We start from the raw sequence: 56,268 nt of genomic DNA, 5'->3' as shown, positions 1-56,268 counted from the left end.
CTTGAGCTTCTCTTCAGCGCTCAATTGGCGAGGGCCAGCAGTTTTATCGCTGCTTTCGCTTTTATCTGATGCATCAATTGCTGTGTCTATTCGAGTGCTAAGTGCAGCAAGATCAGCGCGCACACCAAAATAGAAGGACGCGAAGATACCGAAGGCAGTTGCGATCGAAACCAGCAAAGCTATAACGCCATAGCTTTCGACCTTCGACTTGACTTGTTCGGCTGCAGCCTTAGCGTCATCAGACGATTTTTGCGATTTCGCCGCATCATCTTTCGCTTTTCTAGCTTCTTCAGCAGCCTTCTCGGCTTTTTCTTTCGCCTCTTCAGCCATCAACGGAATGGAGCTTCGAATTGCAATCGACTTTTCCGGTGGACCGTATTGCCTAGCTGCCTTTTCAATAAATCTCACAATATTCCATAAGCCAGGATTGCTAGGGTCCTCTCCAGATTTAGCGACAGAAACAAGCGGATTTCGACCCGCGGACGGATTCGACGTGGTCTTGGTGAATTCTACCCAGATCAACCCCTCATTTGCAGGAATTTCGTAGGGCAAATTGGTCAAGTTATGCAGAGGAATGCACAACTTACCCCAGAAACCGGGGTCGATGAGCGGTCCCGTACCCAGGAGCAAACCGCGGTGGACATGGGTGATCGCCATATTGAAGCGCAGAGCAATGTAAGAAGGAAGGCGAAATTCCAGGTTGGTTTCGACGAACACAATGGTATTTGCCGGGACGGTTAGTCCTTTGCCTTTCGAAAGAATTGGGACGAGTTTACCATCGTCATCATATTTATAAGCGAAATCACCGATTCGACCTTCATACGATGCCTTCTTGAGGCGATCGTTCTCTCCAAATCTGTGGTAAGGGGCGATTAGTCCGGTCGCTTGGACATAAAGGTCAATGTCATCTGCCGACAAAAGCGAGGGCGGTATATTCGGATAAGGATCGCCGACACCAACGTGATCGAGTGCTCGTCGACGTCCTTCCTCGGCTGAGAAAACCTCAATTTCCCTGTCGGTTGTTGTTTCTGTCAAGGTCACACTCCCGAGGCGGCATGACGACTTTTGCCATCATGCTCCACCACCCCCATCGGAGAAAACCCTAGCAAGTTTACTGCACCGATCTCTGATGTCACCCGTTCCAAAAAGTTCTGCACTGCCGATCCACGGCGGCCGAGCTCTTCCCAGTTGCCGACGTAGTCCATATGGTTCAGCACGACATAATCAGGCTTATTGATACTAATAGCCTGACGGACCAGATTCGGGTCGAATTCTCCAACTCTACGAAGCTTTTGGGTCACTGTCGTAAACTCTTCGAGCCCTGTCTTGCCCGTCCGCTTCCCCACCTCGTCCCAAGTCAGCTCTCCTGCCAGTGGACCGGATTCTCCGGCCACTCTGATCGGATAGGACCGCAAAACCAGGGTCACGTTGTCCACCACCCGGGGGCTGAGGCCAGCTTCCGCAAGTGCACCGGCGGCGGTGGTGCAGCGAGCTGTGGCTTGGGGCCAAAATCCGCTATCTAGTAAGGACAAACCAAATCCTTGCGTACCCTCTATAATCACCCGACCATTTCGAGACAGTACGGTATCGAGGTATGCGCCAACGTCATGAACAAATAACTGCAGAAGCTCACATTTGCCGGCTGAAGGCGATGCAAGAGCAAGGTTTTGTGCATTTCTGGCAACCGCTGCAAGGACGGCAGCACCCACACCGGACCCCGTAGACCCAATCGCCTTCGTGAGTCCCGCCTGTCGCTCCCACTCCTGGTGTTCGGAGGTTATAACTCTCGCGAATGGGCTGATGCGCACCCGATCTAAAGGATAGTCAAGTTCTGCGATCTCGCGAAGAAGGAGCTCCGGATCAATATATGACCCAGCTGGAAAAACGACGTCTACATTCTTGTCGACGCACGCGGCAGGCATTTGACGAAGTGCCCATTTTCTGCCTTCGCGGTCGTAAGCCGTATGTCCCGAATTCGGTCCACCGACACGGACGACAATCACATCCGATCGCGAATGGTGACGAACAAGCTCAAGGGCGACCTTCCCCTTTCCCTCTGAGCCGAATTGTCCACCTACGACAATTGAGACTGGCATCCACGCTCCTCGACTTTCTGGACAATTTCGGCAACGCACGTTGAGAGCGCATCGCGACTGCCATCATTCGAAAAGATTTCGTGGGCAAGCGGCTTTAATGCATTCACGCCGCGTTCGACATCCGATGAAGACACCTCATCGAAACTGTCGTTACCGTCTCTCGCCGAATAACGGGATTTTCTTATCCCGTCGTCCGTCTGGATGTAAATATGCTTGAAGCGTCCTCCGAAGTGTTCGGAGAAAAAGGCGTGGTCCTCGCCGAACCGCAACCCGTCTATCACGATACGATTGGCAGGCTCCACGCGCCTCAACGTCTGCTCCGCAAGCCAACGCTGCTTGCCAGTGACGTTAATTTCCTTGCCAAGCCTCTGACGATTCTCTCTGTTCAGTTCGAGACCCCGCTCACGAAGAAGTTCATCCAAGACCTCGCTGAACCGGACATAGGAGAAGCCATGCCCTTCCAACTCGCGGGCAAACGACGTTTTGCCCGATGCGATCGGACCGCTAACACCAATAGCAAACGGACCTTGTTTTGCATTAAGATCGGGGATGATAAGCGGAGCTTCATCGCTGTCACCCAGCGCCTCGGTCAGGTTCGCAAGATGGAATGAACCGACTAAGGCAGACGTAATTGCGTCCAGTTCGTCGTGAGACACATTTTCTTCCAAATAGCTGCCACGAATGCCAAAGCGGCCAAGACCGAGCTTAAGCCATTCGATACCCGCGCCTTTTCGAGGAATACGCATGATATCTTGGGCCGCTCCAGGATAGCTCTCGATCACCGGAATCCCCAGATTTCGAAGAGTATGGGCCAAGCGAATGCCACGAGCCGTCAGCTTTTGCATACTTGGCAAGAGGCAGGGGTAGACATTCACGCCACGACGCTTCAGCTCGCGTTCACACCGCCGCATGATCCCGAACTCGTTTCGGCCGGGATCAGAATCTTCAACGACGGTGCGTCCGAACGGCAGGGAGAGAGGTGAATCAATCGATACCAGATCAGGCTTTGTTGCCAAAGTGTTTGAAATCAATTCGGCATCGGTGAATACAAGACGGCACTCGGCCTCATTGCCCTGAAGCAAGGCCCACCCACTCCCTTTTGCTTCCGAGCCCGTGAGGTCAATGCCTACAATAGTAGCGCAACCTGCCGGAGTCTTCGCGAGCAACTCGTCGAAGTGAGGAGCTGCGACCAAGTGCGATGCGGCAGGACCAAGCTCTGGAAGGGTCAACCAATCACTTGGTGCAGCCCACTCGACAAACCTTGCGGAGGCTTGAAAAAGATCACGCTCTAACGGGAAAAGCTTCAGAACGCTGTCGAAAATGGCGCCCATGGCGCCGACATCGGCACGATTGTAGCGGATCAGCTTCTGGAGCGAGGAGACATCGCCACGGAGGTATTCGTGCCACAACAGCACGGCAGCAAACCCGTCAACATCGCCAAGGCCATCCCTCAGACTAAGGTTGAGCTCCCGCTCGATCGCTTTCTGTCCGCCCGTCAGACCAACTCTCCTGCAAAGATACATCAGGTCGATATGATGTTTCGGAAGCTCAATCCCTGGGAGTTCCTGGAGGATGAAGCGCTGGTCGAAGCGAATTCCGTTAAAGGTAACCATTACCTTGGCGCGAGCCGCGTCCCGGTAAAAATCGTGAACGCTTGCACCTTTCACAACGGTTGAAGCCTTGCCGCCGATAGACCACCCTATTACCGTGATTTCGTCGTAATAATGACTGAGTCCTGTTGTCTCGATATCTAGAAAGAGAATATCCTCAGGATATTCGTGGCACAAGGCGATTTGCTCGCGCAGATGGCGGGGAAGCGCTTTTGGGATCTTTGATTGTTCGACCTTTTTAAGCATTTTCCCACCCGGGACAGAAGAGCCTCTAGTCAGGCAGGTTTTGTCTAGTGTCAATCTACATTCGTGGATATCTAAGAGGTACGACTCTGTGATACGGGGGGAGCATAGCGCAGTTCTATGCGGTTTCGCGACCCCTGCCCGAGAATTTTACAGTTGATAAGTAGGTGAAATTTGAAGCGTGAAAAGACGACCTGGACAGACGGCGATCTGGAGCTCTCGGTCGAGATGTGGATTAATGACGAGTCGCGGCTTCACGACTACGGGATTCCTAGGTCAGCGTGGTTCCGAGCCATCAGGCTTATGAAGAGGTATGGAAGCGAAAAAACTCTGGACGAACTAGATCGAAGAGCCATCGCTGCTTTTAACCGCGGAAACGAGCGCATGTCTTACCGCCTTCGTGACCTCATGACCGCTATTCACGCGATGGAGGAAGACGAGGTCATGCCAAACGACCGTGTGCACTGATCAGTTCGGCTGAGTGACCCAAGAAATAGAATAGGTACTTTTCTTGAACGCTGATTTCAGCTCCTCGCAAAGCTGCGAGAGCTTCTCGTCAAATTTCCAGGGCGCGTTGCAGATCAGAAGGCCTCCCCCTGTGAGTGAGGTTCCGTCAGATGGGAAAGCTAAAAAATCCGCCCTCAGGGTATCAGGAAACTTGTTGTCAGCCGCGAATTTGGCCAATGTGTCCCCGATCAAAGAATTTTTATAAGGGTACCAGAGGCAGAAAATGCCGGTATTCCATTTCCTCAACCCTCTTGCTAAGGCTTTGCACATGGCCTGGACCTCATCGGTCTTCTCAAAAGGCGGATCAATGAACACCAGTCCGCGCCGCTCAGGGGGAGGCACGGTCGCATTGATCGCTTCATAGCCATCACGGTTTTGCACATGGACGCCATGCGAGCGGTTATATCGAATACTTAAAAGGTCGTAGTCGTCGGGGTGAAGCTCGTTTGCTATCAGACGATCACCCGGGCGGAGCGATCGCGAGATGATCTCCGGTGAGCCGGGGTAAAGAACCAATTCACCTGAGTTGAGTTTTTTGAGAAGCTCACTGTATGTCGGGGCACTCGACAAGAACCTGTCAAAAATCGCTCCAACCCCTTTCTCCCACTCTCGCGTCTTAAGCGCTTCCGTGGATTGAAGGTCGTAGCATCCAATTCCGCTGTGTGTATCGAGAACAAAAAAAGGCTTCGCTTTCAATCGTAGGCAATCCAATAGCATTGTCAACGCGGCATGCTTGAATACCTCGGTGTGGTTCCCCGCGTGAAAGGCGTGGCGGTAATTCATTTCGTTTCCAAAGTGTAAGAGGCAAGAGCCGTTTCTAAACGCGAAACTATTGTTTCTCGGTCCACCGCTTTATGAACGGAAGACGGCCAAAGCAAAAGGCGAGAGCGGCGATCTCGGCCACGACGCCTGCGATAAGCCCGCCGAGCAGCTCATCAGTCACCATTTGATAGCTGTAATAGCCATAAGCTACATTGTATTGATCAATTATCATCGCTGCCCCGATGAAGCCGAACAATGCCAGGTTAAGATGCGTTACAGTCGAAAGCACTTTTTCAGCAACCTGCGCCCGTGCCTCACTGTCAGCTCGGCCGGCTCGCTCTGTGAAGGAGAAGCGATCCTCCGCAGCAAGGAGCCTAGCTTCAGGAGTGTCTCCAAGTTTGTCTTCAGAACTCACTCTCAGCCCCCCTTATGAGCATAGCGCTGACTGAGCTTGACGGTCTCTTGACCGCCCGTTCCGGGCTTTACGACAGTCACTGTCCCGTCGGGGTCCGAATAGTCTCTTAACATCGACGCAATAGCGAGAGCCCTCCGGATCGTGAACCCAACGCTGTGAAGTCTGTAGAACTCTCGGAGCTTTTCCAGCTCTCTCAGGGTCTCATCATCTGCTTCGAAATTCGGCATAGCCGCTCCGTTTCTCTGTCGACCTAGACGTTCCCATCCAATCTTGCAAGACGGGTCGCTGCGTCGATTCAGTCATACCACAGTGAGCGGCTTGACACCCAGCTCAAGAGCCAACTGCTCCTCATCTTCCAAGGGCTTCATGACATTGCGATATGCCCTTTGCATAAGGCGGGGCGCCTCGTCGTGATCGGACGCATGGATCATCGTGAACATATGCTTGCCGCTGCTTCCCTCGTGTTCGTAAATGGGAAACGAGTATACATTGCGGTAACCAAGGTCTTTTCGGAATCTTTCCTCAAATTTCAATGTGAGCTTAGTAGGACCAAGCGATTGTAGAGACCTCCAGTCGTCCCTACCCCACCATCTTTGCGGTATTTCGACGTTTTTGGTAAAGCCGGAAAGGCCGCGGGACATCCATCCGACGCCAAGAAAATAGAAAAGCTCGACCTTGTTACCCCCTGACTTATGTCTGGCGAGCTTCTCGAGCGTGGCCCATTCACATTCACACATGAACTGATCGAGCAGACAGAAGGTCGCCGTTTTGTCGGTGATAATGCCGCTGGCCAAAATCTGGTCAATCGAATTGTTGAAATCGCCGACCAAGACCTCGTACCGACGAGCTGGCTTCATCAAAGGTTGTTCGGCCGCCAATTCTTCCAAGTATCTGGCTCTCTCGGGCTCCAGTTCACACCAGAAAAATTGGCGGAGAAATTTCGGCTCGCTCTCGACGACCAGTTTCGCAGCCCAGCTCTCTGGATTCGACGGATCTTTCGGTGCAGCGAACCCATCGATGTAGGCGCCGTGCTTGGTGATGAAGACAAAGTATCGCAGGTACCTAGCGATGAGCTGGGCCTTGTTTTCGGTCCACACCTTATGTTCGGCGTCCCTCTTCATTTTGAGGGGAGAGAGCTGCTTGGGGGCAACTGGGAAAAGCTCGGTTTGTTTTGCCATAGACGCTCGGCGTAAGGTGGTGGCTCTATTCAGGCTGCAGTCGTTTCCTTGGGCTGAGAGAGGCGAGAACTATTGGGAAATTGTCGCACGATCTTTCCATCGAGGAGACCGCCGCCTTTCCCGTTGCCATCGATCTTTTTAACTTCATCAACCGCTAATCCGTCTTCAGACGTCAATGGATTATTGCCAAACGCTCCCCACTGCTTAAAGAAGGGTGCAACGCCGAACGCTTCGCAATCTTGGATAATATCGCGAACCCATCTACTGTCCATAGGTCTAGCGCCGTGACCGCTTTCTCCCCCAACTATTAGCCAGTCAGGCTTCGGGTCATCGCTGGAAATTCTCAAGCTTCCGATCGCAGGCTCATACGAAATGAACCAAACGGCAGCTGGAACCTGTTCAATGACCTTCTTCCTTTGGTCAAACCTTGTTTGGTCCTCTGCCGTGAACCCGAGCCAAACATTGTCGTAGCCGTCGGGACCCCAATCCCGAGGCACCATCTTCTTGATATTCTGAGGTCTCTTTGTCAGCAGCTGCCAATCGAGCGATGGCGTTGAGCGGATGACCTTGAAAAGATCGGCTCGCCAGTCAGGATCAACCTGGTTGTCGAAGACGTCAGCAAGCGAGGCGCAGAAGACTCTCTGGCGACGGCCGTGCTGGCTTTGAAAAAGGCCCGCCTTCGATTGCCAGATGGCTGGAGCTTTCCAATAGCTTTCGGTCGTTCGCTTTCTTGGTGAATTACCCCACTTCACATGCCCCGAGCGCTTAGACCAAGCTTCTGCGTAGCAATTATCGCAGCCCGGGCTCACATTTGTGCATCCCGTCCAAGGGTTGAAGGTATGATCAGTCCATTCAATTGTAGTGTTGACAGCCACGATCATCTCCTTGTTTTCAGCCCACATTATCATATCTGTGTTTGGCTTATAAAAGTGATAAGTTGCTGGTTGAAGACGAACGTTCGATCACTCACGCTTCAAGCGAAATCTCCGTTCACCAGCGTACTCGGATAGACCTCCACCGAAGCCACGTTCGACTGGCTCAATGACCACTTAGAGGCACATAGATTCCGACAAAGTATGACATGTTCTGACGCCTGCTTTTTGAAGCCACCGCCGTGGACTTGCCTGTCGATATAGGGAAGCAAAGCCGATGTGTCGCCACGGGATCTCCAATGACCGCTTCGGGCCGCAGCGTCATTCACCCAAGCTTACTTGCACCTCAAAATAATCCCAAGGTAGAGGCGCTCTATCGGACTGCACATTTGGATCGAGCCGAGGCGGTAAGTATCGCGGTTAATGACGGCGAGGGCAATTTGAGGCCGTACCATCAGTTACCGTTTTTAGCCACGTGCCCCAGTTTGCCTCGCGACTCACCAAATGCCCCACAACCGCCTCTCGACATTTAGAGCTGCGAGGCATAGCTTTTCTTTGATTTTGTTATATTATTTTGAGGATGCCTCGCTGCCTCGCAACTTTCGGCTAATCCGCACACGTATAGAGAACGGATTTATTCAAACGTTGGATACATCCCTCCGTTCTACCTCCCGGTGACAGCTCATGCCTTTCTCCCTCTCAGTTGAACGATCTTCGCCCCCTGGCGCATCCTGTCGCACTCATCCGCCCACCAAGCCGCCATGCGGACCCGCTCGTCCCAAAAAGTTCCCCGCTGATAAGCAGCACGAACGGAGTTGGAGTCCAAGTGTGCGAGTTCTGCCTCGATAGCATCCGGGTTGAACTTACCGCTCTGGTTCAAGAGTGTTGAAGCTGTTGTGCGGAAGCCGTGCGGGACATGTGTGTCTTTGGAAAACCCCATGCTTTTCAGGGCCGTGTTCATGGCCATATCGCTCATGGGGCGCTTGATTGTCCGTTCCGAAGGAAAGACGAAGCGTCCTTCGCCCGTCCACTCTTGCATGCCTTTCAAAAGCAGCACAGCCGCGGGTGACAGCGGCTTCTTGTGATCCCGCCGCATCTTTGCCCGACTTGCGGGGATCGTCCACGTAGACTTATCGAGATCGAATTCTTTCCACTCCGCTTGTCGCAGCTCGCCCGGCCTGGGGTAAAGCAGAGCCATCAACTGCATCGCCGCCTTCACACCCGGCCCACGCCCCTCATAGGCGTCAATGGCCCGGAGCAAGTCGCCAAAGCCCTTTGTATCGGTGATGGCAGATTGGTGCTTTGCCTTATGGGCCTTGATAGCGCCCCGCAGAGCGCCCGTGGGATCGCTCTCGGCCCGTGCTGTGGCAATGGCGTAGCGGAATACTTCACCTATCACTGCCCGCACCCTCCCGGCTGTTGCCAGCTTGTCCCGCTTTTCCAGCTTGCGGAGCGTGACAAGGATCTCTGGTGCTTTAATCTCATCAATAGGCCTTGAACCCAAGTCGGCTACGGCGAACCCCAGATAGAAGCGTTTGTTCTTCATTGTTGCCGCTGCCTTGCCTTCCGCTCGCTTCTTGGCCACCAGTTCGTCAGCGACTTCCTTGAAGCTGTTCCCACCAGCGAGGCGTTGGGCTTTTTCGATTTTGGCGGTAACGGAAGGGTCGACCGCCTTCGCCAAAGAAGCCTTGGCTTCATCACGCAGCCTCCGGGCATCCTTGAGAGTGATGGAGGGATATGCTCCGAAGGAAAGCGTCTTCTCCTTGCCACCAAACCGGTACTTCAGCCGCCACAGTTTCGAGCCATTGGGGTTTACCAGAAGATACAGTCCCTCACTATCAGCATGCTTTCTGGCCTTCGCTGAGGGCTTGAGATTTCGAATCGCTGTATCCGTCAAACTCATGTCGAACCTCATGGGGGTATCTGGGGGTATTGCCGAGGGGTGTCATCTAGGTCGCACCCCCAGACATACCCCCAAACCTCTTGGCTGCAGGTGGACGGCCATGGATAACCGCAGACGAAAGAGTCTGACAAATCAGCCCCTTGCGACTTGGCTATGGACTATCATGGATGGTGGTGGAAGAGAAGGTGGTGCCCCATGCCGGACTCGAACCAGCACTCCTTTCGGAACTCGATTTTGAGTCGAGCGCGTCTACCAATTCCGCCAATGGGGCAATGTCAGTGAGGATCACGGAAGACAGCGGCGGACTATACGAAGGAACGCCGCCCGGTCAACCGGTTTTTCGCGCGGCGTTCGTGTTTTTGAACAGAGACTCAGGCGCTTGCCCGGTTGAGCGTGTCCATGTCCTCGGCAGAAAGCTTGAGGGCTGCGGCTTTGGCAAAACTCTCGACCTGACTGACCTTGCTGGCGCTGGCGATCGGTGCGGTAATGCCGGGGGCCGCCATCAGCCAGGCAAGCGCCACTTCGGCCTGGTTGGCGCCGTGGTGGGCCGAGACCTCGTCCAGAGCCGCGAGAATCCCAAACCCGCGCTCGTTGAGGTATTTTGCGGAGCTGCTGCCGCGCTGACTTTTGTCCAAGTCCTTCTCGGAGCGATATTTGCCGGTAAGAAAGCCCGAGGCAAGACCGTAATAATTGACGACGCCCAGGCCCTCCCTGATGCAGAGATCGCGCAACGGGCCTTCGAACTTCGAGCGGGCATAGAGATTGTATTCCGGCTGCAGCACCTGATAGCGCGGCAAGCCGTTGTCCTTGGCGACTTTCAGCGCCTCGCCGAGTTGCTCGGCATCGAGGTTCGAGCAGCCGATCGACTTGACCTTGCCGGCCTTGAGCAACGTGTCATAGGCGCCCAGCGTCTCCGCATAGGGCGTGGCCGGATCCGGCCAATGCGAGAAATAGAGATCGATCGCATCAACACCGAGGCGGCGCAGTGAATTGTCGACCTCTTCGAGGATCCAGCGCGCCGACAGGTCCTTCTTGATCATCGAGGCATTCATTTCCGAGCCGACCTTGGTGAACACCACGACCTGATCGCGCTTGGCAGGATTGGCCTTCAGCCATTTGCCGATGATCGTTTCCGATTCTCCGCCCTGGTTGCCGGGGACCCAGCGCGAATAGGCATCGGCGGTGTCGATGGCGTTGAAGCCGTGGTCGACGAAGGCGTCGAGAACGGCAAAACTCTGCTTTTCGTCGATGGTCCAGCCGAACACATTACCGCCCAGGACGAGCGGGGCGATGTCGAAGCCGGTATTTCCAAGCGGGCGTTTTTCCATATCGTCATCTCCTTTTGCCATCGCAGAAAAGAGTGCGGCACGCCCAAAATCAAGCGCAATTGCCTGAAATCGGTACGGCCGGCATCACATCAAAGTGTAGCTTTGCGGCGCCGCAGCGGTTTACAAATCCGTGAGGGGCTGCATAAAGATGCCAGCCATTTCAACCGGGATGAACATGCTGAAGCGCCTCTACGACTGGACCATCCGCCTTGCCGAACGTCCCTCCGCCGAAATCTGGCTGTTCATCATCGCATTCGTCGAAAGCTCGATCTTCCTGGTGCCGGCCGAAGTGCTGTTCCTGCCGATGGCGATCGCCAAGCCAGAACGCGTCTGGCGCTATGGCCTGATCGCGGCGCTCGGCTCGATCCTCGGCGGCGTCGCCGGATGGCTGATCGGTTATTATTTCTTCGAGGCGATCGCCCGGCCGATCCTCGAATTCTATAACGGCATGCACGAATTCGAGAAGCTGAAGTCCTATGTCAATTTCGAGGTGATCCTGCTGTTCCTGGTGACGTCGGGGCTGGCGCATCTGCCGCCGCTCAAGGTGGTGACCATTCTCTCCGGCGTGCTGCAGGTCAATCTGCTGTTCTTCTTCCTCGCGGCGGTCGTGGCGCGCGGCGGCAAGTTCGCGCTGCTTTCCTGGCTGTTTGCGAAATATGGCGTGTCGATCCGCGATTTCATCGAAAAGCGCCTCAATCTCATCGCAGGCTTGGTGGCGGCGGTGCTGGTCGTTGCCTATGTCGTCTATCTCCTCGTGAAACACTGACCGGATTTGACCATGACCGCACTCGCCTCCTCTGGCCGCCAATCGATCCCCGCCGTCCTATTGTTGACGCTCGGCATGGCGGTCGTCATCCTGTCGGCGCTCGGCCTGGAATATTTCGGCCATTACATTCCTTGCGAGCTCTGCCTCAAGGAGCGCATTCCCTATTATGTCGGCATTCCCGCAGCCATCCTGGCGATTCTTTCGGCCGGACTGAAGATGCCGGCGACCACGACGCGCGTGCTGATCGGCATCGTCGTGATCGCCATGCTGATCGGCGCGGGGCTGAGCGTCTATCACGCCGGCGTCGAGTGGAAATTCTGGGAAGGACCATCGAGCTGCACGGCTTCGCTCAATACGATTTCCAAGAGCGCCGGCGATCTGCTGAGCGACCTCTCCATCCAGCATGAGCCGTCCTGCAGCGAAGCGGCGCTGCGCATTCTCGGCCTGTCGCTCTCCGGCTGGAATGTGGTGGCGACGCTGGTGCTTGCCGCGCTCGGTATTTTCGCGGTGCGGAAGGCGTGAAATAGCGCCTGTTATCGCTCGAGGCTCTCATGGGAACGTTCGAACGCCTGGAGGTCATTTCCGGCGACATTACGCGGCTCGATGTCGATGCCATCGTCAATGCCGCGAATTCCTCGCTGCTCGGTGGCGGTGGCGTCGATGGCGCGATCCATCGTGCGGCGGGCCCGGACCTCGTGCATGAGTGCCGGTTGCTGGGCGGATGCAAGACCGGCGAGGCAAAGGTTACGGGCGGTTATCGTCTGAAGGCCCGGTTCATCATCCACACTGTTGGTCCGGTATGGCGTGGCGGCGACAATGGAGAGCCTGCGCTGCTGGCGTCCTGTTACGAAAACAGCATGCGGTTGGGAGCAGCCAAGCAGGTTCGGTCGATAGCGTTTCCCGCCATCAGCTGCGGAATTTATAAATATCCGCCGGAATTGGCTGCAGAGATCGCACTGGAGCGGGTTGCCCGGTTCATCGAGCAAGATCATTCCATTGAGCGCGTCCTGTTTGCGTGCCTGCCGGGACAAGTCTTCGATATCTACGCTGCGACGCTCGACAGAGCCAAGCATGGCGGCTTCAGCAAAATCTGATGCCGGACTTGTCTGACGGTTCTTGCAATTGCGCCGACGGTGCCCGTCTTCGTCAGGCCGCGACGAAAATGGTGGTGTCGAGAACCGGAGCGGAGCGCACTTATGTATGTGAGCACCGGAAGCGCAGACGGCGCCATTTGCAGCCCGGCCTGACGAAGACGCTTATGGCTGCAGTTCGGTATCCCAGTAGAGATAGTCGAGCCAGCTGTCGTGCAGGTAGTTCGGCGGGAACAGTCGGCCGTTGTTATGCAGGTCCTGCACTGTCGGCCGGTAGGGCTTCTGGTGCGGGAACATGCCGGCTTGGCGCGGCAGCTTCGAGCCCTTGCGCAGATTGCACGGTGCGCAGGCGGTGACGACATTTTCCCACGTCGTCTGGCCGCCGAGCGCACGGGGCGTGACGTGATCGAAGGTCAGGTCGTCATCGGAATTGCAATACTGGCACTCGAACTTGTCGCGCAGGAAAACGTTGAAGCGTGTGAAGGCCGGATAGCGCGACGGCTGCACGTAAGACTTAAGGCAGACAACGCTCGGCAGCTTCATCGAATAGCTGGGCGAGGACACCGAGTGCTCGTATTCGGCAATGATATTGACGCGATCGAGGAAGACGGCCTTGATGGCGTCCTGCCAGGACCAGAGAGAAAGCGGGTAATAACTCAGCGGCCTGTAGTCCGCATTGAGGACCAGGGCGGGAAGCGACTGGGGTGACACTGCAATCGTCAAGTCAAGCTCCTGAACGATTCGAATTCCCTGCTTTACTCATACTAGTGGTATTGCGACAGGATTGTGAAGTCCTGAAAAGAAAGAGTTTTTTGTACTCCCAGATTTTAGGTGACAGGGATGCCCTGCCGTCCGTTTCTCACCCCATAGTACGCCCAAAGGACGCGGGCAGCAATCGAACGATAGGGCTGCCAGCGCAGCGCCATGGCGCGGAAGGCCTTGTGCTGGGGTCGCTCGGCAAGCCCGAAGGCCTCTGCTGCGGCACTTTGAAGCGCGATGTCGCCGGTGGGGAAGACATCGGGATGGCCGGCACAGAACAGCAAAAAAACTTCCGACGTCCAGAGGCCGATGCCTTTCACCGCCGTGAGTTCGGCGATCGCCACCTCGGCATCGAGGAAGGCGATCCGTTCGAGATCGAGGCCGTCGCGGCAGGCCGATGCCAGGCCGCGCAGCGTCGATTCCTTGGCGCCGGAGAGGCCGGTCGTCCGCAACTCCTCGACGCTCAAGGCAAGGATGCGGTCCGGCGTGATCGTGCCGGCCAGCGCCTCCAGCCGCCGCCAGATCGCATCGGCCGAGGCGCGCGACACGACCTGGCCGGTGACGATATGCGCCAGTCCCTCATAGGCCGGGGGGCGGTGGCGCAGGGGGATACGGCCCGCCGCCTCGACGACCGGGGCGAAGGCCGGGTCGGTCTTCAGAAGCGCTTGCACGCCTGCGGCAATGTCGGCTTCGGTGCGGATCGGCTGCATCAGAACTTGTCTTTGCGGCTCCGGATCTCGGCGAAGACTTCCCAGTCCTCAGCACCCTCCATGCCGAGATGCTTGCGGATTTCGGCATCGTCCGCCCGGAGGAAGGGATTGGTGCGCTTTTCGAGCCCGATCGTGGTCGGGCAGGTATGGCCGCCCTCGGCGCGCAGTGTTTCGATTTCCTTGACGCGGGTGACGAGCTCGGAATTGCGCGGATCGATGGTCAGCGCGAAGCGGCCATTGGTCAGCGTATATTCATGGCTGAAATAGACGATCGTGTCGTCCGGCAGCGCCTTGAGCTTGGAAAGCGAGGTCCACATTTCCCTGGCGGAAGCCTCGAACAGCCGGCCGCAGCCGAGCGCAAACAGCGTGTCGGCGGAGAATAGCAGTTTGTCCTCAGGCAAATAGTAGCAAATGTGGCCGGCGGTGTGGCCGGGCGTCTCGATCACTTCGACCGGATGGCCGGCAAAGGAGAACTGGCCGCCATCGCCGAAGGCGAAGCCGATGCCGGGAATCTTGTCGGCCTCATTCTTCGGCCCGGTGATCTGGACATCAAAGCCGTCCTTGAGCGCCAGATTGGCCTCGACATGGTCATGGTGATGATGGGTGGTGAATATGTCGGTCAGGTTCCAGCCGCGACGATTGAGCGCGTCGAGGATCGGTCGTTCTTCCGGCGCATCGATCGACGCCGTTTTTCCCGACACGGAGTCGTGCAGGAGGATGCCGAAATTGTCCTGGTGGCAGGGAAAGAGTTCGATTTCGAGTTCAGCCATGGTGTCCCTCCATGTGGCTTGCCTGAAATACGACTGAAGCGCGTCGCGATCTCCGGGATCCGCTCCCGCGCTTCAGTGCCTTGTTTTGCGCATGTCTTCATCCCGAAACCGGTTCCCGCTTTCGGGAGACATGCGTGGCGCGCCCGCACATTTAGGATATGAGCGCTTGAAGTCCAGCCCGCGCCGGCTACATTTACCGGATGCAGACGGACATCGTTGATTTGAGAGAGTTTTATTCGTCGCCGCTCGGACAGGCGGCGGAGGCGTCGATCAGTCAGGCGCTGAAGACGCTCTGGGCGCGCCTGCCGGACGAGCGGTTGATCGGGCTCGGCTATGCGCTGCCTTATCTGGAGCGGTTCCGGGAAGGGGCAGAGCGCACGTTTGCCTTCATGCCGGCCGGGCAGGGGGCAGTCAACTGGCCGGCCGGGGCGCTGTCCTCCACCGCGCTGGTGTTCGACGAGGATCTTCCTTTGCCGGATTCCTCCATCGACCGCATCCTCCTGGTGCATTCGCTGGAATTCGCCGAGAATCCGCGCGAAATGCTGAAAGAGATCTATCGTGTGCTGGCGCCGGGCGGGCGGCTGGTGATCGTGGTGCCGAACCGGCGCGGTGTCTGGGCACGGCTGGAACATACGCCCTTCGGCGCCGGGCGGCCCTATTCGCGGGGACAATTGACGTCGCTGCTGCGGGAGACCAATTTCACGCCTGGGGCCTTTGCCGGTGCCCTGTTCTATCCGCCCTATCGGTCACGGCTGCTGCTGCGATTGTTCCATAGCCTGGATCCGCTTGGCCGGCGTGCCTTGCCGCTGTTCGCCGGCGTCATCGCCGCCGAAGCGCAGAAGCGGCTCTACCAGGGCCTGCCGGTGTTCGCGCGCGCCTCGCGCCGTGTGTTCGTGCCGGTGCTGGCGCCGCAGGGCATGCCGACGGCGCGCAGCCTGCCGCCCGACAAATAACAGAACGCTTCCATTTAAGCTTGAAAGGCTCTAATGGCTGCCGGCAATGAATTTTCGGCGGATTTTCCAGACATGAGTGATGTCCAGTTCAACAAGATCGCCCTGATCGGCATCGGCCTGATCGGCTCCTCGATCGCACGCGCGGTCAAGGAAAAGCATCTCGCCAATGAAGTGTCGATCACTACGCGCAGCCCGTTGACACTGGCGCGCGCCGAGGAACTGGAACTTGGCACCTTCTATACCGAGAGCGCCCTTGAATGCGTGCACGACGCAGACCTGGTGATCGTCTCCGTGCCGGTCGGTGCCTCGGGCACGGTGGCCGCTGAAATCGCACCGGGCCTGAAGCCGGGCGCCATCCTGACCGATGTCGGTTCGACGAAATCCTCCGTCATCGCGCAGATGCTGCCGCATGTGCCGGCCGGCGTGCATTTCATTCCCGGGCACCCGATCGCCGGTACGGAGCATTCCGGTCCCGATGCCGGCTTTTCCAGCCTGTTCCAGGGCCGCTGGTGTGTCCTGACGCCGGTGCCGGGCACGGAGGAGGCTGAGGTCGAAAAGCTTGGTGCCTTCTGGGAGGCGCTCGGATCGCGCGTCGATCGGATGGAAGCCGGCCATCACGACAAGGTGCTGGCGATCGTCTCGCATCTGCCGCATCTCATTGCCTATAACATCGTCGGCACGGCCGAGGACCTGGAAACGGTGACGGAATCGGAAGTCATCAAATATTCCGCCTCCGGTTTCCGCGATTTCACCCGCCTGGCCGCCTCCGACCCGGTGATGTGGCGCGACGTCTGCCTGCACAACAAGGATGCGATCCTGGAAATGCTGGCGCGGTTTTCGGAAGACCTCGCCTCGCTGCAGCGATCGATCCGCTGGGGAGAGGGCGACAAACTGCTCGATCTCTTTACCCGCACGCGCGCCATCCGCCGCTCGATCGTCGAGGCCGGCCAGGACACGGCAGCGGCTGATTTCGGCCGGCGCGGATAGTCCGTTATTTCCGGAACGACATGATCTTTTCGCGGATCAGCCGCGCGACGCTGCGGGTGTTCTGGTAGAGATGCAGTTGCGACGTCGCCTGCCGCGCCTCGCGGTCGGAATTCGGCAGCAGGCCGACGACCAGGGTGCCCATTTCCTCGCGTTCGCGCCAGAGGCGGCTCATGATCGGATGATCGGTCGCACCGCAGGAATCGGTGCGGACGATGTTAGGATCGTCGAGATGCCATTCCGTCAGGTGGGCCACCAGGAGCTTGCCGGGGGAGAAGCGGGCATAGCTTTCGTCATAGGCCGTCTTCCAGGTATAGGCCTCGCCGTTCATCATCAGCACCACCATGCTGGCGATCGCCTTGCCGTCGATGTCTAGGGTGTGGATACGGGCGGCATCCGCCTCGGCGAGGTTGAACAGCGCCTCGCGGGCAAAGGCGGCGCGGTATCGGTCCGAGAGCATGGCCGAACGCTTCTTACCCTTCCAGCCGCTGGCTTCGAGCAGCAGGAATTCTTCCATGCGCTCGCGGACTTCATGCGGATGGCGGGCGACGCTGTAGCTGACCGTGCCAAGCTGCTCGAGATGTCCCCATTGCCGGCGCATCTCACGCATATGGCTCGCTTTGATCGATGCCTTGAGATAGGTCTCGCCGTCCTGCAGGCTTTCCAGCATCGGGCGTTCATGCTGGTTGGCGGTGAAGACCGGCAGGTTGCGGGAAATGGCGATCGCCTTCAGCATCTGGGCGAAGGGGCCACGCAGGCGGATATCGGGCAGCACCAGCACATGCGGCAGCTGGCTCGCCTCGCGGCCAAACGCATCGAGCAGATGATCCATCGTCTCGGCGGGGTTTTCGCCATCGACCAGCGGTGTGCCGAGCGGGCCGAAGGGATTGGCCCAGGTGCGGATGATCGGCGCACCGATGGCGAAACCGGGCTTCTCGATCGAAAACGGCATGAGGAAGCGCAGCCGGCTGCGGTCGTCGCGCTGGTCGCGGATGACGGCGAGCCGGATTTCGCGATCCTCGAGGCGCGGCAAGGCGGGCGCCAGGAAGCGGCTGGCGAAGAAGACATTCGGCTCCATCGCCCTGTTGGAGAGGAAATCAAGCTCTTCCTGCAGGTCATAGCCGGACGACGCCTGATAGATGGAAAGCGTGCGGCCCGGTTTTGGCGTGTCGATTTCCAGCACCGGCAGCGGCCGGTCGCGCAGGTGGCCGATGTCGCCATGGGCGAGCTTCATCGACATCTGGAAGCTGGTTTCTTCATAGGTCGGTGCGGGGGCCATCGTCACGCATCCTTGGGCATCAAGCGGCGGCCATGGGGCCGGGCAAAGGCAAAAAGTACGATCGAAAGTTTTTTGCGCACGGCGACGTGCAGCAGGGTCGCCTCGACGAACATCGCGCCGGCGGCGGCAAAGGCCGCCCCTTCGATGCCATAGAGCGGTACGAGCACGACGTTAAAGACGATGTTGGCGGTCAGCGCCACGGCATAGAGCTTCATGCACAGCGTCTGTTCGCCTGCCATGGCAAGCAGGACCTCTCCCGGCCCAACCGAGCATTTGGCGAGGATGCCGATAAACAGGATCACCATGACATAGTAACCCTGGGTAAAACCGGGACCGAACATCGAGAGCAGGAAATTGCCGGCAAGCAATGCTGCAAGACCGATGAACAGCGCCGGCCAGAAGGCCCAGCGCACGGTTTGGCCGGCGAACCGGGCGAGCTCAGTGCCTTCGCCCGCCGCATAGAGCGCCGAGAAGCGCGGCGCGGATGCCGCCTTCACGGAGAAGAACACGAACTGTACCAGCACGATGGTCTTCGAGGCGGCATAGTAGATGCCGACCTGGCTCGGCGACAGGAAGAGGCCGGTGACGACAGTGTCGGAATTGGTGAGCAGGAAGCTGAAACCCTCGATCAGGAAGATCGGAAAGGCGACCTTCAGCCAGGTGCCGAATTCGACATGGATCGGCCCCTTGTCGAAATGCCGGCTGAGCCGCCAGCGGATGTTGAACAGCTGGGCGACGGAAGTGACATAGGTCGCGGCGAGGCTGGCGACCATGGCGGTGCGCGCGGTCTGCGGCTCGCCGGCCCAGACGGCGCCCAGCATGAACAGCAGGATCAGCAGCGGCCGGACGATATAGGTGGGGCTGAGCGCCACCACGGCCCAGCTATTGGCGCGTGCCGTGCCTTCCATCGTGTCGCCCAGCGCAATCATCGGCAGGATGAACAGCGCGATGAACAGCGGCACGACATAATAGCTTTCGATCTCGGCCTTGAAGATTTCGAGCGCGACAAAACCGATGATTGCCACGATCGTAGCCGAGAGCATGGCGAAGATGCGGGCGGTGACGGCCAGGCCGCGGACCCGTTCGAAATCATTGTCCGCCTGGAATTGCGGCAGAAAGCGGATCTGGGCGGAATGGAAGCCGAGGCAGGAGAGGTTGCCGATCAGGATCACCAGCACCCAGACGAAGACGAAGATGCCGTATTCGTGCTCGCCCATGATGCGGGCGAGGATGATCTGCGAAACGAAAGCGATGGCCGCCGAAACGATGCGAATCAGGAAGGCGATCAGCGCCATGCGCCCAGCCTGGCCGCCGCCATCGCGCGCCGTCAGAAAGGCGTGCATCCTGCCGGGCAGGGCCAGAAGCCTTTCGACGCGGTTTTCCGGCAGGTCCTTGGCGGACGCCTGGAGGATGGCCATGATACGCAATACCCGATTTCGTGACGCACGAATACCCAGCCTGTTCTAGGCCGGTTGAGGTTAAGAAACGGTGTGGATAGGGTGGTTTCGAGCGGGGAATATTGACGGATTTGTTGTGCCATATCAGACGGAGTGGGAACCAGCTCCGTCGCGGCTAATTCACATCCTCCGGAAATACCGGCAGCGCAGCAATCTCAATGCCCTCATCGACCAGCGCCGTGACCTCATCATGCGACGCCTGGCCGATGATGCCGCGGGCTTCCGCCTCGCCATAATGGATCTTGCGAGCTTCCTCGGGAAATTTCTCGCCGACATCCTCGGAATTGTTACGGATTTCGGCGACGACTTCCTTGATCTTGGCCATCATTTCGCGGCGGCTATTGTCCATCACCATCTGGCGGATGCCGTCCTTCTGCCGGCCGGTGGTGAGGTTCGGCGCCATCAGCAGTTTGGTCACGGATTGCGAGCCGCAATGCGGACAGCTGACATAGCCGGCCGTGAGCTGCCGGTCGAAATCCTCGCTCGAGGCGAACCAGCCTTCGAATTCGTGCTCCTTATCGCATTGAAGGGAATAGCGGATCACTTAACTTACTCTACCATTTCGTTGAGGCGCGTTTCCGCAACTTCGAAATCGCGCGCATTCTTCAAGTTCGGAATTTTCTGGCGTGTCGCCGCCACGGTGGACAGATCGAGTTCGGCAGTGATAACGGCCTCGCCGCTATCCGGCCCTTCGGCGAGGATGCGGCCCCAGGGATCGACGATCAGCGAATGGCCATAGGTTTCGCGGCCGTCCTCATGCTTGCCGCCTTGCGCAGCCGCGATCAGGAAAGCGCCGTTCTCGATCGCACGAGCGCGAACCAGGACATGCCAATGCGCCTCGCCGGTCTGGCGGGTGAAGGCGGTGGGCACGGTCAGGATTTCGGCGCCGGCAAGCGCCTCGGTGCGGAACAGTTGCGGGAAGCGGACATCGTAGCAGATGGCAAAACCCATCCGGCCGAAGGGCAGGTCGGCGATGCGCGCCTCGTGGCCCGGCCTGTAGACAGCGCTTTCGCGCCAGCTTTCGCCATTGTCGAGGTCGACATCGAACATATGGATCTTGTCGTAGCGGCAGATGATCGCTCCATCGGGGCCGAAGAGGAAGCCGCGATTGGCGACCTTGCCGTCGCCAAGGCCGATGGCCGTCGAGCCGATATGCAGATGGATGCCGAGTTCCTTGGCCAGCGAGGCACCTTTGGCGACGATGACATCGGTGTCCTCGGGCCTCAGCGCGTCGAACAGCGCCTTGCGGTCGCGTTGCAGCGCGCCGGTCATTTCGGGCGTCTGGATATAGACGGCGCCTTGAGCATGCGCTTCGCGCACCAGCGCTTCGACGCGGGCGGCGTTGCGGGCGATGTCGGTGCCCGAGCACATCTGGATGGCGGCGACCTTGACCATATCCGACCTCACGCTGCCAAGAGGGGATCGAGCTTGCCGGCGCGGTCCAGCGCATGCAGCTCGTCACAGCCGCCGACATGCCGGCCATCGATGAAGATCTGCGGAAACGTGTTGCGGCCATGGGCCTTGTCGACCATCTCGGCGCGTAGGTCCGGCTTGCCGGTCGCGTCATGCTCGACATAGTCGACGCCCTTGGCTTCCAGTAGCGCCTTGGCAGCCGAGCAATAGCCGCAGAACTGCCTCGTATAGATGATCACGGATGCCATGCCATTCTCCGATCAGAATCCTATTCTTCTGTCATTTCAAGTTCATATAGTATCGGGAAGGGCTCTTGCAAAGGTTAATACCGCTATGTCCGAGGCTCCGGCCCGGCGTGCGGCACGGGCCATGGCCGAGACGGTTGCGCCGGTCGTATAGACGTCGTCGATGATGACGATGCGGCGGCCGGCGATCTCGGCCTTGCCACGTTCGGTGATACGGAAGGCGCCACGGACATTTTCGGCACGGCCGGTGCGCCCGAGACCCACCTGATGCTTGGTATGACGGGTGCGGCGGATGGCATCGGCGAGCATCGGCTTGTCGGTCAGGCGCGACAAGGCGAGCGCCAGTTCGGCCGCCTGGTTGAATTTGCGCGACATCAGCCGGTAGCGATGCAGCGGCACGGGAACGAGGACGTCGCAATCGGCGAGCAGTTCCTTGCCGGCGCGGGCCATCCATAGCGCCAGCATCGGCGAAAGTTCGGTACGGTCACGGTATTTCAGGGCGTGGACGAGATTGCGGGCGGTGCCGTTGAAGGCGCAGACGGAGCGCAGGCGGTCGAAATCCGGCGGATTGGCTATGGCTTCGGCCGAGAGAATGCCGGGGCCGAGATCGTGGCTGAAGGGGACGCCGAGCACTTCGCAATAGGGCCGCTCGATGAAGGCGATGTCGCGCCAGCAGTCAGGACAGAGCGCACCGTGACCCGCCGCCATGCGGCCGCAGCCGGGACAGGCCGGTGGGAAAAGCAGGTCGACGGCACGGCGCGCGAGCGCGGCGAGATGACCGCGCACCATCGTCGTTCTGCTCACGCTTGCCTGTTCTTCCGCCTCTTGCATGGATTGACAATAGTCGGGGATTGGTGCCTTTGCGAAGCGGTTTTTGCGAGTGACTGGCATGGATATCCTGATCGACCCCGAACTGGCCGTGGCCCGACGCCGCCGTGCCGCAAAAAGGTTCGATCCGAAGGCCGGTTTCCTGCTCGATCTCGCCGCCGAGGAATTTGCACTGCGGCTCGGCGCCGTCGAGCGGCATTTCGAGCGTGCGGCCGAACTGTTCGGCGGCACGAGCGCGGTGGCGCAGGCCGCGCTTGCCACCGGCAAGATCGGCAGGCTGGAACAGGTCGACGTGCTGACTGAGGCCGCGCCCGATCATGCCGCGTCTTCGCTGGAAGATGTGCCGCTCGAGGCGGATGCCTATAATCTGGTGCTGGCGCCACCCTTCCTGCATCTGGTCAACGACCTGCCCGGCAGCCTGATCCGCATTCGCCGGGCGCTGAAGCCGGATGGACTGCTGATGGCAGCGATCCCCGGTGCCGGCACGCTCGCCGAACTCAATGACGTCCTGCTCGAAACCGAACAGCGGCTTTATGGCGGCGCCAGCCCGCGCGTCGTGCCATTCGGCGAGGTTCGGGCCGTGGGCGGCCTGTTGCAGCGCGCCGGTTTCAGCCTGCCGGTTGCCGATGTCGAAACGTATACAGTGCGCTATGATTCCCTGTTCGGCCTGATGGCCGATCTCAGGGCGCTCGGCCAGACCAATCCGCTCGCCGATCGTTCGAAGCGGCCGATGACCCGGACCTTCTTCCTCGAAGCGGCGCGACTTTATGCCGAGCGCTATTCCGATCCCGATGGCCGCATTCGCGCGACCTTCTCGATGATCTTCCTCTCCGGCTGGGCACCGCACGAGAGCCAGCAGAAGCCGCTGAAGCCCGGTTCGGCCAAGGTGCGGCTGGCGGATGCGTTGAAGGGCATCAAGCTGGACTGAACGGAATCAAGCTTACGAAGATTTGGCTTGCTTCGGAATATATGGCCCGCCCGGCTCGCCCCAGCCCCATTTCGGCATCGGCGCATGCTCGAAGACCTTGGCGCCCGGCTGCGAGTTGATCACCGCAAGCCGCGTGCCCCATTCGAGATAGCCGACAAGCGCCGAGGCGAATTCCGGATCGGCCGGCAGGCCGAGATCGGTATAGGTGTCGAGCAGCAGATTGATCCAGCGTCGGCGCATCGGCTCGGTCAGGTGCTTGCCGAGATGATGGCGGATCATCGCGGGATGGCCGCCGCGCTGTTCGGAATAGAGCTTTGGCCCGCCCAGCACTTCCGCCAGGAACATGGCGACATGCTCGGGATGGTCCCTGTCCATGCCCGCGAAGACCGGCCCGAGCAATTCGTCCTGCGGGACGCGCCGATAGAATTCCGTCGTCAGCCGCTTCAGCGCATCGAAGCCGCCAATCCATTCGTAGAGCGTGGGTACCGTCATCATTGCCTCCGTCCGTCAGAGGACAATATGTGTGGGCGAGATGGTCTTTCAAGGCGCGATGCTTGAATGTGGAGGATGGCTCGCGGGCCGCGTCTAAAGCCTGGCCAACAAAGGCAAGACGGCATCGATCAGCGGTGCGGCAGAAACCGGTTCTCCACCCTCCACCCATGAAATCTGGTATTCGGCGATTTCGAGGCCGACGACCTCGCTCTCCGCCAGAACCGCGCAAGCGGCTTTCAGGTCGGTAAGGGATAGGCCGCCCTCGCAACGATAGTCTGTCGGGACGATCCCCGGCTCCAGCACATCGCAGTCGAGATGGACATAGACCGGACGTCCCCCGACGGCTGTGGAAAGACGTTGCGCCAGATTGGAGCCTGGTGCGATCATGGGGAGGTCGCGCTCTTCGATCAACTCGACTTCGAACGGGTCCAGGTCCCGCTGCCCGACAAGCACCAGGTTTTCGAACCGCAGCCCTGAACCGAGGCCGGACTCCCACATGCCAAGCGGCCCCGTCAGCGCCAGGCCGCCAAGATAGCCGGTGGCGCTGGCGTCGGGCGTGTTGAGATCGCCATGGGCGTCGAACCAGACGACCACGGCATCGGGACGATGCCTTGCGACAACAGGCAAGGTGGCAAGGGAAACCGCGCAACGGCTCGATGCGGCCAGGGAACGCTGGCCCCGCGAATACACGGCCTCGAATCTGTCGCGCATCGCCTCGAGCGCAGGCATCGCAAATTCGAGTTCCGGTTTCCAGCCGGCACGGGTCATCGGCTCGGGGCGGCCGATAACCGTCGGTTCAAGACCGAGTCGCTGCGCGAGCAGTTTCGACAGCGACATCGCGCCCGGGATCGCGAGATCGTTGTGATCGCCTGCTCTTGCCTGGAAAACCGTCAATGCTGCCGTCATTGTGCGCTCCCTGAAACTGCGGTCTGCCGCCATTCAATAGCCGGTTTCAGTTGCGTCACAAGTGCTTGCGCGGATGGACTATGATATGGCTTGCGCTGAATGCACCGGCCGCTGCGGCTCCCGGGGAGGACCATTTGATCAAGGCAAAACCGTTCGATTATCCCTATGATGGAAACCTGACGGCCGGCGCGACCGCGCTTGTCGTCATCGACATGCAGCACGATTTCCTTTCCGCCGATGGCTATTTTGCCAGGCAGGGCTACGACCCATCGCCTTTGCGTGCGACGCTGCCGGTCCTGTCCGGGTTGATCGCTGCCTGCCGCGCCGCCGGCGTGAAAATCATCCATACAAGGCAAGGCTATCGCGCCGACCAGGCAGATATGACGCCTTACGAGAAATGGCGGCGCCAGCGGGCCGGGCTGGAAGGTACCGACGTGCTGCTGCGCGGAAGTCGCGGTTTCGAGATCGTTCCGGAGATCGATGTCCGGCCGCAGGACATTATCGTCGACAAGACATGCAACGGCGCCTTCACCTACACGGATTTCGAACATGTCCTGCGCGCCCAGGGGATAACACATCTCATGTTCGCCGGATGCACGACGGATGTCTGCGTCCACACCACGCTGCGCGAAGCATGTGACCGGAATTTCCAATGCCTGACGATTTCCGATGCATGCGCCAGTGGAGATCAATATGCCCATGAGGCGGCGCTTCACATGGTGACGGTCGAAAACGGTGTTTTTGGTGCTTTGACCGATTCGTCGGCAGTGATCGAAGCGCTCGGACGATTGCCGAGAGTGTGACCATAATCTGGCAACAGGAATGCTGACGCAATGCAGGCAGGTTGTGGCGCGATGCTTGAATAGAGAAAGGGCGCTCGACCCTTCCGGGGAGCGCCCTTTACATCACCTGACTGCCGCCGGTCCCAGCCATTCGGCTGCATCAGCGCCAGTCGGTTCGTGAGCTTAAATAGTGCGCGCGATGGCCGGTTCAAGGGGCTGGGCTGACCGGTGGACGCCAATCAGGACGGTTCTTTCGCGGCGGGCTCGAAAGCAAACCATGCCAGCCTTTGTTCCCGAATATTAGCGGCGTGAGCATCTTCATTATTCCCCTCAGCAAAAAATAGCGTTGACAGTTCGTGCACGTTTGTGCATGTTTGTACGCATTCATACCGGATTCGACAATGACCGAACTTCTTCTCCATGAACGTCAGGGCCTCATCCGCAAGCGGCTTGCGGACGAGGGGCGCGTGATTGCTACCGATCTGGCGCAGGAGTTCCGCATTTCCGAGGACACGATCCGGCGCGATCTGCGCGAAATGGCAGCGGCCGGGCTTTGCCGGCGCGTTTATGGCGGGGCGCTGGCGCCGGCGGATGGGGCGGACAATACGCTGATCAAGCGGCTCTCCGAAAAGCCGGAACGCAAGGATGCGCTGGCGAAAGCGGCCGTGACCCTGTTCAAAGCGGGCATGACGCTGTTTATCGATGCCGGCACCACCAATCTGGCAATTGCGCAGGCCATTCCCGCGGATCTGCCGCTCACCGTGATCACCAATGCGCCGATGATTGCGGCCAGCCTTGTCGGACGGCGCGAGATCGATGTCGTCGGTATCGGCGGTCGGCTAGATCATACGTCCGGCGCCATGCTGGGTGCCAAGGCAATGCAGGAGGCCGAGAGCTTTCATCCCGATCTTTGCGTGCTCGGCAGTTGCGGACTCGATACCGAGAACGGCGTCACGGCGTCGTTCTACGAGGAAGCGGAATTCAAGCGTTTCGTGGCGCTGAGGAGCCGGAAAGTGATGGCGGCGGTCACCAATGAGAAGCTTGGCGTGCCGGCCTCTTTCGCGGTGATTCCGTTCCAGAAAGTTGGTCCGGTGATCGTCGAGCATGATGCGGATCCGGGGACAGTCGACAGTCTGGCCGCTGCCGGCGCCGAACTGGTCCGCGCCGGAAAATAGCAGAAAATCGGTTGGATTTCCAAGCATCCGATCGATTTTCGATGGAAATTGAAATCGCTTTCAAAGCCGGGATATGGCGTTGGGGGCCAGCAGTGCGCTTCGGCGACACTTTGGAGATAACATGGCCGATCAATCGATTGCTGGGCGCCCGACGCAACTCACCGGGACTTTTCCCAAGGAGCGGGTCGCCGTTTGTCTGCTTTTCCTCGCCAACGGCTTCTATACCGGCGCATGGTCGCTAAAAATTCCGGAACTGTCGGAGCGGCTCAATCTCTCGCCTTTCTATATTGCCTTGATCGTGGTGTTCTTCGGCCTTGGTTCGATCACCATCATGCCGCTTTGCGGCCGGCAGATCGCCAAGCATGGTTCCAGCGTTGTCGCCAGGGGCACCGGCATCGTCTTCCTGTTCACCATGTTGTTGATCTCGTTGGCGCCGAATGTCTGGACTGCGGCAATCGCGGTCTTCCTGTTCGGTGGCTTTGCCGGCGCAATGGACGTGGCGATGAATGCCAACGCCGTCGAGGTGGAAAAATCGATGCGCAAGGCGATCATGTCGTCCTGCCATGCCTTCTGGAGCCTGGGGGCGCTTATCGGCTCGGCGGCCGGCGGCTACATGATCGAGCATTTCGGCGCCGTTCCGCATTCGATCATCATCACCGTGGTCGACGCCATCGTGCTTTTTGCAGCGCTTTCGATGATCCTGCACGACGGACCGCATATCGAGGAAGCGCATGCGGAAGCCGGTCCGAAACCGAGCCTGTTCAAGAGCCCGTTGCCCTGGCTGCTTGGCATCATGGCGCTGTTCTGCATGGTGCAGGAGGGCATCGTCATCGACTGGTCGGCGCTCTATCTCAACCGCGATCTCGGCTCGAGCCTGACGCTGGCCGCCTTTGCTGCCGGCAGCTTCCATGGAGCCATGACGATCATGCGCCTGTTCGGCGACGGCATTCGCGACCGGCTGGGCGCGGTACAGACTATGCGGATCTCCGGCGTGATCGCTTTTGTCGGCATGCTGATCGGCGGTTTTGCCCCGAATGCCGGGGTGGCGATCGCGGGCTTCGCACTGTCGGGGCTGGGTGTTTCCAACATGGTGCCGATCGCCTTCTCCGCTGCTGGCAACCTGCCGGGCATGGCCAAGGGCGTCGGGCTTTCCGTGGTCACCATCATGGGCTATTCGGGCACGCTGTTCGCGCCGACGCTGTTCGGCTTCGTCGCCGAGCATATCGGCTTCTCGGCGATCTATATCGGCACGCCGATGCTGCTGATCGTCGTGCTGCTGCTGTCCAATCTGGCGCGGTATGCGGACGGCATCAAAGGTCATTGAATTCAGGGTGATGGGCAGGCCACATTTTCAGCTCAGCGGCTTGTCACTCCGCGATAAACATGATTGACCTTGCATCCGGACCGTTGATGGGGGTGCATCATGTCGTCGGAAGCGCTGATCGTGATCGATGTGCAGAACGATTTCTGCCCTGGCGGTGCACTGGCTGTCGCCGATGGCGACGCCATTCTGCCGCTGGTCAACGGGCTGATTGCGCGTTTCGAGCACGTGGTGCTGACACAGGACTGGCATCCCGCCGGCCATTCGAGTTTCGCTTCGAGCCATTCCGGCAAGGCGCCGTTCGAGATGATCGACATGCCCTATGGGCCGCAGACGCTCTGGCCGGATCATTGCGTACAGGGGACAAAGGGTGCGGAATTCCACCCGGCGCTCGAATGGAACAGGGCCGAGCTGGTGATCCGCAAGGGWTTCCGGAAAGGAATCGATTCCTATTCGGCCTTCTTCGAAAACGACCACACGACGCCGACCGGTCTTGCCGGCTATCTGCGCGAGCGCGGCATCGGAAAAATCATGCTGTGCGGCCTGGCGACGGATTTCTGTGTCGCCTTTTCGGCGCTCGATGCCATCAGGAGCGGCTTCGAAACCCAGGTCATGCTCGACGCCTGCCGGGGAATAGACCTCGGCGGCTCGATCGCGACGATGACGAATGAGATGAAAGCGGCAGGCGTCTCGCTCACATAAGCCGTTTTGAGGGAGGGCCCGGATGGCCACGAAGACTGACATCGCCCGGCGGGTGTGGAACCACACCTGGAAGCTCGATCCGATCGTGCGCAGCCTGCTCGATACCGATTTCTACAAACTCCTGATGCTGCAGATGATCTGGAAGCTGCATCCGGAGGTCGACGCCACCTTTTCGCTGATCAACCGGACCAAGAGCGTGCGGCTCGCCGACGACATCGAGGAGCATGAACTGCGCGACCAGCTCGACCATTGCCGGGACTTGCGCTTCACCAAGAAAGAGATGATCTGGCTGGCGGGTAATTCGTTTTATGGTCGCAAGCAGATTTTCGAGCCGGAATTTGTTGCCTGGCTCGCCAATTTCCGCCTGCCGGAATACGAGCTCTCGCGCCGCAACGGCCAGTACGAGCTGAATTTCGAAGGCAAGTGGATGGAAACGACGATGTGGGAAATCCCCGCCCTCGCCATCGTCAACGAGTTGCGTTCGCGGACGGCGATGAAGGGGCTTGGCCAGTTCACCCTCGACGTCATCTATGCGCGCGCCAAGTCGCGCATGTGGGAGAAGGTGCAGCGGCTGCGCGATTATCCGGGGCTCAGGATTTCCGATTTCGGCACGCGCCGGCGGCATTCCTTCCTCTGGCAGCGCTGGTGCGTCGAGGCGCTCAAGGAAGGCATCGGCCCGGCCTTTACCGGCACGTCCAACGTGCTGCTTGCCATGGATACCGACCTCGAAGCGGTCGGCACCAATGCGCATGAACTGCCGATGGTCAAGGCGGCGCTGGCCGTCAACGACAAGGAACTCGGCGAGGCGCCCTACAGGGTGCTGGAGGACTGGAAGCAGCTTTATGGCGGCAATCTGCTGATCGTGCTGCCCGACGCTTTCGGCACGGCCGCGTTCCTGCGTAAAGCGCCGGACTGGGTGGCCGACTGGACCGGTTTCCGTCCCGACAGCGCCCCGCCGATCGAAGGCGGTGAAAAGATCCTCGCATGGTGGCAGGCGCATGGCCGCGACCCGAAGGAAAAGCTGCTGATCTTTTCCGACGGCCTCGACGTCGATACGATCATCGAGACCTACCGGCACTTCCAGGGCCGGGTGCGCATGAGCTTTGGCTGGGGCACCAATCTCACCAATGATTTCCATGATTGCGCGCCCGATGGCGTCAATCTCGACCCGATCTCGCTGGTCTGCAAGGTCACGGAAGCCAATGGCCGGCCGGCGGTAAAACTATCGGACAATCCGCGCAAGGCGACGGGGGAGCCGACGGAAGTCGAGCGCTACAAGCGGTTCTTCGGTACAGAGGATTTCCACGAACAGCTGGTGACGGTGTGACGGCTGCAGCCCTAGGCCCGCTCAGCCCTGCGCAAACGCCTTGAGCTTCTCGCCGCTCAATCGGTACCGCGTCCATTCGCTCATCGGCTCTGCGCCGATCGCCTCATAGACCCGGATTGCCGGTTCGTTCCAGTCGAGCACGCTCCATTCGAAGCGGCCGCAGCCAGCTTCGACGGCAATCGCTGCCAACCGCTTGAGCAAGGCTTTGCCGACGCCGCGGCTGCGGGCGGACGTCGTGACATAGAGGTCTTCGAGATAGAGGCCGTTCTTTGCCTGCCAGGTCGAATAGTTGAAGAACCAGACGGCAAAGCCGAGTGCGGCGCCATCCTCCTCGCAGATCAGCGCACGCGTCACAGAGTTCTCGCCAAAGATCGATGCGGTCAGTGACTCGACTGTCGCTTCGACCTCGTGTTCGGCCTTCTCGTAGATCGCCAATTCGCGAATGAAGTGAAGAATATCGGCCACATCGTCGGGAACGGCTTCGCGGACAGTCAGTGTCATGGGGGAACCTTGCGTGGACTTCGGGCAATTCAATCGCCAGATGGTTCATGCGCAGAGCAGGCCGGCTTGTCAACGCGGCTCGGCAAAAGCCAATGAAAGAAAGCCCTCACGAAAACCGGCCTTGGCCGGTCGAATTTTTGCAGAACTGCGACAACGTATATCTTGACACAGGCAGTCGTCTTTTGATTAAAGGTGAAGCATGAAATATTGAGTGCTTCGTTCGGGTTTTCCGGCCATGATGGTATGCAGCTGCAACGTTATCACCGACAAGGACATCAGGGAGACGATCATTTCGCTCCTCGATCAGGACTGTTGGCAGTTGATCGTGCCGGGCAAGGTCTATCATGCCATGCAGAAGCGCGGCCGCTGCTGTGGCTGCTTTCCGAATGTCGTCGACATCATCGTCAAGACCACTGAGGAATACCACGCCCGGCGCCAATCCGAAGGGCTCGAAGTGGTTGATTTCATGGAGCGCCTGAAGCGCTTCCAGGCCGAGCAGAAGGCGGCGATCCTTGAACGCCGGCGCGGCATACAGGCTGCGTGATTTCGGCCGGCCTTTGCGGCGCTGAGGCATCTTCCCCGCTTATCCTCTGGATTCATCGCCAAAGCCCTCTCGACTTTGTCTATCGATCCTGTTTTTATCCGCCAGCAAAACGCCAGCCAGGAGTATCCAGATGAAGGGCGACCCGAAGGTCATCGAACAGCTCAACCACGCCGTCTTTCTCGAACTCGGTGCCGTCAACCAGTACTGGGTGCATTACCGCCTGCTCGAAGACTGGGGCTTCACCAAGCTCGCCAAGAAAGAGCGCGCCGAATCGATCGAGGAGATGCATCATGCCGATCGGCTGATCCAGCGCATCATCTTCCTCGAAGGCCATCCGAACCTGCAGACCGTGGCGCCGCTGCGCATCGGCCAGAACGTCAAGGAAGTGCTCGAAGCCGACCTCCACGGCGAATATGACGCCCGCGCCGCCTACAAGGCCGCCCGCGATTTCTGTCACAATGCCGGCGACTATGTGTCGATGAATCTGTTCGAGGATCTGTTGACGGACGAGGAAGGCCATATCGACTTCCTCGAAACCCAGCTCGACCTGCTGCGCAAGCTTGGCGAGGGCAAGTATGGCCAGCTGAATGCTGACTCCGCCGACGAAGCCGAAGGCCACTGAGTTTCGCGCCATCGCGAAAAAAGCCCTCGTCCGGCAACGGGCGAGGGCTTTTTTCTAGGCAGAGTGCCAGCAGATGAAATCACTTAAGCGGTCTTGAGCGATCCGGCTGCGCGATTGCCGAACAGGGCATCAATGCTCAATGGGCCAGCGCCGGCGAAGACGAAATAGAGAAAAATGAAGCAGTAGAGCACGGCGGCATCGCCACCGTTGACCACCGGGAAGAAGCTTTTCGGGAAATGCGCGATGAAGAAGGCGAAGGCGCACATGCCCGAGGCGACGAAGGCGGCGGGCCGCGTCAGCAGGCCGATGGCGATCAGGAAACCGCAGACCAGTTCGAACCAGCCGGCGACCCAAGGCAGTGAGCCGGCCGGCGGCAGATGATCGGCGATCGGAAAGCCGAGATGCTTGGATGTGCCATGCGCCAAGAGGAGTAGGCCGGTCATGATGCGGGTGATGCTGAGGATATAGGGCTTATAGGGGTCGAGGGCGGTCGAGATGTTCATTGTCGGCTCCATTTGATTTCACCCTCCTCCCAGGAGCGTCATAGCGGCGGCTCGCGCCGTTGTCATGGCGCGAACGTTCACGATCGGTAAGATTTCCGTGAGCTTAGAAGCGTTTTAATTCAGGACTTTACGCCTGAAAGATGGGCGAATTCGGCCACCACCTTGTCGTAGACGCCGCGCTTGAATTCGACGACGCGCTCCGGCAATTCTTCCATCCTCGTCCAGGCCCATTCCTCGAATTCCACGGGATGGCCGTCCGGCGGCGGGTTAATGGCGATCTCGGATTCGTCGCCCTCGAAGCGGAAGGCGAACCAGGCCTGGGTCTGGCCGCGATATTTGCCCTTGAGGCCGATGCCGATCAGATGTTCCGGCAGGTCGTAGTTGAACCACTCCTTCGCCTGGGCGATCAGGCTCACACTTTTCATCCCGGTCTCTTCGTAGAGTTCGCGCCAGGCGGCGGCTTCGGGATCCTCGCCCTTGTCGATGCCGCCCTGCGGCATCTGCCACATCTTGATCGAACCGTCATATTCGCTGTTGTCGATCGATGTGCGCCGTCCGGCCCAGACGAGCCCGTCTCTGTTCAGCACCATGACGCCGACACAGGGGCGATAGGGCAGGTCCTCGGCCTTGATCTTGTTGCTCATGCATCTCTCCAGACAATTCCACGGCGATCGCCAATGGGCGAGCCGCAAGCTCTGCCGTACCAAATTCTTATGGCAAACTATACACCCTCAGTGCGATCCGACAGCAATGCAAGGAGAGCGGGGTTGATGTAGAGATTTTCTCGCCCTGCTTTGACCTCGTTGAGCACTTTCAGACCGACAAGGGTCTTGAGATAGGTCGACGCCGCCTGCCGTTGGGCAATTCCGGATGAAACGAGGTCGCCGATCCGGCAATAAGGATTGACGAAGATTACTTCGACCAGTTCGCGGGAATGGATTTTGGATGCATCCTGCCGCAGACGCGACGCTGTCCGATCGAGAAGGTCGCGGATTGCACGGATTTTCGCCGTCGACCATTCAGCCGTTGCACGAACTGCCTCGAGCATAAAGAGGATCCATGCTTCCCAAGCACCCTCGGCAGTGACCGCGAGCAACCGTTGATAATAGGTTTGCTTGTTGCGAATGATGTGGCGGCTGAGATAGAGGACCGGAATTTCCAGCAGGCCTTTGTCGACAAGATACAACAGATTGAGGACACGTCCGGTACGGCCGTTGCCATCGATAAACGGATGGATTGCCTCGAACTGGTAATGCATGACCGCAAGCCGAATGAGAGGATCGAATTCTTCGGCCTCGTGAATGAAGCGCTCCCAGTTTGAGAGTTTATCCCGTAGCAGTGCCTGACCTTCGGGTGGGGTGTAGATGATCGTGCCCATCGCCTCATTCATCAACGCCGTCCCAGGCGTTGCCCGAATATCGAGGTCCACGCCCTTGATCGTGCGGCAGATATCGACTGCTGTCGTCGTGGAAACTGGCCGTTCCTTGAGCGAATGGAAGCCCCGATTTAGCGCCGTACGGTACCGCAAGGCTTCCTTTGTCGCGGGGTCAGCTTGAGCTCCTTCATTGGCGAATCGGAACAAACGGTCTGCCGTCGTGACAATGTTTTCGATCTCGGAGCTCGCCTGGGCTTCGAGAAGTGGGATGGAATTGATCAGCACGGCTTGGTTCGGAATTAATTGGCCAGCAATCTTCAACGCAGCGATCGCAGCGCGCGCTTCGATACAGGCCTTCAAAATCGCCTTGGATTCTATATCCGCTGCGGGGGTAGAAGAGGCAAGTCGTTGTAGGGACGGTCGGGCCTGAATGACATGTCGAGGTTTTCCTCATTTATCGACATGTTTCGATATGTCGATGATGACGACATGTCGGCATGACGTGTCGACAGAATTCAATTCTATCGACATATGAGGCTTGGAGCAAGGATGGGCAGACCGTCTTACAATCCGGATCACGGGCTTGGCCTTGACCCGCACCAAAACAGTAAAGCTGGTGCAGGGCGACTGCAAATTTCCGGTGATTTTCCTGTTCTTGCACGTCAGATCCATCGCCATCGACACATGGCTCCGAGCGTCAGAGAAACAATATCATACGAATCGGTCGCCAATATAAAAAGGCCCGAAGCGGGTGCTTCGGGCCAAAGGCGGCATATTTCCATAGGCCGCGCCGGGAATGTTGGCGGCGCGATAGCGTCGCAATTCCTTATGAGTTGTGATAGGCGGCTTCGCCGTGGGCCGAGAGGTCCAGACCTTCGCGTTCGGCTTCCGGCGACACACGGAGACCGACGATCAGGTCGACGACCTTCCAGAGGATTGCCGAACCAATGCCCGACCAGAGCAGCGTGACGACGACGCCCTTGAGCTGGGCCCAAACCTGGGCGCCGGTGCCCGGGTAGGTGGCAGCGAAGTTGGCCGTCGAATAGTCGACAATGCCGGCGCCGCCGAGCGCGGGGTTCACCAGGATGCCGGTCATCAGAGCGCCGAAGATGCCGCCGATGCAGTGCACGCCGAAGACGTCGAGCGCGTCATCATATTCGAACTTGTTCTTCACCGCGCCGACGAAGAAGTAGCAGATCGGCGAGACGAGAAGACCAAGGGCGATCGAACCGACCGGACCGGCAAAGCCGGCAGCCGGGGTGATGGCCACGAGACCGGCGACCATGCCCGATGCTCCACCCAGCATCGAAGCCTTGCCGCGATGCAGCGCTTCCACGACACACCACGAGACGGCGGCCGCCGCAGTGGCGACGAAGGTGTTGATGAAAGCGAGCGAGGCATAGGCGTTGGCTTCCAGGTTGGAACCGGCGTTGAAACCGAACCAGCCGACCCACAGGAGCGAGGCGCCAACCATGGTCAGCGTCATCGAATGCGGCGCCATGATCTCCTTCTTGTAGCCAATGCGCTTGCCGAGGTAGAGGGCGCCGACCAGACCGGCAATACCGGAATTGATATGGACGACGGTGCCGCCGGCGAAGTCGATCGCGCCGAACGCATAGATCAGGCCGGCCGGATCCTTGTAGGCGCTCGGACCGCCCCAGAACCACACCATGTGTGCGACCGGGAAATAGACGACCGTGACCCAGAGGACAGCGAACAGAATCATCGCCGAGAACTTGATGCGTTCGGCCACCGCGCCGACGATCAGGCCGGGCGTGATGCAGGCGAAGGTCATCTGGAAGATGATGAAGGTCAGTTCAGGAATGGCGACGCCCTTGGAGAACGTTTCCGACAGTGACGACGTGTCGACGCCCATGAGGAAGGCCTTGGACAGGCCGCCGACGAAGTTGTTGAGGCCACCGCCATTGGTGAAGGCCAGCGAATAGCCGTAGACGATCCAGATCAGCGCCACGACCGCCGCGATCATCAGGACCTGCATGAGGACCGACAGCATGTTCTTCGTACGCACCAAGCCGCCGTAGAACAGTGCCAGGCCTGGAACCGTCATCAGCAGCACAAGCGCCGACGAGACCAGCATCCAGGTATTGTCGCCCTTGTCCATGGTCATGGCCGGCGCGGCGGGCGTCGCGGCCGGTGCCGTGGTCGTCTGCGCGAAGGCGATAGCCGGCGCCAGCGCCATGCCCAGGCCGAGCCAGGCGGTGCTGAGCTTCGTTGTAAGTTTGGATAGTGACATCAGGTAAAACTCCCCTGCAAATGTGCGACCGTCAGAGCGCTTCGGAATCGGTTTCGCCGGTGCGGATGCGCACGGCATGGTCAATCGAGTAGACAAAGATCTTGCCGTCGCCGATCTGACCGGTCTTGGCGGAGGTGGCGATGGCCTCGACGGCCTTGTCGACCAGTTCGCTGGGAACGCCGACTTCGATTTTCAGCTTCGGCAGGAAGCTGACCGCATATTCCGTACCGCGATAGATTTCGGTGTGCCCCTTCTGCCGGCCGTAACCCTTCACCTCGGTCACGGTCAGGCCCTGGATGCCGACCGCCGTGAGGGCTTCGCGCACCTCGTCCAGCTTGAACGGCTTGATAATGGCCATGACAATTTTCATCTGGTTTCCCATCCTTTGACGAACAACTCGGGCGGCGGGCCGCCTCTCCGTAATCGCGGGATGTCTGCGCACCCTCCCGTGACCGCCCCTTGCTATACAAAGGCCGTGCCAGATTCGGTGCCTGATAGTAAGTTACTGAAATTTAACGCTAATTACGAAAAGCGCTAAAAAACGGGCAGTTGATTCAAAATCATTTGCATAAAAAATAGGCTGTTTTTAAATTTTGCACGTCAATTAATCATTTGCCCGTTTCCGGATCAGCCCCTCCTGCGCCGTGGACGCGATCAGGCGGCCGGCACGATTGAAGATGCTGCCGCGCGACAGCCCGCGGGCACCGCCGGAGAAGGGGCTGTCGGTGGTGTAGAGCAGCCAGTCGTCTAGCGGATCGGGATGATGGAACCACATGGAATGGTCGAGGCTGGCGCCTTGGATGGAGCGGTCGAAGACCGACAGACCATGGGGAAAAAGTGCGGTGTCGAGCAGCGTCATGTCCGAGAGATAGCCGAGGAACGCGGCCTGGAACGGGCGATCCTCCGGCACTTTGCCATTGGCCTTGATCCAGATGCTCTGCTTCGGCGGCAGCGCCTTGTTGGATAGATAGTGATCCATCGACAGCGGAATGATCTCGAACGGCCGTTCTCGGATCCAGAAGCGCTTGATGTGCTCGGGCGCGTCCTTGAGATATTGCTCGTAGAGGCTTTCGGGATCGGGCAGATCCTGCGGCAGCGGCACGTCGGGCATATCAGCCTGATGTTCCAGGCCGGGTTCGTCGACCTGGAAGGAGGCGGAGAGCGAGAAGATCGCCTTGCCGTGCTGGATCGCCACGACACGGCGGGTGGTGAAGCTCGATCCGTCGCGGATGCGGTCGACCTCGTAAAGGATCGGCACGGCGGGATCGCCGGGGCGTAGGAAATAACTGTGCAACGAATGCACATAGCGGTCCTCCGCCACCGTCCGGTTGGCGGCGACCAGCGCCTGCGAGATCACCAGGCCGCCGAAAATCCGCTGCCAGCCGACATCGGGGCTCAGCCCGCGATAAATATTCTCCTCGATCTTTTCGAGATCGAGGATCGCCACCAGATGTTCCATCTCGGAGAGAGTGTTGCGTGCTGGCGACATTTTGGCAGGCTCCGGCGGTTTCATCAGGCGATGTGATCCTCTATACTCCGTAAGAGACCGTCAGCAAGACGAAAGAAAGGTACACCCGATGCTCGATATCCTGGTCGCCGGTGGTGGATATGTCGGCCTTTCCGTGGCGGTGTCGATCAAGAAGGCAGCGCCGCACCTGACGATCACGGTCGTCGACGCTGCACCCGAGGGCAGCTGGCAGAAGGACCAGCGCGCCTCGGCAATCGCCGCGGCGGCAAGCCGCATGCTGACGGCACTCGGGGTCTGGGACGAGATCCTGCCGGAGGCGCAGCCGATCACCAGCATGATCATCACCGATTCGCGCACCGCCGATCCGGTGCGGCCGGTGTTTCTCACCTTCGACGGCGATGTCGCGGCGGGCGAGCCGTTTGCGCATATGGTGCCGAACCCGGCCATGGTCGGGCCGCTGTTGAAGCTTGCCGTCGAATTGGGCGTCGATGTCAGGTCGGCGACGACGGTGGACACGTTCAGCAACAAGCCGGCCTCGGTCGAGGCAAAGCTGTCGAATGGCGAAACGGTCGAGGCGCGGCTTTTGGTCGCCTGCGACGGCGTCAAATCGAAGCTGCGCGATATCGCCGGCATCAAGACAGTCAATTTCGACTATGGCCAGTCCGGCATCGTCACGACGGTGGCGCATGAGCGGCCGCACAATGGCGTTGCCGAAGAGCATTTCCTGCCCGCAGGCCCGTTCGCCATCCTGCCGCTCAGGAACAATCGCTCGTCGCTAGTCTGGACCGAGCGCAGCCAGGATGCCGAGCGTCTCGTACGCTCCGACGACCTGGTGTTCGAGGAAGAACTGGAGCGGCGTTTCGGCCACAAGCTCGGCACGATCCGCATCGCCGGCGGTCGGCGTGCCTTCCCGCTTGGCCTGACTTTGGCGCGCGGTTTCGTCGCCGAGCGGTTCGCGCTTGCGGGTGATTCGGCGCATGGCATCCACCCAATCTCGGGCCAGGGCCTCAATCTCGGCTTCAAGGATGTCGCCGCTTTGGCCGAGACCGTGATCGACGCCGACCGGCTCGGCATGGATATCGGCGCGCTCGACGTGCTCGAACGCTATCAGTCCTGGCGGCGCTTCGACACATTCCGCATGGGCGTGACGACGGATGTGCTCAACCGGCTGTTTTCGAACGATATTACCCCGATCCGCGTGGCGCGCGATTTCGGTCTCGGCCTGGTCGAGCGAATGCCGGCGCTGAAGAGCTTTTTCATCAAGCAGGCGGCCGGTGTCGGGCAAGCCGGCAATCCCAAATTGCTCGACGGCACACTGCCCTGAGCTAAGTATTTAAATTGGTTAAGACCCGTGTCTTGAAAGTTTTAAGGTTTGATGACTATCTTTATCTATCCGGGCTGCGTCGGTCCGGTGCTTGTTCTGTTCGATAGAAAGGAAGTCCTCTGACAACAGTGCACGCGAAAGGAGTGGTGCCACACACCTACTCCCGGAGCATGGAGCGCGGTAACGATGCTGCGGCCATCGCTCTCAAGCTGGTCCTCGAAAGCCTCGAAGACTCGAAAGCAGAGAATGTCACACCCATCAACATCACGGGTAAATCCGCGCTGGGCGACTACATGGTGGTCGTGTCCGGACGCTCGAACCGTCATGTGACGGCCATCGCCGAACACCTGATCGACGATCTCAAGGCCGAAGCCATCGGCCCGATCCGCGTCGAAGGACTGGAAGCCGGCGACTGGATCCTGATCGATGCGGGCGACGTGATCGTGCATGTCTTCCGTCCCGAAATCCGCGAGTTCTACAACATCGAAAAGATGTGGGCCGCGCCGGATSTCGAGGAAGAGACGTTGCACTAGTCTTCGGCTGCCGCCCCAGCGGCGTCGACAGGGCTGATGAATTGCGGAAGCTTCGTTCTTCCGCGAAGGAAATTTTGGTCGGAAGAAAGCCATGCGGATTTCGCTATTCGCAGTGGGCAGGTTGAAATCCGGCCCTGAAAGAGACCTGGCAGAGCGCTACCTTGACCGCTTCGCCAAGGCTGGCCCCGCAATTGGCCTCGAATTCGGAAAACTCACTGAAATCAATGAAAGCCGTGCCGGGAACGCGGAGACGCGCAAGCGCGAGGAAGCGGCGGCGCTGGAAAAGCTGCTTGCAGACGGCGCGCAGCTGATCCTGCTCGACGAGCGGGGCAAGGCGCTCGACAGTCCCACCTTCGCCGATCTCCTCGGCGGCATTCGCGACGCGGGAAAGCGCGAGGTGATCGTGGCGATCGGTGGACCTGATGGTCTCGATCCGGCACTGCATGGCCTGGCGGTCCATGTGCTGTCCTTCGGAAAAATGACCTGGCCGCACCAGATGGTGCGGGTGATGCTGGCGGAGCAGCTTTATCGGGCGGTGACGATCTTATCGGGGCACCCTTATCATCGTGTTTGACCGCCAATAAATCCGGCCCCGACGGTGTTTCCGACACGCAATTGCCGAATTATTTGGCCATCTGAAGCAAATCAGCTTAACATGCGCGGATTCTCGAGGCGCGGTGCGGCAGGGTTTGCGTAGATCGACGAACAAGACATTGCTGGCAGCGTGCATGGCGGCGGCCTGTCTGCTGCCCGTTCGGTCATTGTCCGAGGAGGCTACGCCGGCCAGCACCACGCCCGTTGACCAGCAAAGCGTGCTCAACGTCAAGCGCACGGCTACCGAGAGCGAATTGCGCGACGTCGCCAAGTCGATCGCCGAGGCCAAGGCACATTCCGAATCCCTGGAAGCCAGCATAGCCGGCATTGAAAAGACCACGGCCGGGCTGCGCGAGGCGCTGGTCGACTCCGCGTCCAAGCGCAAGGAGCTTGAGCGCCAGACGCTCGCAACAGAAGCCAAGCTGAAGGACCTCGAAGGCCAGGAGGCCAAGGTCAAAGCGTCGCTGCATGAGCGGCGCGGCCTGCTCGCCGAAGTGCTGGCCGCATTGCAGCGCATGGGCCGCAATCCGCCGCCGGCGCTGCTGGTCACCCCCGATGATGCGCTGTCGTCCGTCCGCAGCGCGATTCTGCTCGGCGCCGTGGTGCCGGGCATTCGTGGCGAGACGGACAAGCTTGCCGCTGACCTGAAATCGCTGCGTGACGTCAAGAGCCAGATCGCCAGCGAGCGCCAGAACTATGTGACGACCATGGCCTCGGCGCTCGAGGAAGAAAACCGCATGTCGCGGCTGATCGACGAGAACGACAAGCTCTCGACACGCAACAAGGCCGAGCTCGAAAACGAGAAGCAGCGCACCGCCGAACTGGCGTCGCGCGCCACATCTCTCGAAAATTTGATCTCGTCGATGGAGAAGGACATCGCCTCGACCCGGCAAGCCGCAGAGGCTTCAAAACTCGAGGATATCAAGCGCCAGAACATGTCACCGGCCGAGTTGGAACAGGCCAGGCGCGACGCCGAGACCAACCTGCCCGACAAAAACCGCATTGCGCCCGCATATCCGTTCTCGGTCATGAAGGCCAAATTGGACCTGCCGGTTGCCGGCGACGTCTTGCGGTTTTTTGGTGATGACGATGGAACCGGCCATCCGGCACAGGGTCTGACGGTTGCAGCCGGCCAGGGATTGGTGGTGACGGCGCCGGCCGATGGCTGGATCATGTTCGCCGGACCATTCCGCAGCTACGGCCAGATGGTGATCATGAATGTGGGGGAGAACTATCATATTGTCCTCTCCGGCATGGATGCGGTAACAGCCCGGCAGGGTCAATTCGTCGTCGCGGGCGAACCGATCGGCCAGATGGGTGAAAAGAGAATTGCAAGTGCGGCCGCGGTGAATATAGTCACGGACCGACCGACACTATACATAGAGTTCCGAAAGGACGGAAAACCGGTCGATTCGTTGCCCTGGTGGTCCGCGAAAAATCTTGGAAAGGCGCGAAATGCTACGTAAGACTTCACTGGTGCTGCTGGGCGCCCTCCTGGGCTCGACCGCGATGGTCGGAGTCTACTCCGCCGGCCTGCCGGCCGAGGCAGCCGGCTCATCGACCTATAAAGAGCTCAGCGTTTTCGGTGAGGTTTTCGAGCGGGTTCGCGCCCAGTATGTGACGCCGCCTGACGAGCAGAAGCTGATCGAGAGCGCCATCAGCGGCATGCTCTCCTCGCTTGACCCGCATTCGAGCTACATGAATGCCAAGGATGCCGACGACATGCGCACGCAGACGCGCGGCGAATTCGGCGGTCTCGGTATCGAAGTGACGATGGAAAACGACCTCGTCAAGGTCATCACCCCGATCGACGACACGCCCGCCGCCAAGGCCGGCGTGCTGGCCGGCGACCTGATCTCCAAGATCGATGGTGTCGATGTGCGCGGCCTGAAGCTGGAAGATGCTGTCGACAAGATGCGCGGCGATGTCGGCCAGCCGATCAGGCTGACCATCCTGCGCAAGGGCGCCGACAAGCCGCTCGAATTCACCATCAAGCGCGACATCATTGCCGTGCAGGCGGTCAAGGTGCGTGTCGAGGGCGATGTCGGTTATCTCCGTATCATCTCCTTCACCGAAAAGACCTATGACGACCTGAAGAAGGGCATCGAGAAGATCCAGAGCCAGGTGCCGAACGACAAGCTGAAAGGCTATGTGCTCGACCTGCGCCTCAATCCGGGCGGCCTGCTCGACCAGGCGATCAATGTCTCCGACGCCTTCCTCAACAAGGGTGAGATCGTGTCGACCCGCGGCCGTATCGAAAGCGAGACCCGTCGCTTCTCGGCGACCGAAGGCGATCTGATCAACGGCAAGCCGGTGATCGTGCTGATCAATGGCGGTTCGGCCTCGGCTTCGGAAATCGTCTCCGGCGCGTTGCAGGATCTGAAGCGCGCGACCATCCTCGGCACGCGTTCGTTCGGCAAGGGCTCGGTGCAGACGATCATCCCGCTTGGCGACAACGGCGCATTGCGCCTGACCACGGCGCTCTACTACACGCCGTCGGGCCGGTCGATCCAGGGCATCGGCATTACGCCGGATGTCAAGGTCGATGAGCCGATCCCGGCGGAACTGCAGGGCAAGATCGAGAAGGCGGCCGAATCCTCGCTCGCCGGTCATATCAAGGGCGCCAACGAGACGACCGATGGTTCGGGCTCGGCTGCCTATGTGCCGCCGGATCCGAAGGACGACGTCCAGCTGCACTATGCGCTTGACCTGCTGCGCGGCCTGAAGAAGGACCCGGCCTTCCCGCCGGATCAGAGCAAGGCCGTCGCTGTCGAGCAGAAGAAGGCCGAAACGACCAAGTAAGGCGTTTATTGCAAAGCGGCGGAGTTTTGGCTCCGCCGCTTTCGATTCCGGGAAGGCGATCCCGTCAAATGCGCCGAAACCATTTGAGAGGGCGGGCGGACACCCTTGAATTCCGGCATTCATTCGCCGCTCGGGCAGGACAGAAGGCCACCGCGCCAGCGTCGGCCGTTTTTCACATTTGGCCGTTTGCTGGCAGTTGTCGTCGTGCTTTGTCTTGCCGGTGTCTCTGCCTATCCGTTGCTGCGCCCGGCCGATCATTTCCAGAAGCCGGAACTGGCTGACGTCTCAAAGAAGCCGGCTGACAAACCTGCTGATACCAAACTCGCCCAGGCCGATCCGACACAATCCGACCCGACACAAGCGGACAGGCTCAAGCGCACCAAGCCGCTCGATGGCGCCAATGTCGAGCGGCAGGTGATGGATGACGGCTCGATCGTCACCAAGATCACGCCGCGCGACCGCAGCAAGGATGGTCCGCTGATCATCGACGCCAATGCCAATGGCCCTCAGGACCTGAAGACGGCGGCGCTGCCGGACGAGAACCTGATCGAGACCGCCGCCGAAGGCCAGCTGCCGACCGTCTCGGCTGACGGCACGCGGCCGGTCGACCGCTATGCCCGGCCTTGGTCAGGTGCCAAGGGGCCGCGCATTGCCATCATCATCGGCGGGCTTGGGCTCAGCCAGACCGGCACGCAGCGGGCGCTGAAACTTCTGCCGGAGGAGATCACGCTGGCTTTTGCCGCCAATGGCAATTCGCTGGGGCGCTGGATGCCGGTGGCGCGCCGCGGCGGCCATGAAATCCTGCTGCAAGTGCCGATGGAGCCGTTCGATTACCCAAACAACGATCCCGGGCCGCTGACGCTGACGCATGGCAATTCGCCGGACAAGAATATCGAGCTCTTGCATGAGTCTATGGCCAAGATGACCAATTATACCGGCGTGATGAACTATCTCGGCGGCAAGCTGCTCTCGGACCCGAATGCACTGGAGCCGATCATGAGCGACATCGGCAAGCGCGGCCTGCTCTTCCTCGACGATGGTTCGGCGGCGCAATCGCTGACCGCGACCTATGCCAAGGCCTATAACATGCCGCAGGCCTTCGCCGATGTGGTGCTGGATAACGAGGTCAAGAAGGACGCGATCCTGAAGAAGCTCGACGCGCTCGAACGCATTGCGCTCAGCAAAGGCAAGGCTGTCGGCGTTGCCTCGGGCTTCGACGAAACGGTCGATGCCGTGGCCGAATGGGCCAAGGCCGCTGGCGGCCGTGGAATTGAAATTGTTGGGATTTCGGCACTGGCTGAAGTGCCGAAGTGACTGGTCACTCCGGCTTCACTTCTGTCTGATCAGATCCGCGCCCATTCGGGCAGCCATTGGCCATGCGCCCTGAGCAGGTCGTCGGTGAGCTTCCAGATCTGGTCGAGATCAAGCTCGGCGCCGGTATGCGGGTCCATCATCGCGGCGTGATAGATGTGCTCGCGGTTCTCGGTCATCATCGCCGCCACCGTCAGTTCCTGGACATTGACATTGGTGCGGATCAGCGCGGTGAGCTGCACCGGCAGGTCGCCGATGAAGGTTGGCTGGATGCCGTTGTGGTCGACGAGGCAAGGCACTTCGGCCGCGCAGTTTTGCGGCAGCGAGGTGATGCAGCCGTTGTTGCGGATGTTGCCGTAGATGACCGAAGGCGTGCCGGTCCAGACCGAGTTGATGATTTCCGAAGCATATTCCTTGCTGTTGGAAACCTCGATCTTGTCGGCACTGCGGAAGGCTTCTGCCTGGCTTTTCCAGCGCTCGACCTGCTCGATGCAGCGCTTCGGATATTCATCGAGCGGAATGCCGAATTTTTCGATCAGGTCGTCGCGGCCATCCTTGATGAACCAAGGCGTATATTCGGCGAAATGCTCGGAACTCTCGGTGACGAAATAGCCGAGCCGGGTCAGCATTTCATAGCGCACCTTGTTGGGGCAGCGCGGGTTCCAGCCGGGTTTCGGCGCCCTGCCTTCGCGGTAGCCGCGCACCAGATCCGGGTAGAGGTTCTTGTAGGAACCATCCGGCTGCCGGTGTTCGAAATTGAGATAGAAGGCCATATGGTTGATGCCGGCGGCGCGATAGCGGATTTCGTTATAGGGAATATCGAGGTCGTGGGCGAGTTCCATCGCCGTGCCCTGCACCGAATGGCAGAGACCGACCTGCTTGATATCGGGGTATTTTTCCGCGATCGCCCAGGTGTTGATCGCCATCGGGTTGACATATTGCAGCATGATCGCGTTCGGGCAGACGGCGCGGATGTCCTCGCAAATCTTCCAGAGATGCGGCACGGTTCTCAGGCCCCGCATGATGCCGCCGATGCCGAGGGTATCGGCGATCGTCTGGCGCAGGCCGTATTGCTTCGGCACATCGAAATCGGTGACCGTGCAGGGCTCGTAGCCGCCGATCTGGAAGGCGACGACGACGAAGTCGGCATTTTCCAGCGCCTTGCGCTGGTCCGTATAGGTCTCGACCTTGGCGGTAGCGTTGAGCGTCGACACCAGCTTGCGGGCGACGATCTCGCTTTCTTCCAGCCGTTCGGCGTTGATATCCATCAGGGCGATCGTTGCGCCGGCAAGCGCGGGACGCTGCAATATATCGCCGACGATGTTTTTCATGAACACGGTCGAGCCGGCGCCGATGAAGGTGATTTTGGGATCACGTGCCATTTCGTGCTTCCTCTGGAGGATGATGATTTATTGGATCAAGGTGATAATGCCTGCAGTATCAGGCGTTAAGAGGAAGCTTGTGCTTATGATGGTAAAATCGTGCTCAGCTGCTTGCGACCACGCTGAGAAGAAATTCGCCTAACGCAGATATCGGTTGACACGCGCTTCCAGCAGACGGATCAGCCCCGGGTCCATGAATTCGTAATCGTCGGGAATATCGAGGCAAACAATGCGTTTACTGCCGATCCGCGAGCGAAATTTCCCGCGAACCTTGTTAAGATGGCTTTTCTCCATAACGAAAATGACATCCGCCCAGTCGATCAGGTCTCCGTCGAGCGGCGTATTCGCATCGTTGTTGGTGCCCGCCGACAGGGCTTCGACGCCGTCATATTGCGAGAACACCTGTTCCGCCGTCGGGCTGCGCAGCCTGTTCTGGCTGCAGATGAACAGCAGCTTTTGATATCTTGGCGCCGCCAGCATGTTCAGCCGCCCTGTTGTTCATCCATGATGCCCTTGGTCAGCGAACCGTCCGAGGGATAAAGCGGGATCAGGCAGGCCTGCAGCGCATGGTAGATATCGGCCTTGCCAGCGAAGAGCGTGTGCGCCGGCTTCAGGTCTTCGCTCAGTTCCTCGTGCCAGCCGCCCCTGCCGCGGTCGAGGAAGTTATTGGCGATCGTGTTCCAGATCAGCCGGTAACTTTGCTCATGCATGTCGGAGGGCACATGGTTGATGAGGAAGGCGGCAGCACCGATGCCCTCCGCCATTGGCCACCAGATTTTCGAGCGCTTGGCCGGGACATCGTTCCAATCGAGCGTATAGAAAAAAGCGCCCTTGTCATTGTCCCAGCCGAGCGCCATGGATTGCGCGAACAGCGCCTGCGCCGCACCTGGCATCCAGTCCTGCTTGCGGTCGCCGAGCGCGTAAAGCTGCAGGATAAGCCGCGCCCATTCCAGCCAATGGCCCGGCGTCGTGCCCGACGGGCGGAACATCTCGTTGCCTTTGTAATCCTTGAGCAAGTTCCAGTTCTCGTCGAAATGTTCACCGACGCGGAAGCCGGTTTCGCGGGCTTTGCGGTTGATGATCAGGTCGGCGATCCGTTCGGCTTTGTTGAGGTAAAAGTCGTCGTCGGTGGCCTCGTAGGCGGCCATCAATGCCTCGGTCAGGTGCATGTTGGAATTCTGGCCGCGATAACCTGGCACCGGCGACCAATCGGCCTGGAATTCCTCGGCGATGGCGCCATGATCTTCTTCCCAGAATTTGTGCTCGATGATCTCGGTGACGTCGGTCAGCATCGCTTCCGCCGCCGGGTGGCCGACCAGCGCTGCGGAGGAGGCGGCGAGCAGCACGAAAGCATGGCCATAACCCTGCTTCATGCCATCGATTGAGCCTTCATTGTTGACCTGCCAGAAATAGCCGCCGCGCTTCTGGTCGCGATGCACGTTCCAGAGATAGGCCATGCCGTGGTCGATCAGGTCGGCGCAGCCGGGACGGCCGAGCAGGTGGCCGATGGCCATGCAGTGGACCATGCGCGCCGTCGCATGAATGCCGCGTACCGGGTTTTCCGCATTGATCGGCCGGCCGTCATCGTGAAATTCGAAGAAGCCGCCCCTGGGATTGATCGAGCGCCACTGGAAATAATCGAACAGCTTGGTGGCCTCGCCACGCAGCCAGTCGCGATGGGTCGGCAGGTTGAGCCAGCTTTGAGCGGTCACGGGCGGTCCTCCTCTGGGCAATTCCGGACCAGCGCAAAGCGGCTTCAGGAATTGCATGAAACAATAGCGAGGGCATTTCCGTGACCCTGAGAAAACAGAAATGCCCGGCGGAAAATATCAGGCGATCTGCGCGAGGCGCGTCTCGGCGAGGCGCACCCAGTAGGAGACGCCATAGGGAATGATCTCGTCGTTGAAATCATAGCCGGTATTGTGCAGTCCCGGCGTGTCGCCATTGCCGATGAAGATGAAATTGCCCGGCCGCGCATTGAGCATATAGGAGAAATCCTCGCCGCCCATGGTGGGCGTCGTTGCCGGATTGACCTGGCTAGCACCCACGATGTCGTTGGCGACACCGACGGCTGCCTCGGTTTGGCCGGGATGGTTGACGGTCACAGGATAGCCGGCATGATGAGAGACGGTCGCCTCGGCGCCATGCGCTGCGGCAATGCCCTCCGCAATCCTGGTCATCTGTGCCCGGGCTGAGTCGCGCGATTCGGGCCTGAGCGTGCGGATCGTGCCGGCAAGCGTGGCGACGTCGGGGATGACATTGCTGGCCGTTCCGCCCTGCATCTTGGTGACAGACACGACCGTCGAATCGAAGGGGTCGGAGACGCGCGAGACGATCGACTGCAGCGAGGTGATGATGTGGGCGGCGATCAGCACCGGGTCGATGCCGCGATTGGGCATGGCGGCATGGCTGGAGCGGCCGCGGACGCTGATCGAAAATTCATCTGTCGCGGCCATGATCGGGCCGCTGCGGGTGGCGAATGCGCCGATGGCGATGCCCGGCATGTTGTGCATGCCGTAGACTTCGGAAATCCCGAACCGGTCCATCAGTCCGTCGCGCACCATTTCCCGGCCGCCGCCGCCGCCCTCTTCGGCCGGCTGGAAGATGACGACGATCGTGCCGGCGAAACTACGCGTTTCCGCCAGATATTTGGCGGCGCCGAGCAACATGGCGGTATGGCCGTCATGGCCGCAGGCATGCATCTTGCCGGCGGTCTTCGAGGCCCAGGCCTTGCCGGAGGTCTCGGTCAGCGGCAGCGCATCCATGTCGGCGCGCAGCCCGATGGCTGGGCCAGGGCCATTGGCGCCACGGATGACGCCGACCACGCCGGTGCGGCCGAGGCCGGTGACCACGTCGTCAACGCCGAATTCCCGGAGCTTTTTCTCGACGAAAGCCGCCGTCTTCACGGTATCGAACAGGATTTCCGGCATCTGGTGAAGTTCGCGGCGCCAGGCGGTGATCTCGTCATGCATTTCGCTGGCGCGGTTCAGGATCGGCATCGTCTGGCACCTTCATTCATGCGGTCTGACAGACGGAAAACAATGGCGTGGATAAAAAGCGTCTGCCATTTCCTTGCCATATAGGCTAAATAGGGGCCGGTAAAGATTTTCTTCCATGACTGGTTTGAGGCGGTTGACCCGATGAGAATGATTTTGCGGCATGCGGGCAGAACGGCGGCGACGGTGGTGCTGGGCGTGGCGCTCACCCTCGGAATCGCGGCCCAGACGATTGCCGGCCCCCATATCCTGGTCGACGTGACGACGGGCAAGGTCATTGAACATGATCAGGCGTTCCAGCGCTGGTATCCGGCGTCGCTGACCAAGCTGATGGTCACCTATACCACGTTCGACCTGCTCCGATCCGGCAAGATCACGCTTGCGACCCGGATCGTGATGAGCAAGGAGTCGGCTGGACAACCGGCGTCGAAACTCTATCTCAAGCCCGGCGATTCCATGACGCTCGACGATGCGCTGAAGGCGATGCTGACCAAGTCGGCCAATGATATCGCCTATGCTATTGCCGAGAATCTCGGTGGCGACATGCCGACTTTCGTCAATATGATGAACACCGAAGCGGTACGCCTCGGCATGTTCTCGACGCATTTCATCAATCCCAACGGCCTGCCGGGCGACGGGCAATATACCAGCGCGCGCGATCTCGCAGTGCTGGTCATGGCACTGCGCCGCGAATTTCCGCAATATGCCGGCTATTTCTCGCTCGAAGGCATCAAGATCGGCAAACGCCAATACGGCAATTACAACAAGCTGATCGGCCGTTTCGCCGGTGCTGACGGTATGAAAACCGGCTTCATCTGCGCCTCCGGCTACAATCAGATCTCGACGGCGACCCGCAACGGCCACACCATGCTGTCGGTGGTGCTCGGCGCCGATACGCTGATCGGCCGCTCGGATATGTCCGCGGCTTTGCTCGAAAAGGGCATGGCAACGGACGAGACCTCGAAAATGCCGCAGCTCGCCAAACTGCCGCCCTATGGCGCGACACGTGACGTCGTCGCCGATGTCAGCCAGCAGATCTGCAAGAAGAAGGGCAAGAAGGTCCGCTCCGAAGCCAATGACGATGCGGACGGTTCGAAGACCGTTTCACCTTTCTCGCTGCCGATCGATCATCCGCTCAACGTGGCGCTGATCACCATCACGCCTGCGGGCAAGACTGTCGTCGATGAGGATGACGCGGGCCAGGGCGACACAGGTGGCCAGACCCAGTATATCCCGATCCCTGAGCCGCGCCCGGTCAACTGATGGCACGCCCGGCTGAACGCATTCCGGTCTCGATCCTGACCGGCTTTCTCGGCGCCGGCAAGTCGACGCTGCTCAACCGGCTGCTCAAGGATCCGGCCATGGCCGACACGGCCGTGATCATCAACGAATTCGGCGAGGTCGGCATCGATCATCTGCTGGTCGAGTCATCCGGCGATTCGCTGGTGGAACTCTCCAACGGCTGCCTCTGCTGCACCGTACGGGGCGAGTTGACCGACACGCTCGCTGATTTCAGCGAGCGGCTGGCCGACGGCCGCATCAAGGCGCTGAAGCGGGTGGTGATCGAAACGACCGGTCTTGCCGATCCGGCGCCGGTCATCCAATCGATCATCGGCCACCCCCAGATTTCGCTGGATTTTTCCGTCGATGGCGTGATCACGCTTGTCGATGCGGTCAATGGATTGTCGACGCTCGACAATCATGAGGAGGCACGCCGCCAGGCCGCCGTCGCTGACCGGCTGATCATGAGCAAGAAGCGGCTGGCGAGTGCGGAGCAGATTGCCGCGCTGGCATCGCGGCTCCGGCGTCTCAATCCATTGGCCGAGGTGATCGACGGCGATTCCGAGCGCGCAAGTGCGTTCGTCACGCTGTCGGCCGGGCTCTATGATCCGGCGACCAAGATCGCCGACGTGCAGCGCTGGCTGCATGATCAAGCCGAGCATGATCATCATCACGACCATGATCATGAGGGGCATGACCATCATCACCATCATGATGATATCGACTCCTTCAGCATCGTGCATGACCGGCCGATCGACCCGGCGGCGCTTGCCATGTTCGTCGATCTCCTGCGTTCGGCGCATGGCGAGAAACTGCTCAGGATGAAGGCGGTGGTGGCGCTGGCCGATGATCCGGACCGGCCGCTCGTGCTGCACGGCGTGCAATCGGTGTTCCACGCGCCGGAACGGCTGCCGCGCTGGCCGGATCCGACAGATCGCCGCACGCGGATGGTGCTGATCACCAAGGACCTGCCGCGCGATTTCGTCCAGAGCCTTTTCGMTGCATTTACCGGCACGCCACGCATCGACCGGCCGGACCGGCAGGCGCTTGAGGACAATCCGCTGGCGATCCCCGGAATGCGGCTATAAGGGCTTGGACTCTACTGCAGAGGTCTGCGCGGAATGGGCTCGGACCCGCTATAGAGCCGCCAAACCCAGTCGCTGCCTGCCCGCTTGAAGATCGCCACGAGGCGGTAGGCCACCGGGATGGTACGGTCAGGGTAGACGAAATCGAGACGCCCCTGCGCAAAAACCCAGGCTGTATCGTTATCGATGGTGATCGATTTATTGTCCCAGAACCAGCGCAACCGGAAGGACGCCGAGAAAAGGGCGGTTACCAGGCCCTCAAGATCCTGACGGCTGGATGCGGTCTCGCCGTCTTCCGACCCAATCAGTTGAAAGCCGTCACTCCAGAGTTCATTGACGATGGCGCTGTCCCTGTTGAACATCAGGTCGCTCGCCCTGTCGAGTTTCGCAGCAATCGCCGTCTTGTCGTCCATGCCCGCCTCCCTTGTCTCCCAACTATAGAAGACTAGCAGAGGAGCGCTGAAACGCAATCCTAGGCTGATTTATGCTGTCAGGCGAACTTCTCCATCCGCCTGGACATCGACGTCGAACGACGTTTTCTCCGCCGGTCGACCGAAGAGATAGCCCTGGCCTTCGGTGCAACCCCAGCCGGAGAGCAGTTCGACGTCGCTCAGCTTTTCAATGCCTTCCGCGGTGCAGCGCAGGCCGAAATTGCGCGACAGCGCCAGAATGGCGTCGACCAGGACGCGGCTGTCGCGGCTGTCGGCCAGCGATTGCACGAAAGAATGATCGATCTTGAGCTTGTCGAAGCGGCAGACGCGCAGATGGTTGAGCGTCGAATGGCCGGTGCCGAAATCGTCGAGCGCCACCGAAATGCCGGCGGCGCGCAACTGGCGGATCGTATCGCGCGCGGTCTCGAGATCGGAAACCAGCGCGTTCTCCGTGACTTCGACCTCCAGGCGGCTGGCAGGGAAATCCGCGGCGGCAAGAATATCGAGCAGTTTGCGGGACAGCGCCTTGTCGCGCAGCTGCACCGGCGACAGGTTGACCGACAGCATGACATGGCTCGGCCAATGGCGCGCGACGCTGGCGGCGCGCATGAGGATGGATTCGCCGAGCTGGCTGATCATGCCGCATTCCTCGGCGACGGGAATGAATTCCGCCGGGCTGATCGGGCCGCGTTCGGGATGGTTCCAGCGCGCCAGGGCTTCGTAGCCCAGGACGTCGCGGCTGGTAAGGTCGACGATCGGCTGGAAATAGGGGACGATGCTGCCGTCCTTGAGCGCCTGGCGCAGTTCCGTCTCAAGCCAATTGCGCTCCTTGATCACTTTTTCGAGCGTATCCTCGAAGAAGGCGATCTGCTGGCGGCCGGCGCGCTTGGCCTTGTAGAGCGCGATGTCGGCACGGCGCAGCGCCTCAGCGACGGAGTCGAAGTCGCCGATCATGGCGACGCCGACGGATGCGCCGAGAACGAGGTTGGTGCTGCCGTATTTGAACGGTTCGCTGACGCCAGCCAGACAGAAGCGCGCATAATGCAGCGCCTCGCCTTCGTCCTTCAGCGGCGGGGTGATCATGGCGAATTCGTCGCCGCCGAAGCGTGCAACGATGCCGCCGGGGAAATGGCTTTCGATGCGGCGGGCATAGTCCACCAGCACACTGTCGCCGGCGGGATGACCGTAGACGTCGTTGACGGCTTTGAAATGATCGAGATCGACGAGAAACACGGCGCGGTGTTCCGTGGCGGGCCGCTCGAAGATCACGCGCTGGCCGAATTCCTCGAAACTGCGGCGGTTGGCAAGCCCGGTCAACTGGTCACGCATGGCAAGCTGTCGGGACTGGTGCTCGGCCTCGCGCTGCCTGGCAAAGGCGGTGCGCAACCTGCCATATTGCAGGAAAGCGAAGACCGTAAGGCCGAGGCTGGCAACCAGGCCCAGCGACATCAGCGAATTGAAATCGAAAACGCCGGAGCGATCGATATTGATCAAAGCAGGAGCGGACTCAACCTGACGTTCGAGGGACCGCATCTTCAAGGTCAAGCTGGAATTCGGTTCCTGCAGGACATGACGCAGACGGCCGTAGAGATCGAAGTGGTCAGCCGCTACGAAGAGACAAACGGTTAGACCGAGAACCAGGAGGTTCTGCAGCCAATACCGGCGTGCCGTCTTATGCTGTTCCAAAGTCGCGTCATCGTTACGCATGACTGATCCCGAGAGTGCTGTCCCGGAATGCTGCTTAACAATTGGCTCCTGTCAAAAAGCTTAATTTTGAATCCAATTGTAATAAAAGGCTGTACTTCCCATGCACATGCTTAACCGAAACTAAAACCGGGTGCAGAAAAGCAAGGACAGCGAAGTCAAACGCTGCCCCTGCTCTGATCAGGATTTCAACCGAAGACGATCAGCAGGTCCTTGGCGTCGATCTGGTCGCCGGCGCGGACCAGGACTTCGGCGATCGTGCCGTCCTTTTCGGCATGCAAGGCCGTCTCCATCTTCATCGCCTCAATCGACAGAAGCACGTCGCCCGCCTTGATCGTCTGGCCGGGGGCGACCGCCACGGTCGAGACGACGCCCGGCATCGGTGCGCCGATCTGGGCGGCATTGCCGGGCTCAACCTTGCGGCGGATCGCGCCATTGGAGGCGCCGTGCGCCCGGTCTGGTACCTTGATGCGGCGCGGCTGGCCGTTGAGTTCGAAGAACACGGTGACCATGCCCTTCTGGTCGAGCTCGCCCTGCGCCTGGTTGAGGATGACCAGCGTCTTGCCGCGTTCGATATCGGCAAACAGTTCTTCGCCCTGCGGCAGGCCGTAGAAATAGGCATGCGTCGGCAGAACCGAAACCGGGCCGTATTGCTCGGCGGCAATGGCGAAATCGGTGAACACCTTCGGATACATGAGGTAGGAGGCGAATTCGAAATCGCTGACCTTGCGTTCAAGCTTGGTCTCGATATCCAGCCGCTCCTTGTCGAGATCGGCATCCGGCAGAAGCGAGCCGGGGCGGACGGTGTAGGGCTTGTCGCCCTTCAGCGCCTTCTTCTGCAACGCTTCGGGCCAGCCCGAGGGCGGCTGGCCGAGATCGCCCTTCAGCATCGATACCACCGATTCCGGGAAGGAGATTTCCTTGCCCGGATTGACGACGTCGTCGACGGTCAGGTCCTGGCTCACCATCATCAGCGCCATGTCACCAACCACCTTGGAGGACGGCGTCACCTTGACGATGTCGCCGAACATCTGGTTGGCATCGGCATAGGCCTGGGCGACCTTATGCCAGCGGGTTTCGAGGCCGAGCGAGCGGGCCTGTTCCTTGAGATTGGTGAATTGGCCGCCCGGCATTTCATGCAGGTAGACTTCCGATGCCGGACCCTTGAGGTCGCTTTCGAAGGCGGCGTACTGGGTGCGGACATTCTCCCAATAGAAGGAGATGCGGCGGATCCACTCCGTATCCAGACCCGGATCGCGTTCAGTGCCCTTGAGTGCCTCGACGATCGAGCCGAGGCAGGGCTGCGAGGTGTTGCCGGAAAGCGCGTCCATGGCCGCGTCGACGGCATCGACGCCGGCTTCGACGGCCGCAAGCACGGTGGCTGCGGCAATGCCCGACGTGTCATGGGTGTGGAAATGGATCGGCAGCGAGGTTGCCTGCTTCAATTCGCGGAACAGCACGCGTGCCGCCTGCGGCTTGAGCAGGCCGGCCATGTCCTTGACGGCGATAATGTGGGCGCCGGCTTTCTCGAGCTGCTTGGCCAGGTCCACATAATATTTCAGATCGTATTTCGGCCGGGCGGAATTGAGGATGTCGCCCGTATAGCAGATCGCCGCCTCGCAGAGCTTGTTCTCCTCGGCGACGGCATCCATCGACACGCGCATGTTTTCGACCCAGTTCAGGCAGTCGAAGACGCGGAACAGGTCGATGCCGCCCTTGGCCGCCTGGCGAACGAAGTACTTCACCACATTGTCGGGATAGTTCTTGTAGCCGACGCCGTTGGCGCCGCGCAGCAGCATCTGCAGCAGGAAGCTCGGCGCGTTTTCACGGATCAGCGCCAGCCGTTCCCAGGGGTCCTCGGTGAGGAACCGCATGGAGACGTCGAAAGTCGCACCGCCCCAGCACTCCAGCGACAGAAGGTTTGGCAGCGCCCTGGCATAGGTATTGGCGATGGCGGCAATATCGAAGGTACGGACGCGGGTGGCGAGCAGCGACTGATGGCCGTCGCGCATCGTCGTATCTGTCACCAGCACGCGCTTCTGTGCCACCATCCAGTCGGCGAATTTCTTCGGACCGAGGTCGTCGAGCAATTGCTTGGTGCCTGGCTTGACCGCCAGATCGCAGAACGGCACTTCCGGCAGAGCGGCATCCTTCGGCGGCCGGGCGCGGCCCCTGGCTTCCGGATGGCCGTTGATCGTCACGTCGGCGAGATAGGTGAGCAGCTTGGTGGCGCGGTCGGCGCGCTTGACCTGCTGGAAGAGTTCCGGCGTGGTGTCGATGAAGCGCGTCGTATAGGTGTTGGACTGGAAGGCGGGATGGGTAATGATCGCTTCCAGGAAGGTGAGATTGGTGGCGACGCCGCGGATGCGGAATTCGCGCAGCGCGCGGTGCATGCGGTGGATCGCTTCGATTGGATTCGGCGCCCAGGCGGTGACCTTTTCGAGCAGCGGATCGTAGAAGCGGGTGATCACCGCGCCGGAATAGGCCGTGCCGCCATCGAGGCGGATGCCGAAGCCGGTGGCGCCACGATAGGCGGTGATGCGGCCGTAATCGGGGATGAAGTTCTGCTCAGGGTCCTCGGTGGTGATGCGACATTGCAGCGCATGGCCGTTGAGCCGGATATCGGCCTGCTTCGGTACGCCCGATTCCGGCGTGCCGATGGCGAAACCGTCGAGAATATGGATCTGGGCTTTGACGATGTCGATGCCGGTCACCATTTCGGTGACGGTGTGCTCGACCTGGATGCGCGGATTGACCTCGATGAAGTAGAATTTGCCGCTCTGCATATCCATCAGATATTCGACGGTGCCGGCGCCGATATAGTTGGTAGCCTCGGCGATCTTCAGCGAGTAGGAGGCGAGCTCGGCGCGCTGTTCCTCAGTTAGATAGGGCGCCGGCGCACGCTCAACGACTTTCTGATTGCGCCGCTGAACCGAACAGTCGCGTTCGAAGAGATGCACGACATTGCCATGCGTGTCGCCGAGGACCTGGCTTTCCACATGGCGGGCGCGTTCGACCAGCTTTTCGAGATAGACTTCGTCCTTGCCGAAGGCAGCCTTGGCTTCGCGCTTGGCTTCCATCACTTCGCGAGCGAGATCCTTGGGATCGCGGATGGCGCGCATGCCGCGGCCGCCGCCGCCCCAGGAGGCCTTGAGCATGACCGGATAACCGATCTCTTCGGCCATTTTGGCGACGACGTCCATGTCATCCGGCAGCGGCTCGGTGGCGGGCACGACCGGGACGCCGATCGAGATCGCCAGATTGCGGGCCGCGACCTTGTTGCCGAGCTGGACCATGGTCGCCGGCTTGGGGCCGATGAAGGTGATGCCGTTGTCGGCGCAAGCCTGAGCGAATTCGGGGCTCTCTGAGAGAAGCCCGTAGCCGGGATGAATGGCGTCGGCGCCCGAAAGCTTGGCGACGCGGATGACCTCGTCGATGGCCAGATAGCTTTCGATCGGGCCGAGATCACGCGCCAGATGCGGGCCGCGCCCGACCTGGTAGGATTCGTCGGCCTTGAAGCGATGGAGCGCGAGTTTATCTTCCTCGGCCCAGATCGCGACCGTTTTCAGGCCCAGTTCGTTGGCGGCGCGAAAAATGCGAATGGCGATTTCTGAACGGTTGGCTACGAGGATCTTCTTGATCGGCAAGGCCGGGCTCCTGACGCTGGGGCTGGTCTGAAAACGTACGCATAATGGCCCTTCATCGCGCGCCAATCCGGGTCAAAACCCGCCTGCCGGTTGCCTGATTCCGGCAGAA

55 protein-coding genes and 1 tRNA gene (1 of these 56 cut by a window edge) are annotated in these 56,268 nt (G+C 59.8%); 21 read left to right on the top strand and 35 right to left on the bottom strand.

The genetic code is table 11. The features are described from left to right. From AC1DYF_RS18910 to AC1DYF_RS18865, 10 genes are all read right to left on the bottom strand, one after another. Positions 1-1,035 carry the 5' portion of a hypothetical protein gene (locus tag AC1DYF_RS18910; RefSeq protein ID WP_477878292.1) on the bottom strand. The gene continues 99 nt to the left of window position 1, outside the view, so 1,035 of the gene's 1,134 nt are visible here — the first part of the coding sequence; the start codon lies at positions 1,033-1,035; the stop codon falls past the left edge of the window. A gap of 2 nt (positions 1,036-1,037) precedes the next feature. Next, on the bottom strand, positions 1,038-2,096 hold the full coding sequence (locus tag AC1DYF_RS18905) for an adenylosuccinate synthetase (RefSeq protein WP_477878291.1): 1,059 nt from the start codon (positions 2,094-2,096) through the stop codon (positions 1,038-1,040). Then, positions 2,075-3,952, bottom strand: a complete 1,878-nt coding sequence (locus AC1DYF_RS18900) for a ribonuclease H-like domain-containing protein (protein ID WP_477878290.1) — start codon at positions 3,950-3,952, stop codon at positions 2,075-2,077. Before AC1DYF_RS18900 ends, AC1DYF_RS18905 begins: the two co-directional genes overlap by 22 nt. Before the next feature lie 465 nt (positions 3,953-4,417). Then, complete coding sequence (locus AC1DYF_RS18895) at positions 4,418-5,239, bottom strand: 23S rRNA (adenine(2030)-N(6))-methyltransferase RlmJ (RefSeq protein ID WP_477878289.1); 822 nt, start codon at positions 5,237-5,239, stop codon at positions 4,418-4,420. 46 nt (positions 5,240-5,285) lie between these two features. Continuing rightward, positions 5,286-5,633, bottom strand: coding sequence for a hypothetical protein (locus tag AC1DYF_RS18890; protein ID WP_477878288.1), 348 nt, complete (start codon positions 5,631-5,633; stop codon positions 5,286-5,288). 299 nt (positions 5,634-5,932) lie between these two features. Further along, a complete protein-coding gene (gene tcmP, locus AC1DYF_RS18885; RefSeq protein WP_477878287.1) occupies positions 5,933-6,811 on the bottom strand; it encodes a three-Cys-motif partner protein TcmP in 879 nt (292 codons plus the stop codon). A 29-nt stretch (positions 6,812-6,840) separates the two neighbouring features. After that, positions 6,841-7,686: a DUF5131 family protein gene (locus AC1DYF_RS18880; RefSeq protein WP_477878286.1), complete on the bottom strand. Its 846-nt coding sequence runs from the start codon at positions 7,684-7,686 to the stop codon at positions 6,841-6,843. Positions 7,687-8,365: 679 nt separating this feature from the next. Continuing rightward, the gene (locus AC1DYF_RS18875) at positions 8,366-9,586 is read right to left on the bottom strand and encodes a tyrosine-type recombinase/integrase (RefSeq protein ID WP_477878285.1); all 1,221 of its coding nucleotides are present in this window, start codon (positions 9,584-9,586) and stop codon (positions 8,366-8,368) included. A 186-nt stretch (positions 9,587-9,772) separates the two neighbouring features. Continuing rightward, positions 9,773-9,857, bottom strand: a tRNA-Leu gene (locus tag AC1DYF_RS18870). A 100-nt stretch (positions 9,858-9,957) separates the two neighbouring features. Next, a complete protein-coding gene (locus tag AC1DYF_RS18865; protein WP_477878284.1) occupies positions 9,958-10,914 on the bottom strand; it encodes an aldo/keto reductase in 957 nt (318 codons plus the stop codon). Between the two features lie 175 nt (positions 10,915-11,089). Here AC1DYF_RS18865 and AC1DYF_RS18860 point away from each other — a divergent pair, with 175 nt between their 5' ends. Genes AC1DYF_RS18860 through AC1DYF_RS18850 form a run of 3 tightly spaced genes read left to right on the top strand, consistent with a single transcriptional unit; the run spans position 11,090 to position 12,774 of the window. After that, complete coding sequence (locus tag AC1DYF_RS18860; RefSeq protein WP_477878310.1) at positions 11,090-11,680, top strand: YqaA family protein; 591 nt, start codon at positions 11,090-11,092, stop codon at positions 11,678-11,680. Between the two features lie 12 nt (positions 11,681-11,692). After that, positions 11,693-12,202 (top strand): disulfide bond formation protein B, encoded by a 510-nt coding sequence (locus AC1DYF_RS18855; protein WP_477878283.1) that lies wholly within the window; start codon positions 11,693-11,695, stop codon positions 12,200-12,202. A gap of 29 nt (positions 12,203-12,231) precedes the next feature. Next, positions 12,232-12,774 carry an O-acetyl-ADP-ribose deacetylase gene (locus tag AC1DYF_RS18850; protein ID WP_477878282.1) on the top strand — a complete coding sequence of 181 codons (543 nt, stop codon included), beginning with the start codon at positions 12,232-12,234 and terminating at the stop codon, positions 12,772-12,774. A gap of 162 nt (positions 12,775-12,936) precedes the next feature. Here AC1DYF_RS18850 and AC1DYF_RS18845 read toward each other — a convergent pair whose 3' ends face one another. The 3 genes from AC1DYF_RS18845 to gloB all read right to left on the bottom strand — a co-directional run bounded on the left by AC1DYF_RS18845 (position 12,937) and on the right by gloB (position 15,010). Continuing rightward, positions 12,937-13,494 carry an HNH endonuclease gene (locus AC1DYF_RS18845; RefSeq protein ID WP_477878281.1) on the bottom strand — a complete coding sequence of 186 codons (558 nt, stop codon included), beginning with the start codon at positions 13,492-13,494 and terminating at the stop codon, positions 12,937-12,939. A 104-nt stretch (positions 13,495-13,598) separates the two neighbouring features. Further along, positions 13,599-14,240 (bottom strand): DNA-3-methyladenine glycosylase family protein, encoded by a 642-nt coding sequence (locus tag AC1DYF_RS18840; protein ID WP_477878280.1) that lies wholly within the window; start codon positions 14,238-14,240, stop codon positions 13,599-13,601. After that, on the bottom strand, positions 14,240-15,010 hold the full coding sequence (gene gloB / locus AC1DYF_RS18835; protein WP_477878279.1) for a hydroxyacylglutathione hydrolase: 771 nt from the start codon (positions 15,008-15,010) through the stop codon (positions 14,240-14,242). Before gloB ends, AC1DYF_RS18840 begins: the two co-directional genes overlap by 1 nt. A gap of 200 nt (positions 15,011-15,210) precedes the next feature. Between gloB and AC1DYF_RS18830 the strand changes: the two genes are divergently transcribed. Continuing rightward, positions 15,211-15,963 (top strand): class I SAM-dependent methyltransferase, encoded by a 753-nt coding sequence (locus AC1DYF_RS18830; protein ID WP_477878278.1) that lies wholly within the window; start codon positions 15,211-15,213, stop codon positions 15,961-15,963. A 72-nt stretch (positions 15,964-16,035) separates the two neighbouring features. After that, positions 16,036-16,950, top strand: coding sequence for a prephenate/arogenate dehydrogenase family protein (locus AC1DYF_RS18825; RefSeq protein ID WP_477878277.1), 915 nt, complete (start codon positions 16,036-16,038; stop codon positions 16,948-16,950). A 4-nt stretch (positions 16,951-16,954) separates the two neighbouring features. On the opposite strand, the gene AC1DYF_RS18820 is transcribed toward AC1DYF_RS18825, so the two are convergent. The 6 genes from AC1DYF_RS18820 to AC1DYF_RS18795 form a co-directional block, all read right to left on the bottom strand. Then, positions 16,955-18,226 carry a GNAT family N-acetyltransferase gene (locus AC1DYF_RS18820; RefSeq protein ID WP_477878276.1) on the bottom strand — a complete coding sequence of 424 codons (1,272 nt, stop codon included), beginning with the start codon at positions 18,224-18,226 and terminating at the stop codon, positions 16,955-16,957. Positions 18,227-18,228: 2 nt separating this feature from the next. Continuing rightward, a complete protein-coding gene (locus AC1DYF_RS18815; RefSeq protein WP_477878275.1) occupies positions 18,229-19,644 on the bottom strand; it encodes a lipopolysaccharide biosynthesis protein in 1,416 nt (471 codons plus the stop codon). Between the two features lie 154 nt (positions 19,645-19,798). Then, the gene (locus AC1DYF_RS18810) at positions 19,799-20,227 is read right to left on the bottom strand and encodes a DUF1178 family protein (protein ID WP_477878274.1); all 429 of its coding nucleotides are present in this window, start codon (positions 20,225-20,227) and stop codon (positions 19,799-19,801) included. 5 nt (positions 20,228-20,232) lie between these two features. After that, positions 20,233-21,078, bottom strand: coding sequence for a carbon-nitrogen hydrolase family protein (locus tag AC1DYF_RS18805; RefSeq protein ID WP_477878273.1), 846 nt, complete (start codon positions 21,076-21,078; stop codon positions 20,233-20,235). Between the two features lie 8 nt (positions 21,079-21,086). Continuing rightward, entirely contained in the window at positions 21,087-21,344 is a 258-nt protein-coding gene (gene grxC, locus AC1DYF_RS18800) for a glutaredoxin 3 (RefSeq protein WP_477878272.1), read from the bottom strand. 42 nt (positions 21,345-21,386) lie between these two features. Then, positions 21,387-22,130 (bottom strand): ComF family protein, encoded by a 744-nt coding sequence (locus AC1DYF_RS18795; protein WP_477878309.1) that lies wholly within the window; start codon positions 22,128-22,130, stop codon positions 21,387-21,389. A 100-nt stretch (positions 22,131-22,230) separates the two neighbouring features. Here AC1DYF_RS18795 and AC1DYF_RS18790 point away from each other — a divergent pair, with 100 nt between their 5' ends. Continuing rightward, positions 22,231-23,097 carry a methyltransferase domain-containing protein gene (locus AC1DYF_RS18790; RefSeq protein WP_477878271.1) on the top strand — a complete coding sequence of 289 codons (867 nt, stop codon included), beginning with the start codon at positions 22,231-22,233 and terminating at the stop codon, positions 23,095-23,097. A gap of 12 nt (positions 23,098-23,109) precedes the next feature. Here AC1DYF_RS18790 and AC1DYF_RS18785 read toward each other — a convergent pair whose 3' ends face one another. Together AC1DYF_RS18785 and AC1DYF_RS18780 are read right to left on the bottom strand one after the other, a co-directional pair. Beyond that, positions 23,110-23,589, bottom strand: a complete 480-nt coding sequence (locus AC1DYF_RS18785) for a group II truncated hemoglobin (protein WP_477878270.1) — start codon at positions 23,587-23,589, stop codon at positions 23,110-23,112. A 93-nt stretch (positions 23,590-23,682) separates the two neighbouring features. Continuing rightward, positions 23,683-24,495 (bottom strand): arginase family protein, encoded by an 813-nt coding sequence (locus AC1DYF_RS18780; protein WP_477878269.1) that lies wholly within the window; start codon positions 24,493-24,495, stop codon positions 23,683-23,685. Positions 24,496-24,629: 134 nt separating this feature from the next. Between AC1DYF_RS18780 and AC1DYF_RS18775 the strand changes: the two genes are divergently transcribed. The 5 genes from AC1DYF_RS18775 to pncB all read left to right on the top strand — a co-directional run bounded on the left by AC1DYF_RS18775 (position 24,630) and on the right by pncB (position 29,802). Then, positions 24,630-25,298 (top strand): cysteine hydrolase family protein, encoded by a 669-nt coding sequence (locus tag AC1DYF_RS18775; RefSeq protein WP_477878268.1) that lies wholly within the window; start codon positions 24,630-24,632, stop codon positions 25,296-25,298. Positions 25,299-25,678: 380 nt separating this feature from the next. Next, a complete protein-coding gene (locus AC1DYF_RS18770) occupies positions 25,679-26,452 on the top strand; it encodes a DeoR/GlpR family DNA-binding transcription regulator (RefSeq protein ID WP_477878267.1) in 774 nt (257 codons plus the stop codon). A 121-nt stretch (positions 26,453-26,573) separates the two neighbouring features. Next, positions 26,574-27,776: an MFS transporter gene (locus AC1DYF_RS18765; protein ID WP_477878266.1), complete on the top strand. Its 1,203-nt coding sequence runs from the start codon at positions 26,574-26,576 to the stop codon at positions 27,774-27,776. A 99-nt stretch (positions 27,777-27,875) separates the two neighbouring features. Next, complete coding sequence (pncA, locus tag AC1DYF_RS18760) at positions 27,876-28,475, top strand: bifunctional nicotinamidase/pyrazinamidase (RefSeq protein WP_477878265.1); 600 nt, start codon at positions 27,876-27,878, stop codon at positions 28,473-28,475. Between the two features lie 22 nt (positions 28,476-28,497). Further along, a complete protein-coding gene (gene pncB, locus AC1DYF_RS18755) occupies positions 28,498-29,802 on the top strand; it encodes a nicotinate phosphoribosyltransferase (protein WP_477878264.1) in 1,305 nt (434 codons plus the stop codon). A 21-nt stretch (positions 29,803-29,823) separates the two neighbouring features. Here the strand turns inward: pncB and AC1DYF_RS18750 are convergent, their stop codons facing one another. Next, complete coding sequence (locus tag AC1DYF_RS18750; protein WP_477878263.1) at positions 29,824-30,303, bottom strand: N-acetyltransferase family protein; 480 nt, start codon at positions 30,301-30,303, stop codon at positions 29,824-29,826. Between the two features lie 235 nt (positions 30,304-30,538). Between AC1DYF_RS18750 and AC1DYF_RS18745 the strand changes: the two genes are divergently transcribed. Further along, a complete protein-coding gene (locus AC1DYF_RS18745; protein WP_477878262.1) occupies positions 30,539-30,847 on the top strand; it encodes a (2Fe-2S)-binding protein in 309 nt (102 codons plus the stop codon). A gap of 130 nt (positions 30,848-30,977) precedes the next feature. Next, positions 30,978-31,469, top strand: a complete 492-nt coding sequence (bfr, locus tag AC1DYF_RS18740) for a bacterioferritin (RefSeq protein WP_477878261.1) — start codon at positions 30,978-30,980, stop codon at positions 31,467-31,469. Positions 31,470-31,552: 83 nt separating this feature from the next. On the opposite strand, the gene AC1DYF_RS18735 is transcribed toward bfr, so the two are convergent. The 6 genes from AC1DYF_RS18735 to tesB all read right to left on the bottom strand — a co-directional run bounded on the left by AC1DYF_RS18735 (position 31,553) and on the right by tesB (position 37,090). Further along, the gene (locus tag AC1DYF_RS18735; RefSeq protein WP_477878260.1) at positions 31,553-31,972 is read right to left on the bottom strand and encodes a DoxX family protein; all 420 of its coding nucleotides are present in this window, start codon (positions 31,970-31,972) and stop codon (positions 31,553-31,555) included. 119 nt (positions 31,973-32,091) lie between these two features. Continuing rightward, positions 32,092-32,616, bottom strand: a complete 525-nt coding sequence (locus AC1DYF_RS18730; protein WP_477878259.1) for an RNA pyrophosphohydrolase — start codon at positions 32,614-32,616, stop codon at positions 32,092-32,094. Between the two features lie 77 nt (positions 32,617-32,693). Further along, positions 32,694-33,707: a protein adenylyltransferase Fic gene (gene fic, locus AC1DYF_RS18725; RefSeq protein WP_477878258.1), complete on the bottom strand. Its 1,014-nt coding sequence runs from the start codon at positions 33,705-33,707 to the stop codon at positions 32,694-32,696. 466 nt (positions 33,708-34,173) lie between these two features. Next, positions 34,174-35,601: an ammonium transporter gene (locus AC1DYF_RS18720; protein ID WP_477878257.1), complete on the bottom strand. Its 1,428-nt coding sequence runs from the start codon at positions 35,599-35,601 to the stop codon at positions 34,174-34,176. 31 nt (positions 35,602-35,632) lie between these two features. After that, a complete protein-coding gene (locus AC1DYF_RS18715; protein ID WP_477878256.1) occupies positions 35,633-35,971 on the bottom strand; it encodes a P-II family nitrogen regulator in 339 nt (112 codons plus the stop codon). A gap of 234 nt (positions 35,972-36,205) precedes the next feature. Then, complete coding sequence (gene tesB / locus AC1DYF_RS18710) at positions 36,206-37,090, bottom strand: acyl-CoA thioesterase II (RefSeq protein ID WP_477878255.1); 885 nt, start codon at positions 37,088-37,090, stop codon at positions 36,206-36,208. A gap of 88 nt (positions 37,091-37,178) precedes the next feature. Here tesB and AC1DYF_RS18705 point away from each other — a divergent pair, with 88 nt between their 5' ends. From AC1DYF_RS18705 to AC1DYF_RS18680, 6 genes are all read left to right on the top strand, one after another. After that, positions 37,179-38,393: a ubiquinone biosynthesis hydroxylase gene (locus tag AC1DYF_RS18705; RefSeq protein ID WP_477878254.1), complete on the top strand. Its 1,215-nt coding sequence runs from the start codon at positions 37,179-37,181 to the stop codon at positions 38,391-38,393. Positions 38,394-38,512: 119 nt separating this feature from the next. Then, on the top strand, positions 38,513-38,926 hold the full coding sequence (rsfS, locus tag AC1DYF_RS18700) for a ribosome silencing factor (protein ID WP_477878308.1): 414 nt from the start codon (positions 38,513-38,515) through the stop codon (positions 38,924-38,926). Between the two features lie 91 nt (positions 38,927-39,017). Further along, positions 39,018-39,500 (top strand): 23S rRNA (pseudouridine(1915)-N(3))-methyltransferase RlmH, encoded by a 483-nt coding sequence (rlmH, locus tag AC1DYF_RS18695; protein WP_477878253.1) that lies wholly within the window; start codon positions 39,018-39,020, stop codon positions 39,498-39,500. Between the two features lie 154 nt (positions 39,501-39,654). Beyond that, positions 39,655-40,986 (top strand): murein hydrolase activator EnvC family protein, encoded by a 1,332-nt coding sequence (locus tag AC1DYF_RS18690; RefSeq protein ID WP_477878252.1) that lies wholly within the window; start codon positions 39,655-39,657, stop codon positions 40,984-40,986. Beyond that, the gene (locus AC1DYF_RS18685) at positions 40,976-42,322 is read left to right on the top strand and encodes a S41 family peptidase (protein WP_477878251.1); all 1,347 of its coding nucleotides are present in this window, start codon (positions 40,976-40,978) and stop codon (positions 42,320-42,322) included. Before AC1DYF_RS18690 ends, AC1DYF_RS18685 begins: the two co-directional genes overlap by 11 nt. Positions 42,323-42,427: 105 nt before the next feature. Further along, entirely contained in the window at positions 42,428-43,636 is a 1,209-nt protein-coding gene (locus AC1DYF_RS18680; protein WP_477878250.1) for a divergent polysaccharide deacetylase family protein, read from the top strand. 29 nt (positions 43,637-43,665) lie between these two features. Here AC1DYF_RS18680 and melA read toward each other — a convergent pair whose 3' ends face one another. The 4 genes from melA to AC1DYF_RS18660 all read right to left on the bottom strand — a co-directional run bounded on the left by melA (position 43,666) and on the right by AC1DYF_RS18660 (position 48,014). Beyond that, positions 43,666-45,015 carry an alpha-galactosidase gene (gene melA / locus AC1DYF_RS18675; protein ID WP_477878249.1) on the bottom strand — a complete coding sequence of 450 codons (1,350 nt, stop codon included), beginning with the start codon at positions 45,013-45,015 and terminating at the stop codon, positions 43,666-43,668. A gap of 138 nt (positions 45,016-45,153) precedes the next feature. After that, complete coding sequence (locus AC1DYF_RS18670; RefSeq protein WP_477878248.1) at positions 45,154-45,495, bottom strand: low molecular weight protein tyrosine phosphatase family protein; 342 nt, start codon at positions 45,493-45,495, stop codon at positions 45,154-45,156. Positions 45,496-45,497: 2 nt separating this feature from the next. Further along, positions 45,498-46,727, bottom strand: coding sequence for an AGE family epimerase/isomerase (locus tag AC1DYF_RS18665; protein ID WP_477878247.1), 1,230 nt, complete (start codon positions 46,725-46,727; stop codon positions 45,498-45,500). A 117-nt stretch (positions 46,728-46,844) separates the two neighbouring features. Beyond that, complete coding sequence (locus AC1DYF_RS18660) at positions 46,845-48,014, bottom strand: M20 aminoacylase family protein (protein WP_477878246.1); 1,170 nt, start codon at positions 48,012-48,014, stop codon at positions 46,845-46,847. Between the two features lie 147 nt (positions 48,015-48,161). On the opposite strand from AC1DYF_RS18660, the gene AC1DYF_RS18655 reads away from it, so the two are divergent. Then, positions 48,162-49,274, top strand: a complete 1,113-nt coding sequence (locus AC1DYF_RS18655; RefSeq protein WP_477878307.1) for a D-alanyl-D-alanine carboxypeptidase family protein — start codon at positions 48,162-48,164, stop codon at positions 49,272-49,274. Then, positions 49,274-50,380 carry a CobW family GTP-binding protein gene (locus tag AC1DYF_RS18650; RefSeq protein WP_477878245.1) on the top strand — a complete coding sequence of 369 codons (1,107 nt, stop codon included), beginning with the start codon at positions 49,274-49,276 and terminating at the stop codon, positions 50,378-50,380. Before AC1DYF_RS18655 ends, AC1DYF_RS18650 begins: the two co-directional genes overlap by 1 nt. 11 nt (positions 50,381-50,391) lie before the next feature. On the opposite strand, the gene AC1DYF_RS18645 is transcribed toward AC1DYF_RS18650, so the two are convergent. The 3 genes from AC1DYF_RS18645 to pyc all read right to left on the bottom strand — a co-directional run bounded on the left by AC1DYF_RS18645 (position 50,392) and on the right by pyc (position 56,159). Next, complete coding sequence (locus AC1DYF_RS18645; protein WP_477878244.1) at positions 50,392-50,790, bottom strand: nuclear transport factor 2 family protein; 399 nt, start codon at positions 50,788-50,790, stop codon at positions 50,392-50,394. 69 nt (positions 50,791-50,859) lie between these two features. Further along, the gene (locus AC1DYF_RS18640) at positions 50,860-52,515 is read right to left on the bottom strand and encodes a putative bifunctional diguanylate cyclase/phosphodiesterase (protein WP_477878243.1); all 1,656 of its coding nucleotides are present in this window, start codon (positions 52,513-52,515) and stop codon (positions 50,860-50,862) included. A gap of 185 nt (positions 52,516-52,700) precedes the next feature. Next, positions 52,701-56,159: a pyruvate carboxylase gene (gene pyc, locus AC1DYF_RS18635; RefSeq protein ID WP_477878242.1), complete on the bottom strand. Its 3,459-nt coding sequence runs from the start codon at positions 56,157-56,159 to the stop codon at positions 52,701-52,703. Between the last annotated feature and the right edge of the window lie 109 nt (positions 56,160-56,268).

This window comes from Rhizobium sp. P2_G9 (assembly GCF_056403475.1).
Note: the sequence above shows the minus strand (reverse complement) of the source record. Positions and strands in the feature narration are given on the sequence as shown.

Excerpts from the sequence above, each read along its gene's own strand:
- AC1DYF_RS18805 (WP_477878273.1), bottom strand. The coding sequence starts at position 21,078 with ATGGTCAAGGTCGCCGCCATCCAGATGTGCTCGGGCACCGACATCGCC.
- bfr (WP_477878261.1), top strand. The coding sequence starts at position 30,978 with ATGAAGGGCGACCCGAAGGTCATCGAACAGCTCAACCACGCCGTCTTT.
- AC1DYF_RS18645 (WP_477878244.1), bottom strand. The coding sequence starts at position 50,790 with ATGGACGACAAGACGGCGATTGCTGCGAAACTCGACAGGGCGAGCGAC.
- AC1DYF_RS18745 (WP_477878262.1), top strand. The coding sequence starts at position 30,539 with ATGATGGTATGCAGCTGCAACGTTATCACCGACAAGGACATCAGGGAG.
- AC1DYF_RS18770 (WP_477878267.1), top strand. The coding sequence starts at position 25,679 with ATGACCGAACTTCTTCTCCATGAACGTCAGGGCCTCATCCGCAAGCGG.
- AC1DYF_RS18735 (WP_477878260.1), bottom strand. The coding sequence starts at position 31,972 with ATGAACATCTCGACCGCCCTCGACCCCTATAAGCCCTATATCCTCAGC.
- AC1DYF_RS18765 (WP_477878266.1), top strand. The coding sequence starts at position 26,574 with ATGGCCGATCAATCGATTGCTGGGCGCCCGACGCAACTCACCGGGACT.
- rlmH (WP_477878253.1), top strand. The coding sequence starts at position 39,018 with ATGCGGATTTCGCTATTCGCAGTGGGCAGGTTGAAATCCGGCCCTGAA.
- AC1DYF_RS18685 (WP_477878251.1), top strand. The coding sequence starts at position 40,976 with ATGCTACGTAAGACTTCACTGGTGCTGCTGGGCGCCCTCCTGGGCTCG.
- AC1DYF_RS18825 (WP_477878277.1), top strand. The coding sequence starts at position 16,036 with ATGAGTGATGTCCAGTTCAACAAGATCGCCCTGATCGGCATCGGCCTG.
- AC1DYF_RS18660 (WP_477878246.1), bottom strand. The coding sequence starts at position 48,014 with ATGCCGATCCTGAACCGCGCCAGCGAAATGCATGACGAGATCACCGCC.
- AC1DYF_RS18875 (WP_477878285.1), bottom strand. The coding sequence starts at position 9,586 with ATGAGTTTGACGGATACAGCGATTCGAAATCTCAAGCCCTCAGCGAAG.
- AC1DYF_RS18850 (WP_477878282.1), top strand. The coding sequence starts at position 12,232 with ATGGGAACGTTCGAACGCCTGGAGGTCATTTCCGGCGACATTACGCGG.
- AC1DYF_RS18705 (WP_477878254.1), top strand. The coding sequence starts at position 37,179 with ATGCTCGATATCCTGGTCGCCGGTGGTGGATATGTCGGCCTTTCCGTG.
- AC1DYF_RS18815 (WP_477878275.1), bottom strand. The coding sequence starts at position 19,644 with ATGGCCATCCTCCAGGCGTCCGCCAAGGACCTGCCGGAAAACCGCGTC.
- AC1DYF_RS18865 (WP_477878284.1), bottom strand. The coding sequence starts at position 10,914 with ATGGAAAAACGCCCGCTTGGAAATACCGGCTTCGACATCGCCCCGCTC.
- AC1DYF_RS18780 (WP_477878269.1), bottom strand. The coding sequence starts at position 24,495 with ATGACGGCAGCATTGACGGTTTTCCAGGCAAGAGCAGGCGATCACAAC.
- AC1DYF_RS18670 (WP_477878248.1), bottom strand. The coding sequence starts at position 45,495 with ATGCTGGCGGCGCCAAGATATCAAAAGCTGCTGTTCATCTGCAGCCAG.
- grxC (WP_477878272.1), bottom strand. The coding sequence starts at position 21,344 with ATGGCATCCGTGATCATCTATACGAGGCAGTTCTGCGGCTATTGCTCG.
- AC1DYF_RS18785 (WP_477878270.1), bottom strand. The coding sequence starts at position 23,589 with ATGACGGTACCCACGCTCTACGAATGGATTGGCGGCTTCGATGCGCTG.
- gloB (WP_477878279.1), bottom strand. The coding sequence starts at position 15,010 with ATGGCTGAACTCGAAATCGAACTCTTTCCCTGCCACCAGGACAATTTC.
- AC1DYF_RS18715 (WP_477878256.1), bottom strand. The coding sequence starts at position 35,971 with ATGAAAATTGTCATGGCCATTATCAAGCCGTTCAAGCTGGACGAGGTG.
- AC1DYF_RS18830 (WP_477878278.1), top strand. The coding sequence starts at position 15,211 with ATGCAGACGGACATCGTTGATTTGAGAGAGTTTTATTCGTCGCCGCTC.
- AC1DYF_RS18790 (WP_477878271.1), top strand. The coding sequence starts at position 22,231 with ATGGATATCCTGATCGACCCCGAACTGGCCGTGGCCCGACGCCGCCGT.
- AC1DYF_RS18860 (WP_477878310.1), top strand. The coding sequence starts at position 11,090 with ATGCTGAAGCGCCTCTACGACTGGACCATCCGCCTTGCCGAACGTCCC.
- AC1DYF_RS18820 (WP_477878276.1), bottom strand. The coding sequence starts at position 18,226 with ATGGCCCCCGCACCGACCTATGAAGAAACCAGCTTCCAGATGTCGATG.
- AC1DYF_RS18840 (WP_477878280.1), bottom strand. The coding sequence starts at position 14,240 with ATGCAGCCGATCCGCACCGAAGCCGACATTGCCGCAGGCGTGCAAGCG.
- AC1DYF_RS18855 (WP_477878283.1), top strand. The coding sequence starts at position 11,693 with ATGACCGCACTCGCCTCCTCTGGCCGCCAATCGATCCCCGCCGTCCTA.
- AC1DYF_RS18690 (WP_477878252.1), top strand. The coding sequence starts at position 39,655 with ATGGCGGCGGCCTGTCTGCTGCCCGTTCGGTCATTGTCCGAGGAGGCT.
- AC1DYF_RS18750 (WP_477878263.1), bottom strand. The coding sequence starts at position 30,303 with ATGACACTGACTGTCCGCGAAGCCGTTCCCGACGATGTGGCCGATATT.
- AC1DYF_RS18730 (WP_477878259.1), bottom strand. The coding sequence starts at position 32,616 with ATGAGCAACAAGATCAAGGCCGAGGACCTGCCCTATCGCCCCTGTGTC.
- AC1DYF_RS18720 (WP_477878257.1), bottom strand. The coding sequence starts at position 35,601 with ATGTCACTATCCAAACTTACAACGAAGCTCAGCACCGCCTGGCTCGGC.
- AC1DYF_RS18655 (WP_477878307.1), top strand. The coding sequence starts at position 48,162 with ATGATTTTGCGGCATGCGGGCAGAACGGCGGCGACGGTGGTGCTGGGC.
- AC1DYF_RS18640 (WP_477878243.1), bottom strand. The coding sequence starts at position 52,515 with ATGCGTAACGATGACGCGACTTTGGAACAGCATAAGACGGCACGCCGG.
- melA (WP_477878249.1), bottom strand. The coding sequence starts at position 45,015 with ATGGCACGTGATCCCAAAATCACCTTCATCGGCGCCGGCTCGACCGTG.
- AC1DYF_RS18905 (WP_477878291.1), bottom strand. The coding sequence starts at position 2,096 with ATGCCAGTCTCAATTGTCGTAGGTGGACAATTCGGCTCAGAGGGAAAG.
- tesB (WP_477878255.1), bottom strand. The coding sequence starts at position 37,090 with ATGTCGCCAGCACGCAACACTCTCTCCGAGATGGAACATCTGGTGGCG.
- AC1DYF_RS18895 (WP_477878289.1), bottom strand. The coding sequence starts at position 5,239 with ATGAATTACCGCCACGCCTTTCACGCGGGGAACCACACCGAGGTATTC.
- tcmP (WP_477878287.1), bottom strand. The coding sequence starts at position 6,811 with ATGGCAAAACAAACCGAGCTTTTCCCAGTTGCCCCCAAGCAGCTCTCT.
- AC1DYF_RS18900 (WP_477878290.1), bottom strand. The coding sequence starts at position 3,952 with ATGCTTAAAAAGGTCGAACAATCAAAGATCCCAAAAGCGCTTCCCCGC.
- pncB (WP_477878264.1), top strand. The coding sequence starts at position 28,498 with ATGGCCACGAAGACTGACATCGCCCGGCGGGTGTGGAACCACACCTGG.
- AC1DYF_RS18795 (WP_477878309.1), bottom strand. The coding sequence starts at position 22,130 with ATGGTGCGCGGTCATCTCGCCGCGCTCGCGCGCCGTGCCGTCGACCTG.